At 38.5% G+C, this 57,671-nt stretch carries 60 protein-coding genes (2 of these 60 only partly in view); 25 read left to right on the top strand and 35 right to left on the bottom strand.

The window, feature by feature from the left end:
* Nucleotides 1–383, top strand: partial view of a hypothetical protein gene (locus G3I01_RS15825; RefSeq protein ID WP_219549468.1) — the 3' portion only. The gene continues 28 nt to the left of window position 1, outside the view; only the last 383 of its 411 coding nucleotides appear in the window; its start codon lies beyond the left edge, outside the window; its stop codon occupies nt 381–383.
* A 12-nt stretch (nt 384–395) separates the two neighbouring features.
* Here the strand turns inward: G3I01_RS15825 and G3I01_RS15820 are convergent, their stop codons facing one another.
* A complete protein-coding gene (locus tag G3I01_RS15820; protein WP_257710650.1) occupies nt 396–1,394 on the bottom strand; it encodes an aldo/keto reductase in 999 nt (332 codons plus the stop codon).
* A 170-nt stretch (nt 1,395–1,564) separates the two neighbouring features.
* On the opposite strand from G3I01_RS15820, the gene G3I01_RS15815 reads away from it, so the two are divergent.
* The 8 genes from G3I01_RS15815 (at nt 1,565) to G3I01_RS15780 (ending at nt 9,723) form a co-directional block, all read left to right on the top strand.
* Entirely contained in the window at nt 1,565–2,455 is an 891-nt protein-coding gene (locus G3I01_RS15815; protein WP_219549464.1) for a sterol desaturase family protein, read from the top strand.
* A 15-nt stretch (nt 2,456–2,470) separates the two neighbouring features.
* On the top strand, nt 2,471–3,808 hold the full coding sequence (locus G3I01_RS15810) for an MBL fold metallo-hydrolase (protein WP_219549462.1): 1,338 nt from the start codon (nt 2,471–2,473) through the stop codon (nt 3,806–3,808).
* Between the two features lie 342 nt (nt 3,809–4,150).
* Nucleotides 4,151–4,636, top strand: a complete 486-nt coding sequence (locus tag G3I01_RS15805; protein WP_219549460.1) for an acetyl-CoA carboxylase biotin carboxyl carrier protein subunit — start codon at nt 4,151–4,153, stop codon at nt 4,634–4,636.
* A 42-nt stretch (nt 4,637–4,678) separates the two neighbouring features.
* Entirely contained in the window at nt 4,679–6,121 is a 1,443-nt protein-coding gene (accC, locus tag G3I01_RS15800; RefSeq protein WP_219549458.1) for an acetyl-CoA carboxylase biotin carboxylase subunit, read from the top strand.
* Nucleotides 6,122–6,137: 16 nt separating this feature from the next.
* A complete protein-coding gene (locus G3I01_RS15795) occupies nt 6,138–7,679 on the top strand; it encodes an acyl-CoA carboxylase subunit beta (protein WP_219549456.1) in 1,542 nt (513 codons plus the stop codon).
* A gap of 102 nt (nt 7,680–7,781) precedes the next feature.
* Complete coding sequence (locus G3I01_RS15790) at nt 7,782–8,684, top strand: NAD(P)-dependent oxidoreductase (protein WP_219549454.1); 903 nt, start codon at nt 7,782–7,784, stop codon at nt 8,682–8,684.
* A gap of 64 nt (nt 8,685–8,748) precedes the next feature.
* Nucleotides 8,749–9,306 carry a YeeE/YedE thiosulfate transporter family protein gene (locus G3I01_RS15785; protein ID WP_219549452.1) on the top strand — a complete coding sequence of 186 codons (558 nt, stop codon included), beginning with the start codon at nt 8,749–8,751 and terminating at the stop codon, nt 9,304–9,306.
* Between the two features lie 3 nt (nt 9,307–9,309).
* Entirely contained in the window at nt 9,310–9,723 is a 414-nt protein-coding gene (locus G3I01_RS15780) for a DUF6691 family protein (protein WP_219549450.1), read from the top strand.
* Nucleotides 9,724–9,800: 77 nt separating this feature from the next.
* Here G3I01_RS15780 and G3I01_RS15775 read toward each other — a convergent pair whose 3' ends face one another.
* From G3I01_RS15775 to G3I01_RS15745, 7 genes are all read right to left on the bottom strand, one after another.
* Entirely contained in the window at nt 9,801–10,490 is a 690-nt protein-coding gene (locus G3I01_RS15775; RefSeq protein WP_219549448.1) for a hypothetical protein, read from the bottom strand.
* A 58-nt stretch (nt 10,491–10,548) separates the two neighbouring features.
* Nucleotides 10,549–11,490 (bottom strand): NAD-dependent epimerase/dehydratase family protein, encoded by a 942-nt coding sequence (locus G3I01_RS15770; RefSeq protein WP_219549446.1) that lies wholly within the window; start codon nt 11,488–11,490, stop codon nt 10,549–10,551.
* Nucleotides 11,491–11,500: 10 nt separating this feature from the next.
* A complete protein-coding gene (locus G3I01_RS15765; protein WP_219549444.1) occupies nt 11,501–12,031 on the bottom strand; it encodes a nuclear transport factor 2 family protein in 531 nt (176 codons plus the stop codon).
* A gap of 5 nt (nt 12,032–12,036) precedes the next feature.
* Entirely contained in the window at nt 12,037–12,825 is a 789-nt protein-coding gene (locus tag G3I01_RS15760) for a hypothetical protein (RefSeq protein ID WP_219549442.1), read from the bottom strand.
* A 138-nt stretch (nt 12,826–12,963) separates the two neighbouring features.
* The gene (locus G3I01_RS15755; RefSeq protein ID WP_219549440.1) at nt 12,964–13,728 is read right to left on the bottom strand and encodes a hypothetical protein; all 765 of its coding nucleotides are present in this window, start codon (nt 13,726–13,728) and stop codon (nt 12,964–12,966) included.
* A gap of 162 nt (nt 13,729–13,890) precedes the next feature.
* Nucleotides 13,891–14,601 carry a response regulator transcription factor gene (locus tag G3I01_RS15750; RefSeq protein ID WP_219549438.1) on the bottom strand — a complete coding sequence of 237 codons (711 nt, stop codon included), beginning with the start codon at nt 14,599–14,601 and terminating at the stop codon, nt 13,891–13,893.
* A 56-nt stretch (nt 14,602–14,657) separates the two neighbouring features.
* Entirely contained in the window at nt 14,658–15,296 is a 639-nt protein-coding gene (locus G3I01_RS15745) for a trimeric intracellular cation channel family protein (protein WP_219549436.1), read from the bottom strand.
* Between the two features lie 155 nt (nt 15,297–15,451).
* On the opposite strand from G3I01_RS15745, the gene trxB reads away from it, so the two are divergent.
* On the top strand, nt 15,452–16,444 hold the full coding sequence (gene trxB / locus G3I01_RS15740) for a thioredoxin-disulfide reductase (RefSeq protein WP_219549434.1): 993 nt from the start codon (nt 15,452–15,454) through the stop codon (nt 16,442–16,444).
* Between the two features lie 86 nt (nt 16,445–16,530).
* Here the strand turns inward: trxB and G3I01_RS15735 are convergent, their stop codons facing one another.
* The 6 genes from G3I01_RS15735 to G3I01_RS15710 all read right to left on the bottom strand — a co-directional run bounded on the left by G3I01_RS15735 (nt 16,531) and on the right by G3I01_RS15710 (nt 20,619).
* Complete coding sequence (locus G3I01_RS15735; protein ID WP_219549432.1) at nt 16,531–16,833, bottom strand: hypothetical protein; 303 nt, start codon at nt 16,831–16,833, stop codon at nt 16,531–16,533.
* An 87-nt stretch (nt 16,834–16,920) separates the two neighbouring features.
* Entirely contained in the window at nt 16,921–17,763 is an 843-nt protein-coding gene (locus G3I01_RS15730; protein ID WP_219549430.1) for a DUF2807 domain-containing protein, read from the bottom strand.
* A gap of 67 nt (nt 17,764–17,830) precedes the next feature.
* Nucleotides 17,831–17,986, bottom strand: coding sequence for a hypothetical protein (locus tag G3I01_RS15725; protein WP_219549428.1), 156 nt, complete (start codon nt 17,984–17,986; stop codon nt 17,831–17,833).
* A complete protein-coding gene (locus G3I01_RS15720) occupies nt 17,983–19,746 on the bottom strand; it encodes a PspC domain-containing protein (protein WP_219549426.1) in 1,764 nt (587 codons plus the stop codon). Before G3I01_RS15720 ends, G3I01_RS15725 begins: the two co-directional genes overlap by 4 nt.
* Complete coding sequence (locus G3I01_RS15715) at nt 19,739–20,083, bottom strand: PadR family transcriptional regulator (protein WP_089664992.1); 345 nt, start codon at nt 20,081–20,083, stop codon at nt 19,739–19,741. Before G3I01_RS15715 ends, G3I01_RS15720 begins: the two co-directional genes overlap by 8 nt.
* Nucleotides 20,080–20,619, bottom strand: a complete 540-nt coding sequence (locus tag G3I01_RS15710; protein ID WP_219549425.1) for a DUF4870 domain-containing protein — start codon at nt 20,617–20,619, stop codon at nt 20,080–20,082. Before G3I01_RS15710 ends, G3I01_RS15715 begins: the two co-directional genes overlap by 4 nt.
* A 322-nt stretch (nt 20,620–20,941) precedes the next feature.
* Between G3I01_RS15710 and G3I01_RS15705 the strand changes: the two genes are divergently transcribed.
* The 3 genes from G3I01_RS15705 to G3I01_RS15695 all read left to right on the top strand — a co-directional run bounded on the left by G3I01_RS15705 (nt 20,942) and on the right by G3I01_RS15695 (nt 22,599).
* Entirely contained in the window at nt 20,942–21,403 is a 462-nt protein-coding gene (locus tag G3I01_RS15705) for a DUF4442 domain-containing protein (protein WP_219549423.1), read from the top strand.
* Between the two features lie 61 nt (nt 21,404–21,464).
* Nucleotides 21,465–22,265, top strand: coding sequence for a TIGR00266 family protein (locus tag G3I01_RS15700; protein WP_219549421.1), 801 nt, complete (start codon nt 21,465–21,467; stop codon nt 22,263–22,265).
* Between the two features lie 136 nt (nt 22,266–22,401).
* On the top strand, nt 22,402–22,599 hold the full coding sequence (locus tag G3I01_RS15695) for a hypothetical protein (protein WP_219549419.1): 198 nt from the start codon (nt 22,402–22,404) through the stop codon (nt 22,597–22,599).
* 29 nt (nt 22,600–22,628) lie between these two features.
* Here G3I01_RS15695 and G3I01_RS15690 read toward each other — a convergent pair whose 3' ends face one another.
* From G3I01_RS15690 to G3I01_RS15655, 8 genes are all read right to left on the bottom strand, one after another.
* Nucleotides 22,629–23,588, bottom strand: a complete 960-nt coding sequence (locus tag G3I01_RS15690) for a LysR substrate-binding domain-containing protein (RefSeq protein WP_219549417.1) — start codon at nt 23,586–23,588, stop codon at nt 22,629–22,631.
* A 240-nt stretch (nt 23,589–23,828) separates the two neighbouring features.
* Nucleotides 23,829–24,245, bottom strand: a complete 417-nt coding sequence (locus G3I01_RS15685) for a DUF2141 domain-containing protein (protein WP_219549415.1) — start codon at nt 24,243–24,245, stop codon at nt 23,829–23,831.
* 102 nt (nt 24,246–24,347) lie between these two features.
* Entirely contained in the window at nt 24,348–25,679 is a 1,332-nt protein-coding gene (locus G3I01_RS15680; protein WP_219549413.1) for a DUF58 domain-containing protein, read from the bottom strand.
* Complete coding sequence (locus G3I01_RS15675; RefSeq protein WP_219549411.1) at nt 25,679–26,683, bottom strand: MoxR family ATPase; 1,005 nt, start codon at nt 26,681–26,683, stop codon at nt 25,679–25,681. Before G3I01_RS15675 ends, G3I01_RS15680 begins: the two co-directional genes overlap by 1 nt.
* Nucleotides 26,676–27,872 carry a DUF4350 domain-containing protein gene (locus G3I01_RS15670; protein ID WP_219549409.1) on the bottom strand — a complete coding sequence of 399 codons (1,197 nt, stop codon included), beginning with the start codon at nt 27,870–27,872 and terminating at the stop codon, nt 26,676–26,678. Before G3I01_RS15670 ends, G3I01_RS15675 begins: the two co-directional genes overlap by 8 nt.
* Entirely contained in the window at nt 27,865–28,626 is a 762-nt protein-coding gene (locus tag G3I01_RS15665; protein ID WP_219549407.1) for a DUF4129 domain-containing protein, read from the bottom strand. The genes G3I01_RS15670 and G3I01_RS15665 overlap by 8 nt, the downstream gene beginning before the upstream one ends.
* 2 nt (nt 28,627–28,628) lie before the next feature.
* Nucleotides 28,629–29,486 carry a hypothetical protein gene (locus tag G3I01_RS15660; RefSeq protein WP_219549405.1) on the bottom strand — a complete coding sequence of 286 codons (858 nt, stop codon included), beginning with the start codon at nt 29,484–29,486 and terminating at the stop codon, nt 28,629–28,631.
* Nucleotides 29,461–30,441, bottom strand: coding sequence for a stage II sporulation protein M (locus G3I01_RS15655; RefSeq protein WP_219552852.1), 981 nt, complete (start codon nt 30,439–30,441; stop codon nt 29,461–29,463). The genes G3I01_RS15660 and G3I01_RS15655 overlap by 26 nt, the downstream gene beginning before the upstream one ends.
* Nucleotides 30,442–30,476: 35 nt before the next feature.
* On the opposite strand from G3I01_RS15655, the gene G3I01_RS15650 reads away from it, so the two are divergent.
* Nucleotides 30,477–31,190: an RDD family protein gene (locus G3I01_RS15650; RefSeq protein ID WP_219549403.1), complete on the top strand. Its 714-nt coding sequence runs from the start codon at nt 30,477–30,479 to the stop codon at nt 31,188–31,190.
* Here the strand turns inward: G3I01_RS15650 and G3I01_RS15645 are convergent, their stop codons facing one another.
* Complete coding sequence (locus tag G3I01_RS15645; RefSeq protein WP_219549401.1) at nt 31,191–31,964, bottom strand: peptidylprolyl isomerase; 774 nt, start codon at nt 31,962–31,964, stop codon at nt 31,191–31,193.
* Here G3I01_RS15645 and G3I01_RS15640 point away from each other — a divergent pair.
* Nucleotides 31,963–32,601 (top strand): CoA pyrophosphatase, encoded by a 639-nt coding sequence (locus tag G3I01_RS15640; protein WP_219549399.1) that lies wholly within the window; start codon nt 31,963–31,965, stop codon nt 32,599–32,601. The genes G3I01_RS15645 and G3I01_RS15640 overlap by 2 nt on opposite strands.
* A 159-nt stretch (nt 32,602–32,760) precedes the next feature.
* Nucleotides 32,761–33,564 carry a lysophospholipid acyltransferase family protein gene (locus G3I01_RS15635; RefSeq protein WP_219549397.1) on the top strand — a complete coding sequence of 268 codons (804 nt, stop codon included), beginning with the start codon at nt 32,761–32,763 and terminating at the stop codon, nt 33,562–33,564.
* 76 nt (nt 33,565–33,640) lie between these two features.
* On the opposite strand, the gene G3I01_RS15630 is transcribed toward G3I01_RS15635, so the two are convergent.
* Nucleotides 33,641–34,276: a hypothetical protein gene (locus G3I01_RS15630; RefSeq protein WP_219549395.1), complete on the bottom strand. Its 636-nt coding sequence runs from the start codon at nt 34,274–34,276 to the stop codon at nt 33,641–33,643.
* A gap of 6 nt (nt 34,277–34,282) precedes the next feature.
* A complete protein-coding gene (locus G3I01_RS15625) occupies nt 34,283–34,777 on the bottom strand; it encodes an RNA polymerase sigma factor (protein WP_219549393.1) in 495 nt (164 codons plus the stop codon).
* A gap of 126 nt (nt 34,778–34,903) precedes the next feature.
* Here G3I01_RS15625 and G3I01_RS15620 point away from each other — a divergent pair, with 126 nt between their 5' ends.
* Entirely contained in the window at nt 34,904–36,211 is a 1,308-nt protein-coding gene (locus G3I01_RS15620) for an NAD(P)/FAD-dependent oxidoreductase (protein WP_219549391.1), read from the top strand.
* A gap of 38 nt (nt 36,212–36,249) precedes the next feature.
* Here G3I01_RS15620 and G3I01_RS15615 read toward each other — a convergent pair whose 3' ends face one another.
* Nucleotides 36,250–36,684, bottom strand: coding sequence for a hemerythrin domain-containing protein (locus G3I01_RS15615; protein ID WP_219549389.1), 435 nt, complete (start codon nt 36,682–36,684; stop codon nt 36,250–36,252).
* A gap of 182 nt (nt 36,685–36,866) precedes the next feature.
* Here G3I01_RS15615 and G3I01_RS15610 point away from each other — a divergent pair, with 182 nt between their 5' ends.
* Genes G3I01_RS15610 through G3I01_RS15600 form a run of 3 tightly spaced genes read left to right on the top strand, consistent with a single transcriptional unit; the run spans nt 36,867 to nt 39,290 of the window.
* Entirely contained in the window at nt 36,867–38,195 is a 1,329-nt protein-coding gene (locus G3I01_RS15610) for a 2TM domain-containing protein (RefSeq protein ID WP_219549387.1), read from the top strand.
* Entirely contained in the window at nt 38,195–38,509 is a 315-nt protein-coding gene (locus G3I01_RS15605) for a 2TM domain-containing protein (RefSeq protein ID WP_219549385.1), read from the top strand. Before G3I01_RS15610 ends, G3I01_RS15605 begins: the two co-directional genes overlap by 1 nt.
* Nucleotides 38,510–38,534: 25 nt before the next feature.
* Nucleotides 38,535–39,290, top strand: coding sequence for a LytTR family DNA-binding domain-containing protein (locus G3I01_RS15600; RefSeq protein WP_219552851.1), 756 nt, complete (start codon nt 38,535–38,537; stop codon nt 39,288–39,290).
* A gap of 243 nt (nt 39,291–39,533) precedes the next feature.
* Here the strand turns inward: G3I01_RS15600 and G3I01_RS15595 are convergent, their stop codons facing one another.
* The 9 genes from G3I01_RS15595 to G3I01_RS15555 all read right to left on the bottom strand — a co-directional run bounded on the left by G3I01_RS15595 (nt 39,534) and on the right by G3I01_RS15555 (nt 48,192).
* Complete coding sequence (locus G3I01_RS15595) at nt 39,534–40,340, bottom strand: anti-sigma factor (protein WP_219549383.1); 807 nt, start codon at nt 40,338–40,340, stop codon at nt 39,534–39,536.
* A 3-nt stretch (nt 40,341–40,343) separates the two neighbouring features.
* Entirely contained in the window at nt 40,344–40,874 is a 531-nt protein-coding gene (locus G3I01_RS15590) for a sigma-70 family RNA polymerase sigma factor (protein WP_219549381.1), read from the bottom strand.
* Nucleotides 40,875–40,965: 91 nt separating this feature from the next.
* A complete protein-coding gene (locus tag G3I01_RS15585; RefSeq protein WP_219549379.1) occupies nt 40,966–41,556 on the bottom strand; it encodes a superoxide dismutase family protein in 591 nt (196 codons plus the stop codon).
* A 112-nt stretch (nt 41,557–41,668) separates the two neighbouring features.
* Nucleotides 41,669–42,880, bottom strand: a complete 1,212-nt coding sequence (locus G3I01_RS15580; protein WP_219549377.1) for a bifunctional alpha/beta hydrolase/OsmC family protein — start codon at nt 42,878–42,880, stop codon at nt 41,669–41,671.
* Between the two features lie 91 nt (nt 42,881–42,971).
* On the bottom strand, nt 42,972–43,727 hold the full coding sequence (locus tag G3I01_RS15575; RefSeq protein WP_219549375.1) for a DUF1080 domain-containing protein: 756 nt from the start codon (nt 43,725–43,727) through the stop codon (nt 42,972–42,974).
* 2 nt (nt 43,728–43,729) lie between these two features.
* Complete coding sequence (locus tag G3I01_RS15570; RefSeq protein WP_219549373.1) at nt 43,730–44,791, bottom strand: sugar phosphate isomerase/epimerase; 1,062 nt, start codon at nt 44,789–44,791, stop codon at nt 43,730–43,732.
* Between the two features lie 16 nt (nt 44,792–44,807).
* Nucleotides 44,808–45,947 carry a Gfo/Idh/MocA family oxidoreductase gene (locus G3I01_RS15565; protein ID WP_219552850.1) on the bottom strand — a complete coding sequence of 380 codons (1,140 nt, stop codon included), beginning with the start codon at nt 45,945–45,947 and terminating at the stop codon, nt 44,808–44,810.
* 8 nt (nt 45,948–45,955) lie between these two features.
* Entirely contained in the window at nt 45,956–47,194 is a 1,239-nt protein-coding gene (locus G3I01_RS15560; RefSeq protein ID WP_219549371.1) for a nucleoside permease, read from the bottom strand.
* Between the two features lie 17 nt (nt 47,195–47,211).
* Nucleotides 47,212–48,192: a sugar phosphate isomerase/epimerase family protein gene (locus tag G3I01_RS15555; RefSeq protein WP_347708994.1), complete on the bottom strand. Its 981-nt coding sequence runs from the start codon at nt 48,190–48,192 to the stop codon at nt 47,212–47,214.
* A gap of 160 nt (nt 48,193–48,352) precedes the next feature.
* On the opposite strand from G3I01_RS15555, the gene G3I01_RS15550 reads away from it, so the two are divergent.
* From G3I01_RS15550 to G3I01_RS15530, 5 genes are all read left to right on the top strand, one after another.
* On the top strand, nt 48,353–50,056 hold the full coding sequence (locus G3I01_RS15550) for a GMC family oxidoreductase (RefSeq protein ID WP_219549368.1): 1,704 nt from the start codon (nt 48,353–48,355) through the stop codon (nt 50,054–50,056).
* Nucleotides 50,057–50,067: 11 nt separating this feature from the next.
* Entirely contained in the window at nt 50,068–50,709 is a 642-nt protein-coding gene (locus G3I01_RS15545) for a gluconate 2-dehydrogenase subunit 3 family protein (protein WP_219549366.1), read from the top strand.
* A gap of 305 nt (nt 50,710–51,014) precedes the next feature.
* Nucleotides 51,015–54,026: a TonB-dependent receptor gene (locus G3I01_RS15540; protein ID WP_219549364.1), complete on the top strand. Its 3,012-nt coding sequence runs from the start codon at nt 51,015–51,017 to the stop codon at nt 54,024–54,026.
* 12 nt (nt 54,027–54,038) lie between these two features.
* Nucleotides 54,039–55,571, top strand: coding sequence for a RagB/SusD family nutrient uptake outer membrane protein (locus tag G3I01_RS15535; protein WP_219549362.1), 1,533 nt, complete (start codon nt 54,039–54,041; stop codon nt 55,569–55,571).
* Nucleotides 55,572–55,657: 86 nt separating this feature from the next.
* Nucleotides 55,658–57,671, top strand: the 5' portion of a protein-coding gene (locus G3I01_RS15530) for a VCBS repeat-containing protein (RefSeq protein WP_219549360.1). 1,277 nt of this gene lie beyond the right edge of the window; the window shows 2,014 of its 3,291 coding nt (coding positions 1–2,014); the start codon lies at nt 55,658–55,660; its stop codon lies off the right edge, out of view.

Here is a 57,671-nt window from a genome sequence, read left to right as displayed (position 1 = left end):
CTGAATGGGCCAATAAAATGAGGTCTTTCGACCTTTATTTGAACGGCAGAAAATTTGCTGAAATAAAAGACAGGCAACTTTTAACTTATACCATTCCTGAAGGTAAATATCAATTAATTGCCAAAATTGACTGGTGTGGTAGTAAACCCATGAATTTTGAAATAGGAAAGGATGAGGAAAAGCGAATTGAGGTAAAAGGATTTATTTTTTCAAAGTACATCCTGCCAATTGCCCTTTTTACAGGCTTCCTTTACTTTGCGATCTATTTAAAGTTCGACAATAACAGCCTGTTCCTGGCTACGGTCATGATGTTCCTTTTTGGATACATCTTTTATTTTATGAGCTTTGGCCGTAACCAGTATTTAAGGCTGGTAGAAAAATAAATAGTTGCTTTTCTATGAAGGCACTTCTGCTCGCTCATCGATCAGCCCTTCGCTTTTCAGATCCTTCCAGAATTCGCTAGGGATCTTAACATCAAATGCCTTTGCATTTTCTTTTACCTGTTCTGGTTTACTTGCTCCTGCAAGAACGGTATTTACGATCTTAGGGGCGAAAGAAAACTGGATAGAGGCTGTACTCAGGTCTACATCATGTTTTTTCGCGATCTCCTTGATCTTGTTCAATTTCTGAACTTTGTCGTCTGGCATATCGCCAGAATAATTATATCGATCTTTTCCTGAAAGCAAACCGGCATTAAAAGGTGCTGCAGTAATTAATCCTACATCATGTTTTTCTACTACAGGGAGTAATTTGTCCAGTGAATCTTTATGATGTACGATCGAATATTGGATCGCAGAAAGGAAAAGGTCTGGATCTGCATCAGTTTCCTCTAGCGTCTTAATAATTGGTTCAATGGTATTCACTCCAAGTCCCCATCCTTTAATGATGCCTTCCTCTCTCATTTTGGTAAGTTCAGGCATAGCTCCTTTTCTGGCAACTTCAAAATGATCCAGCCAGTCTGTTCCGTCTTCATATTCATCATTATGGTCTGGTGAAAGGTCATGGATAAATACATAATCTATGCTTTCTACTCCCAAACGTTGCAAACTGTCTTCGATAGATCTTCTTACCGCCTCGGCCGAATAATCATATTTATAATCGAATGGAGCCGGCTCATTCCACATGGTTTCGGGGATATTATTCGTAGCCTTTAATACGCGACCTACTTTAGTGGAAAGTATATAATCTTCTCTTTTTTTATTATGTAAAAAATGGCCAAAACGCCTTTCACTTAAACCCAATCCATACCAGGGAGAAGTATCATAATATCTTATCCCTGCTTCCCAGGCTGCTTCCAGCGTCTGCTCTGCTTCCTTATCTGTTAATACTTTAAAGCCGTTCCCAATGGCAACACCGCCAAGGCCTATTTTTTCTTTTAAAACTTCTTTACTCATAACTTCTTTTTTTTGGTAGTTTAAATTTAGTAAGAATTGGAGGGGATAGGATTCCATTTAACGCATTCTAACATATAAGGTTTTCGGGTGTTAATCCTTTTGTAAATAACTGTAACAAAAGTTACTTCCTTAAGCTTCCTATATTTATATTTTTGTGCCAGAATTAAAAGATGAAAAAGTATATAGACATAATTCAGAATTCCTTTACGGGGTATTTCAATTACCTGGTGAATGAAATAACACATCCAACCTGGAATAGTTATTTCTACTGGTTAATTGGTCTGTCGCTTTTAGTATGGTCTTTAGAGATCTTGATTCCATGGAGAAAAGATCAGAAGGTCTTCAGAAAAGGATTCTGGCTGGACAGCTTTTATATACTTTTTAATTTTTTTCTGTTTTCGCTTATAGGATATAATGCCTTGAGCAATGTGGGTGTGGAACTGTTCAATGATTTTCTTGGCCTTTTCGGTATAGAGAACATTGTAGCGATAGAATTAGGAAATCTACCTGCATGGAGCCAGTTGGTCATAATGTTTGTGATCGCCGATTTTATTCAATGGAATGTGCACCGGCAATTACATAGAAGGCCATGGCTTTGGGAATTCCATAAGATCCACCATAGCGTTAAGGAAATGGGTTTTGCCGCACAGTTCAGGTTTCATTTCATGGAAACCATAATATATAAAACAGTGCAGTATGTTCCCCTGGCTATGATTGGCTTCGGAATTAAGGAGTTCTTCGTGGTGCATATGTTCGCCGTGTTCATAGGACACCTTAACCATGCGAACCTTGGTTGGAACTATGGCCCTTTGGGATATATTTTCAACAATCCGAAGATGCACATATGGCATCACTCCAGGGAATTGCCCGTAGAAAGGCCTTATGGGATGAATTTTGGACTAAGCCTGAGTATCTGGGATTACCTATTCGGAACAGCCTATATACCTAAAAGCGGAAAGAAGATAGAACTTGGTTTCAGTGGAGATGAAAATTTTCCGAAAGATTTCGGACATCAGACCCTGTTTCCATTTCAAAGAAATAAAGTAAATACCAAACATTAATAAAAATCGATTAAAATGACCATAAAACAATTTAAAGACGATCCTTTAGCGCATTATTCTTACGCTATTGTGAGCAATGGAGAAATGGCTCTTGTAGACCCTTCCAGGAATCCAATGGAATATTACAGGTATGCAGAAGAGCAGAATGCTAAAATTGTAGCGGTATTTGAAACTCATCCTCACGCCGATTTTGTGAGTAGCCATATGCAAATTCATGAGCAAACCGGTGCGACAATTTACGCAAGCGAATTGCTGGGAGCAGATTATCCGCATAAAACTTTTGATGATGGCGATACGCTTAAGATGGGAGATACCACCTTTAGTGCGATTAATACGCCTGGACACTCTCCAGATAGTATCACTGTAGTAGCCAAGGAAGGCGATAAGACAGCTCTTTTCACTGGCGATACTCTATTCATAGGCAATGTTGGAAGACCAGACCTTAGAGAGAAAGCAGGTAATATGAAAGCGAAGCGAGTGGATCTTGCCAAGCAAATGTATAACACCATAAAGAATAAGTTCACCGATCTTCCTGATGATGCGCTGGTATACCCGGCACACGGAGCAGGCTCTTTATGCGGAAAGAACATGAGCGACGCTTCTTCCAGTACTTTGGGAAATGAGCGCCAGGGGAATTGGGCTTTTAAGGAGCAGACCGAAGATGAATTCGTAGAAGAGATACTGAAGGATCAGCCATTTATTCCGCATTATTTCGGCTTCAATGTAGATGTGAATAAAACGGGACCTGAGAATGTTCAGCGCACCAAATGGGCTAATAAGCTGAAATTGTATGTAGATGAAGTTGAGACTGGGATTACCGTTGTGGATACAAGAAGTGGGGAAGCTTTTAAAGATGGTCACTTGCACGGAAGTATCAATATCATGGCGCGTTCAGAAAAGGATAAATATGAGACCTGGCTGGGAGCGATCATTCAGCCTGAAGAAGAATTCTACCTGGTGATAGAGAGTATAGACAATCTTGAAGATTTGCTGGAAAGAACAGCCAAGATCGGCTATGAAAAACAGGTGAAAGCAGTGATCACTTTAAGTGATAAGGTTTCTGAAAAATCAGATCAGCTGGATATTGAAGGTTTTAAGAACAATAAGGAAAACTACACCATTGTTGATATTAGGAATAACAGCGAGGTAGCTGAAGGAAAGATCTTTGACGATGCGATCGCGGTTCCCCTTAATGAATTAAGAGAGAATGCAATTGAGATTCCATCGCATAAGCCGGTGGTGGTTCATTGTGCGGGTGGTTACAGGTCTGCGGCCGGTAGTAGCATCCTCGATGCAAAATTTGAAAACACTAAGGTCTACGATCTTAGCGATGCGATAAATGATTTTAAATAATTAAGTCGACATCCAATTACTTTTAACATTGACCCGGGATAACCTCCCGGGTTTTTTATTTATTATTCAAAACCTTTTAGCCGTAATTGAGATTTCGTCATGCAGTCCCGAGGCATCGGGAGTTTCAGAATCTCAGAAAAAGAGAAGTTGAAAAGGACGCAGTTCACCCCCTGTACCCCACATTTCTGAAAAATTCTAATCAGAAGCTTACTTTATACCATCGAGATAGACAAAATATCATAATATTTCGCAATATTTTGAGATTTCTTCAACACTTCAAGACCCTTAATTTTTCTATATTTACGCTCCAAGGTCAAAAAATAACAATACATAAACCTCTTTATGGATAAGAATTACAAGGTTAAGGTGAACGATTCTATGGAATTTGATTTTTCCGAAGAAGAGATCAGAGCACTGGATACCCAAAAAACTTCAGATAGAAATTATCATCTTTTAAGAGATAACCGCTCCTTCACAGCAGAGATCTTCAAACCAGATTTTTTAAACAGGACTTACGAGATAAAGATCAATTCAAATATCTATACAGTAAAGATCAATAATGATCTGGACCAGTTGATAGACGAAATGGGTCTTTCTTTAGGAAGCTCACAACAGGTGAATGATATCAAGGCTCCAATGCCGGGTCTTATCCTGGAAGTGAACGTTAAAGAAGGCGATGAGGTGAAAGAAGGTGATTACCTGCTGGTACTAGAGGCAATGAAAATGGAAAATACTTTAACGGCTCCAAGAGACGGAGTAGTGAAATCTGTTACCGTGAGTAAAAAAGATACGGTAGAGAAGAACCAGTTATTGATAGAAATGGAGTAATCCAGTTTAGGTTTTAGAATTACGAATTCAGAATAAGTCAGAATGAAGAAAATATTAGTAGCCAATAGGGGAGAGATCGCACTTAGGGTAATGAAGACCATAAAACGTATGGGAATCGATACCGTAGCGGTTTATTCTACTGCAGACAGGAATGCACCCCATGTGAAATTTGCAGATGAAGCTGTTTGCATTGGAGAAGCTCCATCCAGCGAATCTTACCTGAAAGGCGATAAGATTATAGAAGTAGCTAAAAAACTAAATGTTGATGGAATTCACCCGGGATATGGTTTCTTAAGTGAAAATGCCAACTTTGCGGAATCGGTTGAGAAGAATGGTATTACCTGGATTGGTCCGGGATCAAAGGCCATTAAGATCATGGGAAGTAAACTCGCGGCGAAAGATGCGGTGAAGAAATATGATATCCCTATGGTTCCCGGGATCGATGAAGCGATCACCGATACCGAAAAAGCAAAAAAAATAGCAAAAGACATTGGTTTTCCTATCCTTATCAAAGCTTCTGCCGGTGGTGGAGGAAAGGGAATGCGTATCGTGGAAAGGGAAAAAGACCTGGAAGACCAGATGAAACGTGCAATCTCAGAGGCAGAATCTGCCTTCGGTGATGGTTCCGTTTTTATTGAGAAATATGTGTCTTCACCAAGGCATATAGAAATCCAGGTGCTGGCAGATACTCATGGTAATTACCTCCATTTATTCGAAAGGGAATGCAGTATACAACGTAGGCACCAGAAGGTAGTTGAAGAAGCCCCTTCTGTAGTTCTTGATGATGCTTTAAGAAAAGAGATGGGTAAAGCCGCTGTAAAAGTTGCCAAAGCCTGCGATTATGTAGGAGCTGGAACAGTTGAATTCCTTTTTGATGAAAACAGGAACTTCTATTTCCTGGAGATGAACACCAGGCTTCAGGTAGAGCATCCGGTAACAGAATATATTACAGGGGTAGACCTTGTAGAGCAACAGATCTTGGTTGCCCGAGGTGAAAAAATTCAGTTTTCCCAGGATGATCTCAAAATTAAAGGTCATGCGATGGAACTAAGGGTATATGCTGAAGATCCGCTGGAAGATTTCATGCCAAGTACGGGAACTTTAGAAAAATATCAGGTTCCTGTAGGAGAAGGGATCAGGCTCGATAACGGGTTCGAAGAGGGAATGGAAGTTCCTATTTATTATGACCCTATGCTGGCCAAGCTTATAACCTACGGTAAGACCAGGGAAGAAGCTATCCAGATGATGATAAAGGCTATAGATCACTATATCGTAGAAGGAGTAAGTACTACTTTGCCTTTCGGAAAATTCGTATTTCAGCATGAAGCTTTTAGAAGCGGAAATTTCGATACGCACTTTGTCAAAAAATATTATTCTCCGGAAGCTTTGAAAGAAGAGACCGAAGAAGAAGCCAAACTTGCGGCATTAATGGCACTGAAGCAATATTTATCCGATAAGGAGCAATTAAGATTACCACACAACTAAAATTCAGAATTCAGAGATGAGTCAGAACCTCGATAAATTAAAAGATAAGATCGCTGAAGCCCATAAGGGTGGAGGTGATAAAAGAATTGCCAAACAACACGAAAAGAAAAAGTTGACCGCTCGTGAGCGGGTGAATTACCTTTTAGATGAGAATTCTTTTGAAGAAATAGGAATTTTAGTAACCCATCGTACTACCGATTTCGGAATGGATAAACAAAAGTTCTATGGTGACGGAGTAGTTACCGGGTATGGAACAATTCATGGCCGCCTGGTTTATGTCTTTGCTCAGGATTTTACTGTTTTTGGTGGTTCCCTATCGGAAACCCATGCCGAAAAGATCTGTAAGATCATGGATATGGCTGTTAAGGTTGGAGCGCCCATCATAGGATTAAATGATTCAGGTGGTGCTCGAATCCAGGAAGGGGTGAAGTCCCTGGGTGGTTATGCCGATATTTTTCACCGTAATGTGAAGGCTTCGGGAGTGGTTCCGCAGATATCAGCGATCATGGGACCTTGTGCTGGTGGAGCGGTATATTCTCCAGCGATGACCGATTTTACCCTGATGGTAGAGGATACGTCTTATATGTTCGTAACCGGACCAAACGTGGTGAAAACTGTCACCAATGAAGAGGTTACTTCAGAGGAACTTGGGGGTGCAAGCACGCATTCTACAAAATCTGGAGTTACCCACGTTACCGCTGCCAATGATATCATCTGCCTTGAGAATATCAAGCAGTTGATTAGTTATATGCCGCAGAATAATAAGAAAGCTCCAGAAAAACTTGAATTTGAACTTGGAGATGAACATCGTGAAGTTCTCGAAAATATAGTTCCCGATAGTTCCAATAAGCCTTATGACATGCATGAGGTCATTAAAGGAATTATCGATGATGATTCATTTTTTGAGATACATAAGGATTATGCTGATAATATTATCGTTGGTTTTTCAAGAATAGGAGGCAGGAGTGTTGGTGTGATTGCCAACCAGCCAATGAGTCTGGCTGGAGTATTAGATGTTGATTCTTCTAAAAAGGCTGCCAGATTTACCAGATTCTGTGACTGCTTTAATATTCCACTTTTGGTGTTGGTAGATGTGCCTGGATTTTTACCGGGAACCGACCAGGAATGGAACGGGATCATTTTACACGGCGCTAAGCTGCTTTATGCGTTAAGCGAAGCCACAGTGCCAAAAGTTACCGTTATTACGAGAAAGGCCTACGGCGGGGCTTATGATGTTATGAATTCGAAACATATTGGGGCAGACTTCAACTTTGCGTGGCCAACTGCAGAGATCGCGGTAATGGGAGCGAAGGGAGCATCTGAGATTATTTTTAGAAAAGAAATTGCAGAAGCTGAAGATCCTGAAAAGAAACTGGCCGAAAAAGAAGCGGAATATGCAGAGAAGTTTGCGACTCCTTTTGAGGCCGCACAGCGTGGCTTTATCGATGAGGTTATCATGCCAAAGGATACCCGCAGAAAACTTATCAAAGCTTTCAGTGCTTTAGAAACAAAATCTGTACTAAGACCGAATAGGAAACATGGGAATATTCCATTATAAATTAAAAGGCCGAAAGATATTTCGGCCTTTTGATTTATTCCCGGATCGCCCAGAATAAGATCAGGACGTGACATTTAAATTTGTAAGGTTTAATAATAGCTTATGAAATTCAATAAAATAGTCTGTGTAGACCAAACTAAATTAAACAAGCAAGCGATCTCTGAATTACAAAATTTTAGTAAGGAAGAGGTTGAGGTGAATACAGATTATCCTGATAATAAAGATGAGGTCGTTAAAAGAATTGGAAATGCCGAAGCCGTGATTGTTTCCTGGCATACCCAATTAAATGAGAAGATCATCGAGGCTTGTCCTAATATTAAATATATAGGAATGGCTTGCAGTCTTTTCGATGATGAATCTGCGAACGTAGCGGTGAAATTTGCCCGTGAAAGGGGAATTACGGTTACGGGGATCAAAGACTACGGGGATCCGGGAGTGGCAGAATTCATAATTTCTGAACTTATTCAGTTATTGAATGGATATAGTGGAAATCAATGGAAAGAATTACCCCAGGAATTAACCGATCTCAAAATAGGAATAATCGGTTTTGGAGTGACAGGTCAATTACTGGCAGAGTGCCTGATTCCGTTTAAGGCAGATCTTTATTACTACAGCCGAAGCAAGAAAGATGGTTGGAGTGATCGTGGGGTGAAGTATCTCGAGCTTGAGGAGCTGCTGAAAACATGTGAAGTAATTTCAATTCATCTTCCAAAGAATACAGAATTGTTGCAAGCTTCAGAATTTAGGACTCTAGGAAATAAAAAGATTTTCATTAATACATCTCTGGGCTTGCCTTTCGATGAAAAAGCTTTTCAAAACTGGATCGTTAATAAAGAGAATTTCGCGATCTTTGATGGAGACGCTAAAAGTGATCTTTCTTCTGAAACTTTAGATCATGATAATGTCATTGCCCACGATACCAGCGCTGGTTGGTCTGCCCAAACCCTGGAAAGGCTCTCCAATAAAGTACTGGAAAACCTCAGGGAATACTGCCAGAAGAATTAGTTTGTAACTATTGTTACTGATTTCCGACTCTTGTTATTGTTTATTTGCAACTGAAAAAAAAGTTATGGAATTTATTTTACAACCATGGCCCTGGTATGTGGCCGGGCCGCTAATAGCATTGATCATGTTCCTCCTTATATTCATGGGGAAACAATTCGGGATGTCTTCGAATTTAAGAACACTTTGTACCATGTGTGGTGCAGACAGGAAAGCGAGTTTTTTCGACTTTAACTGGCGAGCGCAAAAATGGAACCTTACCGTTATTATTGGTGCTGCCATTGGCGGTTTTATCGCCTTGAATTTTTTAACGGCCGATGCTGCTGTTGATATCAACACTGAAACGGTTTCAACTTTACAAGGACTTGGATTTGAAAGTGCTGGAGGCGCTTATCTGCCAGATGAATTGTATAGTATAGAAGCTCTAACCAATTGGAAATCGCTAAGTATTCTAATAGTTGGCGGTTTGCTGATAGGTTTTGGAGCAAGATGGGCCGGAGGTTGTACTTCCGGGCACGCTATCTCTGGATTAAGTAATCTTCAATTACCTTCCCTTATTGCTGTGGTTGGGTTCTTCATCGGTGGATTGATAATGGTTCATTTATTATTCCCTTTAATATTTTAGAAAATGAGAGTAGTAGCATATTTATTTATAGGTATATTTTTCGGAATCGTAATGTTTAAGTCTGAAGCCGCTTCGTGGTTCAGGATCTATGAAATGTTCCAGTTCCAGGCTTTCCATATGTATGGCATTATAGGTTCAGCTCTTGTACTTGGAGTACTTGGAATACAATGGATTAAAAAGACAAAGGCGAAAGATTTTAACGGGGAAGAGATCCAGTTTATTCCAAAAAATAAAAGCTTTAGCCGTTACATGTTCGGGGGTATTATCTTCGGACTGGGATGGGCACTTGCGGGAGCTTGCCCGGGACCAATTTACACTTTGATAGGTGCTGGATATGTTTCTGTTATTGTGGTCTTTCTGGCGGCAATTCTCGGAACATTTATTTATGGAATCGTGAGGGATAAATTACCACACTAAAAGTTTAGGATTTAAAAAATAAAATAGGCTTAGAAAAATTTAATTTTTCTAAGCCTATTTCTTTTTAACGGCCTTTTCTAATTTACCTTTTCAGCTTTTAAATAAAGTTCAGTAGCCTGAATTTTATCTATCAAGTCCTTTCCTTTATCAGCGGCAGCTTTCCATTTTTCAGAATCATGGATCTTATCATAGGTAGCTGAATCTGGCCAGACACCCTCCATAAAGTATTTATACTCATCATTATTATCAGTGATTTTATATAAATGATAGCCCGCGCCGGGATAACCTTCTTCTGCAATAGCCATATTCATTTCCTTTAGAAAATCATTCAGCTTCTTTTCTGTAACCCCTTCAGGAAGATCGAACAAATGCAGACTCTTTTTTCCAGCAATGTTGCCCGGGTTCTTCAATTCTATTTGAATGACCTCGAAAGGATTATCACCCACATTTTTAGGTTGATGTTTGGCTTCTTCTGTCCACATGATATCACCCTTTTTCATATTCATGTCCATGGACTCTCCGTTTTCGGTTTTCATTTTCCCCTTAGTTTCAGACATGAAGACAACCACTCCCTCAGGATGACTATGCATTTTGGACTCTTCACCAGGATCGTAATTTATTCGTAGTACCCGAACCTTATCATTATCTACCACAACTTTATAATGTTCAGGGTCTACTTTCGCCGCATCCTGGGCAAAAAGGTTCAGTAATGGGATTAAGATGAAAATTATTCCCAGCCCTGATTTCAATTTATTATATGTTCTCATTTTTTAATGTTGATTAGTTGATCTTATAAATCTCTTCCTTAATGTTTTGCAGGAGAAGTCAAGGATTGCTAAAGTTTTTCAAAGGTTCGCTAACTGGTTTAAAATCGAGACCAAGCTCTTTTTTAGCCAGTTCATTACTGTAAACGGTACGTGCCTCTGCATCTGGATCCTCATGATTAAGCATTCTTGAAATATCAGAAATCTTCCAGCTTTCACTAGTCAGGAAATAATTCTTAGCATGTAAACCTTTTTTCGTGGCAGCCCTGTATACGCCCTCGGCAACGTCTTTTACGTCTACCAGGGCGAATTCCACATCCTCTTCAAAAAGATGTTGCATGAACGGATCTGTAGGAGCTTTAGCTTTTATAAGCTGTTGTAGACCTACTGAAGTGGAATCTTCTCTTTTAGACAAGGCTCTGCCAATAACCGTAACCGGAGAGACAGTAACTATTTCAGTCTTTAGGTCGGGATTATTTTTAATAAACTTGCGCACAGTTTGATCTGCATAGTACTTAGCCTGAGCGTAAGGAATATTAGCTTCGTCAAGGAAGGGTTCATCCTCTTCAGTATATAAATGATCTGTATCCCGGCCTTCCACCGGGAATGGGAATGAAGTGTTGAAAGCGGCAACAGAGGCGACAAAAACAAGTTTTTCAAGATCATTGTTTTCAGTTACTATCTTGAGAAAGTTCTCGGTTCCATTAATGGTTGGCTGAAAGAGATCTTTTTTGGGATCTTCTACGCCTAATTTAAAAGGAGTACCACAATGAATAATGATGTCGCAATCCCTGGAAAAGCTTCTTAATGATTCCATATCCTGCACATCAAGATCTTTGATAGAGAGCCGGTCCTCATTGCCAAGATCAAAGAGGTGTTCATATTTGTTGCTTTTAGAAATATTGGTAACAGATATTTTAACCTTATGACCCTCATCAAGAAACCTTTTAGTAATATGACTCCCAATAAACCCTGCCCCTCCTGTAATTCCTATATGTTTCATGCTATATATTTTACTGTTCAGCACCCTGGATAGAATCCTGCTTTGCTTTTGAAGCTTCCATTTCTTCCATGGCAGACATAAAAATGCCATTATCCCAGTAGCCATGTTCCTCTACAATTTTACCATTAACGAACCTTGCGGTCAAATGAATAGGTATAGTTACTTCTTTGCTGTTTTCAGCGATAGTGCCTTTCCAGGTGCCCCAGTAATTGACCCAGGTGTTATTATCATCTGTTAACACCATTTCATATTCATCATCGTCATCTACAAAGCCATATGCAGATAATGAGCCTGTATTTTCTTTATGTATATCCACTTGTTGTTTAGAACTTAAACTTTCCTCACTGTTATGATAGATCTTAGCCGTGTCTGCATAATGTGTTGTATAAGAATCCCAGTTGGCATCTTCATAATCCTTGATTGCTGCCTTTAAAGTGTTGATTTCTTTTGAATCCTGGGTGTATCTAACTTCCTCTTTTTTCCCATCATTACAGGACAAAGTGATCCCTGCTATGAGGAAAATTATAAATAACTTTTTCATGATGATTATTCTTTAGCGATTTTAGTGTTTTCTGATGTTGACTGGTATGAAAGGTCTGGCCTCATAGCACCTCGCTTAATGGAGTAGGCATCTACATAATCGAACATTTCATTGAACAATTTTTCACCTTCCTTACCTAGTAATTTTTGGTTCTCAGCGCTCATGCTATCATAATCCATCGCATCTTTAGCGGAAATAACTGCAACAAAATAGTCCCCTACGTTACCAAATCCGCTTCTGTAGATACGATAATGCATTTTGGAATTCTTTGCTGCAAAGAGGTCTTTCAACTCTTTCATTTTACTTTGAACCTTCTGAATATTAGCAGGAGAAACATCCATTCTGTGCCAAACGCGGTATTCCTGGCCAGGAGTAGTGGTGGTAAGACCATCTGGCATATAAGATAGGGATGGAACCAAAAGGGTTACATAGTCACCGTGGTTTTCATAACATTTATTGAAATCTTCGAACATCTTATTGAACGTATCATCTCCAACCTTTTCTCGAAGGTCACCAAAATTCATATTTTGAATGTCTGCGAGATTTGCAATAGGTGTGATGGACAAAAATGTACCGTCATCCATTGACGCAACAGACCATTGAATGTTCTGTACATTGTTTTTCTTGCAGGCCTCAACGAGCTCCTTAGATGTCTTCTCATATTCCATCATCATAGATGGTTTAACCTGGTCCTCATGGATCCAGAAAGCCTGGTTTTTTCCTTCCTGAGCGTACATGCTTAACGAAAGAAAAAAACAGAAAATGGTACCGATAATCTTACTGATTGATTGCATAATAATAGTATTATAAATTAGTAATAGTTTGAACTTATGCCGTAACACAACAGAAAAGACAGAGTAGATATGGGCGTGATATTTTTTGGAAGCAATAAATTTTGGAACGGTAATTAAAATTGACCGATCTGGCGATAATTATTTGTATACATAGGATAGCTCCGGCATTATATATCCAGTAACTTTTTCTTGTTTAGAGAATGTATTATCAATTTTATCACGCATGGACTTACCTTCTTCTCCTAGAAGTTCCATATTTTCCTTTCTTCGGTTTTCGAGTTGTTCAGGACTTTCCGCAGCGACCGCTACCATAAAATATGCCCCCATGGTACCAAAACCATTTTTATAAAGGCGGTAATGTATTTTAGAGTTTTTATCTTCATACATCTTTTTTACACTTTTCGCCAGCTCCTCAGCTTTTTCACCAGATCCCGGTGGAATGTGATAAAAAGTGATTTCTCTGTAGTTCTGTCCCTCGGGAGTTTGGGTCATTCCATCGGGCATGTAAGAAAGTTCTTTGTCCAGTCTTAAAATGTAATCTCCATGTTGTGAATATGTGCCATCATAAGAATCGAATAAATCTTCAAATTCCTTTTCTCCCATTTTCTTTTTCAGATCCTCGAACGGGTTATTATCCAGTTCTGCCATATTTTTAATAGGAGATAGGTACATTACTCGGCTATCATCACCCACAAAGGTGATCCAGTCCATTCCCTTCATCTTATTAGTTTTAGCGGCTTCCACAATTTTTTTGTCCGCTGTATGGTGTTTATCCATCATTCCGTTGTTCACATGATCTTCATGAACTACATAGAGTTGATACCGGTCTTTTTGGGCCCAAATAGAAACACTGATGAAGAATAAGAAAAGGAAAGTTGCCAGGGTTGTTTTTTTTGATCTCATTGGTCTAGTTGTTTGGTTAATAATCTGGAATTTAATTAGTTAAAACGGCATAGAGATTCCAAATAGGATGAGATGGCTTAAAAACTTACCGGAAGTGCTTTTTTATTTACCGGAGTACATTTGGGGAGTTTAATATGCTGTAAAATAGCCTATTAAAGAGTTTTAAATGACTTGAAGATGTTTAAAAAGTTCGGGGCGCATATTTTTACTTAAGGGAAGCGAATGTGCACAGATCACTACATGATTTCCCCCAATTTCATCAATGTGGGAGATATTAACGATATATGACCTGTGAATACGGAGAAAACGATTATCTGTTAACTTTTCGTCTACTTCTTTCAGGGTCGTGACCAGGAGATATTTCTTATCCTTTAAAAATACCTTGCAGTAATTCCTGTCGGCTTCAATATAATGTATATCGTCAAGGGATATTCTCACCATTTTTTCATGATGCCTCACAAAAATACGGTCGTTAAGAATACAATGCTCTTTTTTACTGAAGATCTCTTTTTCAGAATGTTTCTGAATATTTTTAGAAGAGGTTTTGATCTCCTTCTTCAATTTATCCTTTTTGCTTTTGAGGGACCTTGGTATTAAGCGATCCAGGGTTTCGGCAGTGCGTTTATTGAAGTAAATAACTGGTGAGTAATGTTTGTTCTTAGTTCTTCCGGTTTCAATACCGTTTAATTGTCCTTTAAGCCGATCGTCCAGAAGTATAAGATCTGGAATTTCCTGCTCTAGAAAATGCAATGCGTCTTTTGCCCTGGAGAATATACCGGTTATGTTATACCCCAGCCGGTTTAGTTGCAGAGATAACTTCGCAGCCATGGGAATGTCATTTTCAACAATTATTATTTTTTCCGACTCGGCCATCCAGTAAATTTTTATAAAGATACTGAAACTATTGATAATCAATTAAATGGAGTGTGTTATCTTCTTTTGCTGCTTTTTGGTTGAACCGGATAAAAGGAAGGTAAAGTAAGGTGATATTTCACCACGACAAGGCGGATGCTAATAACAGTTAAAGTAGTGACCAGATAAATAATATCTGCATCTACGTTCATATTGTATAAAATAATGTAGGCCATGGCACCTATAAGACAGGCTGTGGCATAGATCTCTTTTCTAAAGATCACCGGGATCTCATTACAAAGAATATCCCTTATTACCCCGCCAAAGGTTCCGGTCATAGCACCCAAAGCTACAGAGAGGATAGGGTCAAGGCCATTTTGAATTCCTGTTTCTACTCCAGTTATGGTAAAAACTCCCAGACCAATGGTATCGAAAAGAAAGAGTGATTTTTTAAGATAATTCAGTTTATTTCTGAATATAATTGCAAAGATGGTCACTACCCCAATGAGGTATACATACACCACATTTTCCATCCAGGTTACCGGGGTATTTCCAATGAGTACATCTCGTATGGTTCCACCACCAATAGCGGTTACAAAGGCGATGATAAAAATTCCGAAAATATCCAGCCGCCGGTTCATTGCAGAAAGTGCTCCCGAAATAGCAAAGGCGATGGTTCCCAATACATCCAGTATGTTAAACAAACTCAATTCCATGCTTGGCAAAGGTAATTTTATCTTTTAAATTTGCTGAAAGTGTGGCAGAATTCTGCCTTTATTTTTTAGGTTTATCAACAAATAGACGATCTTAATAACAAAAGGTGTAAGTTTTCTACTAAACTACCTACTTTTATATCGTGTAAAAAAAAAAAATGAGTGAAACTATAGAAAGAGTTAAGTGTTTGATAATAGGTTCTGGTCCAGCAGGTTATACTGCGGCGATCTATGCCTCTCGTGCAGATCTTAAACCGGTAATGTATACAGGTATGGAGCCAGGAGGTCAGCTTACCACAACTACCGAAGTTGATAATTTCCCAGGGTATCCTCAGGGAATTGATGGCCCAAAAATGATGATGGACCTTCAGGAACAGGCAGAAAGATTCGGAACAGAAGTGCGCATAGGAATGATCACTGAGGTTAATTTTTCTAAAGAAGTTGGAGGAATTCATAGAGTATGTGTAGATAACTCCAAATGGATCGAAGCAGAATCTGTAATTATTTCTACTGGTGCTACTGCTAAATACTTAGGATTGCCTAGCGAGCAAAAATTACGTGGAGGTGGAGTTTCTGCCTGTGCGGTTTGCGACGGATTCTTCTATAAAGGTCAGGATGTAGCGATCGTAGGTGGTGGAGATACCGCTGCCGAGGAAGCTACTTATCTGGCTAATATTTGTAATAAGGTGACTATGTTGGTGCGTAAGGACTATATGAAGGCTTCTAAAGCAATGCAGCATAGAGTTGAAAACACCAAGAATATTGACCTTAGGTATAATACTGAAGTTGATGAGATCCTTGGAGACCAGGTGGTAGAAGGATTAAGAATGGTAAACAATCAAACAGGGGAGAAGGAAGAGATCAAGATCACCGGATTCTTTGTTGCTATTGGTCATAAACCAAATACAGATATTTTCAAAGGCTGGTTAGATATGGACGAAACTGGTTATGTTATCACTGAAAATAAATCTACCAGAACTAATATTCCGGGTGTTTTTGCTTCCGGAGATGTTCAGGATAAAATATATCGTCAGGCAGTAACAGCGGCAGGAACCGGTTGTATGGCCGCCCTCGATGCTGAACGTTACCTTGCAGAGATCGAAACTGAGGAAGATATTGAAAGACCACAAACAAGACCGGAAACAGTATAGACCTGTTTTGTTCATAACATAAAAAAAGTCCCGCAATTGCGGGACTTTTTATTTGAATTGGTTTAAGAGTAAAAGATATAACTAGACTAGTTGTCGGTTTTCACCTTAACTTCACCATCATCAATTTTTACTTTAGATTCGCTGCCATCAGCTCTGTCAATTTTTTCTTTGTATTCTCCGTCATCTTTCTTGATCTTAACCTCGGTGCCTTCTGGAGTTTCTATTTTAATTTTATCCCCTCCGTCTTTGACTTCCACCTTATTATCTGGATCTTCCATCATACGCTCTACTTCAGTCTTTTCCTGGTTGTCTTCATCTGTATTTCTACAGGAAACAAATCCAAGTATAACTGCAAGAAGGATAAGGCTGTTTTTAATTAAATATTTCATATCTGTTTATAGTTTTAAAAACCAGGTAAAACTATATCATAGAAGGCTTACTACAATTTTATTTTTGAAAACTTTGGCAAAGACAGTTTATTGAAAAAGACCTTTTCCAAATTCTTTTTTAGCGATCACCGCCTCATCCTTAAACTCGATAAGGTTAATCTGTGGTTCATTGAAGACATCTATCTCGCTATTACCAGTAGCTCTAACATTAAGATTATCTGTTGCGTTGATATTTACCTTTGCGTTTCCCTGTGCTAGTAACTCTGCAGTAACACTGGTGAGATTTTCTCCATCAAAACTGGAAGATTGGTCTGCTCTAATCTTAAAATTCTTAAGGTCGCCCTCAATTCTGGCAACGGCTTTCTCATAAATATCAACATTGAGATCTGGAGCATTTACAAGTGCTTTTAGATCTGAAGATTGATTCAGCTGAAAATCAACTGTGGTAGCGGTGATATTTAGTTCAGATTTGGCATCATCATTTTGAATAAGTCTGAAGTCTCTCGCCTTTATCGTTAGGAACGTCTTGGCATCTTTTCTGGTTTCCAGTTTAAAATCACCAAGGTAAAGGTCCTGAAGTGATTCTAATTCAACCTCTCCGGCAACCAGAATATCTTTTAGAGTATCTGAAAAGATGATCCTTAATTCCTGTTTTTTGGTTCGGCTAAATTCCTTGAAAGGCTTGATATATAAAATGCCATCTCTTACTTCTGTTTGAATTAGATCATGCAGGTTATCATCTGCTTCTATTTCGATCATAGGTCGGTTTCCCTTTAAAATCCCGATCTTAAAATCGCCTTTAGCTTGTATAGAATGGAAAGATGAAAGGTCATATTGTTCTGTTTTTACATTTCTGCTGCCTTTAACCTTTTCCTGAGATTTACAGGAAATAAAAATTATAAGTAGCACAAAAGGAAGTTTTTTAAACATGAATTAGATTTAGATTAAGACCAAATATAACAAAAGCCTCTGATTAGAGGCTTTTGTTCTTGATTGATTAGGTTTCCAGTATATGTTGCCGGGCTTCGAGATTTTCAAATACTTTAATAGTATCGGTTTGAAAATCGTGGTGTACAGTTTTAGGTTCTTCTATTTGCTGGCCGAATAGAATCGCCATCAAAAAGCCTATTACCAGGTTGATTAATGTACTCATGATCCATGATTTATCTCTACTCCATTACTGTCTATTTTAATACGATTCACTTTTTGATCGTTCACTTCAACTCCTTCGTCATTAACACGAATATTCATTTCTTCTCCGTTTACGTCGATCCTGGCATTAAAATCGTCTGAGCTGTCCCAGTCTTCAGAATCTTCTTCCCAGGTATCATCTTCGCTGTCCCAGGTATCTACCGGACAGTCTTCGCAAATGGTTTCATCTTCCATTATTTTAAGAAAGTGACCTTCCTCACCACTATTCAGAATACCTCCGGAAAAGCTATCGTTTCTGTGGAAAGAAGAGGTGTTATCATCTGCATATAATACTATACCTTCCGGCAAATACAGCGTGATCTCAACTTCCTGGTCGCGATATCCATAGCTGGCATCAGATGTGAAATAACTATCCAGAAATAATTCATTTCCTAAAAGACTTGTGGAATAATTAATATTGGCAGCTCTATCCTTAGCATCCTGGTAGTTCTTACCTTCGGCTGACTTCAAGATCTCCATCTTACCCAATGAATCCTTGGTAGATCTTACGATTAAACTAATGTCATTCCCAACTAAGATCTTGTCATTATTATCATATGCCAGTCTAAAATCTGAACTTCTCCATGTTCTCCCGGTATATTCACTATTATTTCGCATTCTTAAGAATAAGGTATCTGTAGGTGTTATGGCCAGTTTTTCGGTATCTGCCACTTCACCGTCAAAAGCCCTGTTCGTAGCCTGGCTAACGCCAACCACGGTTAAGCCTATTACAGAGATCAACCATAATCCAAGTAGCGTAAGTAGTGCTATTCTTCCTATAGATTTCAGGTTTCTTACAAGGATCTTAAGTCCTAAAACAAATAAGAAAAAGAATGGAATTCCTACCGCAAAGAATGCCAGTATCGAAATTAACCACAGCGGTGCTCCACTGTTCACCATTTCTATATAATCTGTCCAGGGAGCTTCTATGATCCCGAAAGTTCCAACCGCAAATAAGCCTACAAATAGTCCGATCAAGGTAGAACCGGCGATTAATAATAACAGAATTCCAACGAATTTTACGATCAGTTTCAGACAGAACTTGATGATACCACCAAGGGTCGTAGCTGCAGAGCTGGCACCGGCAGAAGCCTTTTTGCCATATTTCTCATAGTCTACATTTTTTATACTATCTGAAACCTCGTGAAAACCCTCACGTATCTTTTTCTCGATATTGCTGACGGTTACCTCCTCTCCGCGCATAGCCAGTTTATCGGCTGTGGTTTTTGCTTCAGGCACAAAGATCCAGAAAGCGATATAGATAAGGATGAATGCTCCACTGGAGAAGATGGTTAGTAAGATCCATAATAATCTTACCCAGATAGCTTCAATTCCCAGGTAATGTCCCAGTCCTGAAGATACGCCTCCCACATGGCCATTCTCAGTATCTCTGTATAGTTGCTTTCCTACTGTTTTAGTAGTTTTCGTCCTTTTAGGTTCGTCTTCAAAGATCTCTTCGTCTACCATATAATCTTCAGGTTGCCCCATGATAGCGATTACTTCTTCTACTTCTTTTATGCTGATAACCTGACGGTCATTCTTGATCTTCTCATTAAATAATTCAGCAATACGAGCCTCGATGTCTGAGATGATCTCATCACGACCCTGCGTATTCGAGAAAGAATGCCTTATGGCTTCCAGATACCTTTGTAGTCTGGCATAGGCATCTTCATCTATATGAAAGAATGTGCCGGCAAGATTTATATTTACTGTCTTATTCATGGTTCTTCTTTTTTTGAGTGGTTACGATGTTAACTGCAGATTGCAATTCTTCCCAGGTACCGGTTAGTTCCCTGAGAAATATTTTTCCTGTTTCGGTGAGCCCGTAATATTTTCTTGGTGGCCCACTGGTGGATTCTTCCCAACGATAATTGAGTAATCCTGCATTTTTAAGCCTGGTAAGTAGGGGATAGATTGTTCCCTCCACAACCAATAGTTTTGCGTCTTTTAATGTATCCAGAATCTCTGCCACGTAGGCGTCTTCATCCCGGAGAACCGAGAGGATACAGTATTCCAGTACACCCTTACGCATCTGGGCTTTTGTATTTTCAATCTTCATAGTGTTTGTTTTTGGGTGTCATTAAACTGTTCATTTCTTGATTGATTAAATTGATGATTAGTGTCGTCCGGTTTTTCCGAACTCAAAAAATTGATGGTTAGCGGATAATTATATAACTGACCTTCGTTTGCTTTGATACTTGCATTGATGACTGCAAATAGTTCAAGCACAAAAAGACCTAATAATAATATTCCTAGGATGCCCACAGTGATGAAAAAGGGCAAAGCATCAGTGAAATTCTCAATTACAAATGAATCTTGTGCAAAAAATAGCGGTTCATTTGCGGTGAATCTCAGTCCGAAGTAAACAAAGGTGGCGGCTCCAACTGCAACCAGGAAAATAGTGTAGAGGAACATGCTTATCTGAAAGTTCAGGGCATTTCTTCCGTGATGATCTACAAAAGGATCCTGTTTGCGGGCTAGCCATAACAGCATTGGAAAAATAAAGTTTCCAAGCGGTATGAAATACTTTGTGAATACCGATAGATGAAGTACGGCAGCCAGTGTTTTGTTATTGTGGATGGTTTCAGTGGTCATTCTTTGATTTTTTGCTTTGATTGATATTAGAAGAAAATAGCTGTGATAAAATAGATGTAAATAAAAGTTACAGCTAGATAGATCTGTGTTTTTGTAATGGTGGAGTTTTTAGTTTCCTCCATTCTAATTACCTGAGTGTGAGATGAATATTTCATGATGTTTTTTGATTGATATTTATATAACCTATTAGAATCTTATACAAATATATATCTAAAAGAAGGTATTATGCAACACATAGTACTGAAAATTAACAAAATATTAAGAATTGAATACTGCAACATATTTCCTACTTTTATAGAAAAATCAACCAAAATCCTTATAAATGAAGCTTTCTCCTTCTAAACTGAATTCTTTTTTAATGTTGAAATTACCAAGTGCCTGGTTATGTGGGGTGAGGGTGAAACAAATAGACCAATCTCAATGTGAGATAGGAGTGAAGCATCGGTGGATAAATCAAAACCCTTTCAACTCCATGTATTTTGCGGTACAGGCGATGGCTGCTGAGCTAAGTACAGGAGCATTGGTGATGAATAAAATACAGCAGTCAGATAAAAAGATCTCAATGTTAGTGGCACAGAACAAAGCAGTTTTTACAAAGAAGGCCACCGGTAAGATCAAATTTACCTGTTATGACGGCAATAAAGTGAACCAAGCCTTAGAGCGAACCGTGAAGACCGGCGAAGGCGAAACTTTCTGGATGAAATCTATTGGTTTAAATGAGGATGGAGTAGAAGTGTCGGTTTTCGAATTCGAGTGGACTGTTAAACTTAAGTCAAAACAGTAACATTGGTCATTAGATACCTACCTATAGCTGAAAATTAATACATCAATCAAAAAAAAGAATTATGAATGCACACGAAATAGACTATCAGATCTTTGGAGAGGAAATGCAATATGTGGAGCTTGAATTAGACCCACAGGAAGCCGTGATCGCCGAAGCCGGTAATTTTATGATGATGGATAATGGTATTAAAATGGATACCATTTTTGGTGATGGTTCCAAACAAAATGAAGGTTTTCTTGGAAAGGTTTTAGGAGCTGGAAAACGCCTCCTGACTGGAGAAAGTCTGTTTATGACCATATTTTCCAATGAAGTTCAGGGTAAAAAGAAGATAAGTTTTGCCTCTCCCTATCCCGGGAAGGTGATACCTATAGATCTTACCAGGTTCAATGGCAAATTTATATGCCAGAAAGATGCCTTTTTATGTGCTGCTAAAGGGGTTTCCATAGGGATCGAATTCAGTAAAAAACTGGGAAGAGGTTTCTTTGGTGGTGAAGGTTTTATCATGCAAAAAGTAGAAGGTGATGGGATGGCTTTTGTTCATGCCGGTGGAACCATGGCTAGAAAAGAATTACAACCAGGAGAAAAGTTAAAAGTCGATACAGGATGTATAATAGGTTTCACTCAAACGGTAGACTATGATATCGAATTTGTTGGAGGTATTAGAAATACATTGTTTGGAGGTGAAGGCTTATTTTTTGCGACCTTAACTGGACCAGGTACAGTTTATATACAATCTTTACCGTTTAGCAGATTAGCTAGCAGAATACATCAGGCGGCACCACAGGGTGGAGGAAAAGATAAAGGTGAGGGCAGTATCCTGGGAGGTATTGGAGATGTAATAAGTGGAGATAATAGATTCTAATTTTGTTAAACTTATAAAACAATTGTTAAAATCTAATGAGTTTTACTATATTTAGCTAACCAAAAAATAAATACTGCCTATAGTATAATTCTACTCGTTTTTATCAATCTAACTTTAACCTAAACTAATTCAAATTATGGCGAGAGCAATGTTTGAATACACCAAGACGATACTTGACAAAGTAAGTTTTGATGCTAATTTGTTCTGTAAGGAGGTTAAGAAAGCGATTCAACGTTTGCTTCCTCACGAAATAGAGGAATTACGACTTTGGATAGTTGCATTAACCAGGCAGAATCCAGAATTAAATCAATGTTTAATTTATTTAAATACATAAAGAAAAAAAGCGGCTTTTAGCCGCTTTTTTTAATTTGTATCGTATTCCTTCTTTTTATTGAGAGGGCTAATGATCTTGACATTCTGGAAGGTGATCGCTCCCTTTACAACACCAGCGATTGTACTTCTTATGGCTTCAATGATCTGCATTTTTAATTCACTGCGGTTGTAAATAAGACTTACTTCCCGTGCAGGAACCGGATCGTGAAACATCTTCAGGTTCTTCTTTTCTGAATCTTTTAGATCCAGAGTATGTAAGTAGGGTAGTAAGGTCATACCCAGTCCTTCGTTGGCAAGTTTGATAAGGGTTTCAAAACTTCCGCTTTCAAGTTGGAGCTGGTCATCTCCATAATCCCTGGAAGCCTTACATAAATTGATGATCCCGTCCTTAAAACAATGTCCGTCTTCCAGCAAAAGGATCTTATTGATATCAAGGTCTTCGACGTTTATCTTTTCTGAATCTATCTTCTGCTGGTCGGCTGGTACGTACGGTACAAAAGGCTCGTAATAGAGCACATTTTCCTTAATACCTTCAACCTCAAGTGGAGTCGCGGCAATAGCTGCATCCAGATGACCTTCTTTAAGTTTTTCGAGGATAGCTTCTGTATGAAGCTCTTCGATCTTAAGTTTTACCTTGGGATATTTTTTTATAAAGCTACCAATGAACATTGGTAATAAGGTAGGCATGATCGTAGGGATAACTCCAAGCCTGAAAATTCCTCCTATAAAGCCTTTTTGTTGATCTACGATATCCTGGATCCTGTCACTTTCATTTACGATATTCCGTGCCTGCTGAACTATTTTTTCTCCAACCTCAGTAAGCTGGATAGGTTTCTTGGTCCTGTCAAAAATAGTTACTTCAAGTTCCTCCTCCAGTTTCTGGATCTGCATACTTAAAGTAGGCTGGGTAACAAATACTTTTTGCGCGGCCTTAGTGAAATTCTTATGTTCTGCAACCGCAAGTACATAATGGAGTTGGGTGATAGTCATCTTAACAAATTTTGCTAATACAAAGGTATAAGTTTTTCTTATTTTAAATAAGATTTAACTTTGTTTTATCTATAACAAACCCCTTCCTTTTGAGGAAGGGGTTTGGATTTGTGATGATAGTAAATACTTCGATTTTGATGACCGTTGCCCGATTTATCCTGGCCGGTTAATTCTCTTTAATAATTCTATTCGCTTTTTTGACTGATGTTGATGATCCAATAATGAACCATAGGTGATCTCCTAAAATCGTATTTCCAGTTCCTTTTGTTCTCCTTTGAATTCAAATTTAGAATGGTCCCAGCTTGGTGGTCCATAGCTCATTCCAGTTCCGCTTGAACCATAATTTTCTGTCGGAATACCACTGGCGTCGAAATCCATTTTTCCATTATCGTTTTTATCGTGCATAACTAGAAGGGCATAAGTACCTTGAGGAATATTTTCAAAATTTGCGATGGCTTTTCCATCCTGGATTTCAGCCATAACCGAATATTCGGGAGCTGCTTTCATAAAAGTATCTTCAGAATATAATCCGAATTTTACATTTCCTTCAGTTCCTATAACATTAGGTACGGTGGCACTGATGTTTCCAGACTTTTCTGCTTGTGCCTGAACCAGGGCTCCAATTAACATGGCTACTAATACTGCGATTGTTTTCATAATGATCTTGTTTTTTGATTATGGAACAAACTTAGACTCAAAGTACAGTTTCCGGAAAAAGTTTTAACCGAACTGTAGAATTTTAAAACTGAATCGTATTTTCTAAAGTAATCCTCTGGACTTGATCTCCAGGTATTTATTTATCGCGTTGATACTTAGATCTTCAGGACGCGTAAGTAATGTTTGTATACCATGTCTTTGCAGCTCCTTTGCCATTAATAGTTTGTTGTGTGAGAATTGCTCAGCCACGATCTGGTGAGCACTTTCACTTACATTTTCAGGGATCATCTTAGTTAAATTAGTGATCTCGGTATTCTCGAAGAAAATTACAACTACAAGGTGTTGCTTTGCCAATGCTTTTAAGAACGGAAGTTGTCTTTGCAGCCCAGAAATATGCTCAAAATTGGTATAGACCATCAAAAGGCTGCGGTGGCTTATGTGTTTTTTTACTCTGGAGTATAGCAGGCTGAAATCACTATCAAAAAAACTGGTATTTACATTATAAAGAGCTTCCATGATCCTGTTCAACTGGCTTAGTTTGGAACTGGCTTTTTGCAGGTTATCTATTTTATTCGAAAAGCTTAGCATACCTACCTTATCCTTCTTTTTTAAAGCCACGTTAGAAAATGCCAGAGTACTGTTGATGGCATAATCCAATAGGCTTAAGCCTTCAAAAGGCATTTTCATTGCTCTTCCGCAATCTATAATGGAGTAAACTGGCTGAGATCTTTCATCCTGGAATTGATTTACCATTAGATTGCCGTGCTTGGCGGTGGCTTTCCAGTTAATAGTCCTCACATCATCTCCTCGAACATATTCTTTGATCTGTTCAAATTCCATGGTATGACCAATTCTCCTAATCCGTTTAATACCATGTAAACTTATCTTCTGGTCCAGGGCCAGAAAATCCAGTTTTTTCATTTGAATAAATGAAGGATAAACCTTCACCATCTGATCTTTATTAAAGATGAATCTTCTTTTTACCAGTTTAAGGAAAGTAAAGATAAATATATTCAGGTTCCCGAATACATATTCTCCTCTTTGCAATGGCTTTAAATAATATTCAAAATCTATTGTGGAATGTGCAGGGATTTCAGAAGATCTAAGAAAATCCCTTTTTTGAAATTGTACAGGGATCTCATCGATCACTTCAGAATTCACCTTGAATCCATAATTATTTTTAATGCTGACCTTAACTACATTTTCATCTGAATTCGAGAATTTCTCAGGTAAGTATCTTTCTGCCTCAATAGGAGGGCCTTTAAAAAGAGTAATGAGATCTGTGAGTAAAAGTACCAGCAGAATTGAGGCTAAAATCCAGGTTATTCGATATAATGGTTCGAACCAGTATGAAACCAGAAAAAGTGCGGAAATAGCGAAAAGGGCATAGAAAAGCCTTCTTCCAAAATATAATGATCTCAAAAATTTTAGCACTAACGAGGTATTTCTACAGATTGAGCTATCATATCTATCACACTACCAGCGGTCATTCCTTCCATTTCCCTGTCTGGAGAGAGAATTAATCGATGAGCGATTACTGGTTTAAGGACATTCTTTATATCCTCTGGGATCACAAAATCGCGTCCGTTCACGGCTGCATAAGCTTTCGCAGAATTCATTACCGCGATAGAAGCGCGTGGACTCGCTCCCAGATACAAGTGCGGGTGATTTCTAGTTTTGTTGATGATCTCTGCGATATAATTCAGCAATTTTTCTTCTACAATGATCTCGTGGATCTGGTTTCTAAGCTCAGCTATCATTTCAGGGGTTAGCACAGCTTCGATCTCTGCTTCGGGTAGTTTACCTTTCCTATCATGATGAGTTTTCAGGATCTTTACTTCATCTTCAAAATCGGGATAATCTACTTCGATCTTAAAAAGGAATCGATCTAACTGGGCCTCGGGCAGGGCATAGGTTCCTTCCTGTTCTATTGGGTTCTGAGTTGCCAGAACCATAAAGGGTGCTTCCATAGTATACATTTTTCCGTCTATGGTCACCTGGCGTTCTTCCATCACCTCAAAAAGAGCTGCCTGAGTTTTTGCCGGGGCACGGTTTATTTCATCAATCAGAATGATATTTGAAAATATCGGACCTTTTTTAAATTCAAATTCTGAAGACTTCATATTAAAAACTGAAGTTCCCAAAACATCACTCGGCATAAGGTCTGGCGTAAATTGTATCCGGCTAAAATCTGTCTTAAGGCATTTGGCAAATAGCTTTGCAGTGATTGTCTTAGCCACTCCCGGAACACCTTCTATTAGCACATGGCCATTAGATAACATCCCTACGATGAGTAGTTCCACAAAGTTTTCCTGGCCAACGATCACCCTGGATAGCTGGTCCTTTAATTTTGCAACTGAATCCTTTAAACCATCCAACGGAATTCTGTTCTCAAATTTTATCTCCTCTTCATGAGGATTTATTTCCTGATTATCCATGTTTCTTCTTAAATGAATTTATGTGTTTGCTTAGTTCAAAGAAATCATCCCTTTCATTTCGCTTCTCATCCTGAAAATAAGAGATTCTTTCAAACAGCTTTTTTGTGTCTTCAATACTTTTTTCACTTTTAACCGATAGATCTTTATAGAACTGCTCATTTAGATCTGAGGTATCCAACCTGTATTCAGTTCTTATATACTCCATGAAAAGTGCGATCTTCTTGAGTCCAAGTTCGTGAAATTTCTTTTGCTCGAGGTATAACTGTGAGACAGTTTCTGTGAACTCATAAGATTTGTTCATTGGAGGATCTACAACCGGAATGGATCTTTGTTTTCTTTTACCTTCGAATAGCACGAAAAGAATCGCTGAGATAAGTACGAAATAATACGCCCATTTCAGTGGCCTATTATTTAAAAGAATATAAAGCGGAGAGCTGTAAAAACTCTTGCCAGATTTATAATAAGCGTCCCAAAGAATATTATTGCCAGCGAAATAGGCCAGAAGAGCCTCAGCATATTTATAGTTTTCTTCTTTCAGTAAAAAATAATTACTGAAAGCCTGCGGGGTAGAATGCAGATATATTTCCCCATTTCCAAATTCCCTTTTTATAAAATTGATCTTTTCTTCAGGATCTGTCCCACCAAAACTGGCCGTTCCCAGAACCAGGTTATTAGTGGTATCGATCTTTTGGAAAAATAATGCCGGTAGATCATGGTCAAATTCCAATGGTTTTTCAAATTTTAGCGAGGAATTCACCAGGTTCAATTGTGGCCTGGATTTGAACTCGTCAGAGCTAATAAATGAAGCGGTCTCCAATTTTAGGGTATCGGTTAAATTCTCACCAAAATTATAGGCTGAAATGAATAATTTGTTTCCCCTTGAAACCCATGCCAGGACATTATCCAGTTCATTATCATCGAAATCTACGTAATTGTTAAGGAAGAAATAGGTTCCTTGCACGGTAGTGTCGCTAAGGAATTCATAGGGCGGAACCCTGATATCTGCAATATTATCTGGCTGTTGACTCTTCCAGCTTTCGTAAAAAACGAAGGCTCCAAGAGGGATTTTGTCTTTTGCAGTAAAACTCGGTGTCCAGTTAATTGGATCGGGTTCAGAACTTTCTAACCATGCCAGCGAAATGATGAGAAGTAGAAAAAGGCCAAAAGCGATCTTATAGGTCCTATTCATAGCTTACCGATTTTAATACCTCTTCCATTCGTAAAAAACCTTTTTCCACGAGCCTGAAATCTGTTTCGGAAACCTGGAAACTTCCATACCAGATGAATTCATACAACTTGGTGATCTCAGAAAAGTGACTACGTATCTTTTCATCTTTTATCTCTTCTGAATAATCTTTGTTTGTTTTCTGATATTCGTAATCTATGAGTTTCATTTCATCCAGCTTACGCAGTTCGTTCAAATAATAATAGCGCACGGCTAGCCGGAATTGCCCATTATGTATAGCTTCTTTGATAAGGGCAGGAAGATTCTGACTCTTTACCAGTTCTTCTTCTTCCGTAAGGAAAACTTCACTTTGTTTCGGTTTCTGTAGAATATTTCCACCGGGATTTAACCTGGAGAATAACCATATTATTAGACCAATTAGGATAAGCAGTAGTAACCATGGAAGTATGGTGATAAATATTGCGAGTACAGAATTTGGTTCATAATCTCCAAAAAGCCAGTTGATAAACTGGTTATATTTTGCATTGATCCACTTTTTGAAACGCGTCCACCAGTTCTCATTTTCAACTTCATCTAAATAATCAAAATCTTCCTGTTCTCTATATTCTGAAATTTTTTCTTCATCAAAATCCAGTGGGGCCAGACCATTGGTCTTATCATATTTTATCTCTCTCCTTTCAGCAATGGAATCAGCCTGCTGCGGATAGATATTTCCGAAGAAAAGAAAAAGAATAATGACAAGAATTCGGTTTTTCAAGGTTAATTATTATTTCCCAGGTTTTGAATGGTTTCGTAAGTCCCGGTGAAGTTTTGCTTTTCATTCAGGTTAAAATAAACGAAAGCAACTCCAATTGGAGTGATCGTGTAAATTATATACTGAATGGTCGAGGTGAAAACATTGATATAAAGATACCCAGTACCCAGCAGCTCTGATGGATCTGAAGCCGAACCCTCACTGGCTACAGTAAAGGCACGAAATAACATATAAAATATCGCTGGTAGCTGAAAGACCAGGCTTATTAGGTAAACTATAAGACCAATGCATAATAATGTTGCGAAGGTCATCCACCAGTTGTCTTTTACGAGTCTGAAAGAAGAGTAGATACTTTCCAGCACGCTTTCTCTTCTAAAAACCATTATTGCTGTGGATAAACTAAGAGGTACGGCGATGTAGATTCCAGGAATTATAAAAGCAATGGTACCGGCGAAAATAAGGATCCACGAGATAAAGGTTAGCAATAAGAGCTTTCCGAAGTCTGCCTTCATGCCACTGCCTACTTCCGATGGATCTATACTTCCCTGATTATTTATATATGAAAGTATTATGTGATACACGGTCCCGGTCATGGTTGATACATAAAGCAAATATGCCAGCATCATTAACCCGAAAGACAGAATGAAATCTGAGCCTTCCAATCCATTAGCAAAAAATGAAGTTCCCAGGGTAGACCAGGAATAATAAGTGACTGCGGCAATTAAAAGCAAAAATACCGGCCCAACGATTTTAATAAAGATCTTTCCAGCCTCTTTAAAATTCTGACGTAGGAATTTAAAGGTTACACTTAGTATTTCTCCCAGCTCGCGCTGCTTTTTAAATTGGATTAGTTCCGGGTTCATTCTTAGATTTTTTTAATAGATATAAAGGGTAGTAGACATAATAAAACAGGATTATGAACAGGGAGATCAAAATGATCGATATCGCGGCGAAATCTGGCATATGGGTCAACCTCGTCACGAAACCTTCCAGGAAGCCGGCGATAATAAAAAAAGGAATCGTGCTTACCACGATCTTTAAGCCGTCCTTGATTCCCATGGTAAAGGATTTCAACCTGGAATATGTCCCTGGAAATAGTATGCTTTTTCCCACTACCAGTCCTGCACAACCGGCGACTATAATGACAGATATTTCAATAGTGCCGTGGATCCATATCGTTCTGGCCGATTCCCAAAGTATTCCCTTATCGTAAAAGAAATACTGAAAACTTCCCAGCATGATGGCATTCTGCATCAGCATAAAAACTGTTCCTATTCCTGCAAGAACGCCCAGCGAAAAGGCCATGAGGGAGACCCTGATATTGTTAATGGTGATGCCCAGGAACATATCCGTTTCGGTCATCTCCTTATAAACCGCCATGGGATCGTTATTAGCGATATTCTCCAGTGTCATGTTAACATAAGCATCCCCAAGAATAGATCTAACAAAGGCAGAGTCTGAAGCCGCACTAAAAGCACCAATAATGGTAAATCCCAGAAAGATAAGAAAGCTTAGTAAAAGCTGTTTTTGATGTTTATGAAATTCTGAAGGAAACTCCCTGGTGAAAAAGGTGATGATACGATTCCCTGATTCTTTTTTGGAGCTATATATCTTTTGATGAGCAGCAGAGGCAAGACCGTTCAGGTATTTCGTAGTATTGCTCTTAGGGTAGAATGTTTTTGAATAACTCAGATCGTCACTCAATTCTACATAAATATCTGAAAGTTGCTCTGGAGACAGGGTTCTATTATTTTGCAAGAGGCTTTCATACTTAACCCATTTATCTTTATTTTGCCTGACAAAAGCAGCCTCGCGCATTGTAATATTGAATAAAACCCAAAGTAACATATTTAATGGATAACTTTCAAATTGAAACCGCTCAAAATATTAGTATTGAACAGAATGTTGCGGGAATAGGAGAGCGTATCCTTGCTTTTATAATAGACCTGGCGATTATTGTGGTTTATATGATCTTCGCATCCCTTATCATTGCAGGAATAAATGGAGATAATGGGAATTTGATGATGTATTACCTTGTTCTGGGTCTTCCTTCATTCTTATATTACCTCCTTTGGGAAACTTTCTGGAATGGTAGAACTCCCGGAAAGGCACTGGTACAAATTAGGGTGGTAAAGATGGATGGCACCAGGCCCCAGTTTTCAAATTACCTGGTTAGATGGCTGCTCAGGATCATTGATATTAGCCTTACTACTGGTGGAGTTGCGGTGGTAACGATTCTTCTTAACGGTAAGGGACAAAGATTGGGAGATATTGCTGCGGGAACCACGGTGATTTCAGATAAAAAGAAAATAGGGATTGATAATACCCTGGCGGTAGACCTTCCCGAAAATTACCAGCCCAAATATCCTCAGGTTACCGTTTTAAGCGATATGGATATACAGGAAGTGAAAAACCTTTATGATCAGGCCAGGAGGGAGGCACAGCATCATATTATTCTTTCCTTAAGCGAAAAACTGGCCGATCTTATGGATGTGAAATTCGAAGAGAGACCTATTGAATTCGTGCAAAGAGTGATTAACGACTACAATTATTACACGCAGCAGTAATTACTCCAGTATTTCAATATCCATTTCAACATTATCTATTGGCCATTCCGAATTTCCGGTTTCTACCTGCGCGATCTTTTCAGCCACATCCATGCCGCTTATCACTCTTCCATAAACGGTATGATCATTATTAAGGTGTGGAGTTCCGCCTTTATCCATTACAATAAAGAATTCAAAAGGGGAGGATGCCTTACTCACATTTTGTTCGGCATATTTAGCTGCTGAAAAGGCTCCATAGGTATGTTTGTGGCCGGCATCAAATTCGCTCGGGATCAGGTAATTTCCAACATCTGCACGACTACTCGCGGTCACCTGGTTATCTGCATTACCGCCCTGGATCACGAAACCAGGCGCAACCCGATGAAAAAAGGTATTGTTGAAATAATCATTTTTCACCAACATGATAAAATTAGCGCGGTGTAATGGTGTGTCCCGATATAGCTGAACGTCAATATTCCCGATTTTCGTCTTGATCCTCACCTTTGTTTCCGGATTATTCTTTCCGTATTCTGTAAGAGTAGGAATAAGTTGTTCCTGCGCTATTGGGAACATATCATTCTTTTCTATCTTGGTTTGTTTATCATCTTCTGCCAGTTCTTTTTTGCGAAGTTCAAAGATACTATCACGAGCCCGCTGGATAGAATCTTCCTGCTGCTGGGCCTTTAAAGCTTCAGGAGATAGTGTTTCACCTTTTTTTGAGGAAGTTTCCTTATCTTCACAACTTGCGAAAAGAAGAATTGAAAAAATTGCTACTAAAGAAAGCTGTCTGAACATGGAATTTGAAATTTTTAAAAACAGGATTTCAAAGTTAAAAAAAATGCAGCTTCCGGGAGAGTCTGCGCACAGGAAACTAGCCCCGCTCATTAGGATTAATGAACTTGAGAAAATAGATATGTCTAAACGGAATCCTCAGGAGGCTGGGGTAATGGCCGTTTTTTATCCTGATATTGAAATGGAAACAAGATTGGTTCTGATTCTCAGGAAGACATATAAGGGGGTGCATTCCAACCAGGTTGGATTTCCCGGAGGCCGCGTGGAGGAATCTGATAAAGACCTTAGAGATACTGCGTTAAGAGAAACTGAAGAAGAAGTGGGTATCCCTCAAAATGAGATCGAAGTGATAAAAGAATTAACCCGTTTATATATTCCGCCTTCAAATTTCTGGGTACAACCATACCTGGGATTGATGTCCCATACTCCTAAAATGATCGCCCAGGAATCTGAAGTTGAAAAAATTCTGGAAGTAAAGCTCAGTGATTTCTTAAATGATGAGAATGTGATCACCGAGAATTTAAGTACTTCCTATGCTAAAGAGATCGAAGTGCCAGCTTACAGCCTGAATGGTTATGTGGTTTGGGGAGCAACGGGAATGATGCTGAGTGAAATAAGGGAATTGCTATTGAAGATTTAACTTAGATTCTGCTTAGGTTGCGAAACCTCAGGAGTTTTAAATTCTCGTTTAGACCTTTTTGGAGGTTTTTTAATGAATTATGATTGTGAAACTAATTATTATATTTGCGGCCGGTTCAAAAGAGGCTGAATAAAAGATCAGGTAAAAAAGATATCAGCAATGGGATTATTCAAAAAGAATCCATTCGGGCATTATATAATTCTGAAGAAGTGGTTGATCCGCATTTTTGGGGTACTTACGCACAGGCGATATAGAGGCTTTAATGAACTTCAGATCGAAGGATCAGAGATCATTAAAAATTTGCCTGATACCAATGTTCTTTTCGTTTCCAACCATCAAACTTATTTCGCAGATGTAACTGCCATGTTCCATGTTTTTAATGCCAGTTTAAGTGGCAGGGTAGATAGCATCAAGAATATTGGCTATATATGGCAGCCTAAATTGAATATCTATTATGTAGCTGCAAAGGAAACCATGAGAGCCGGCCTACTGGCAAGGATCATGTCTTATGCCGGTGCTATTACTGTAGAGCGTACCTGGAGATCTAAAGGGCAGGAGGTTAAAAGGGAAGTGAACCCAAATGACACAGAGAATATTGGCCTCGCACTGGATGACGGTTGGGTAATCACTTTCCCTCAGGGAACTACGAAACCGTTTAAACCAATTAGAAAAGGAACTGCGCATATTATCAAAAACCATAAACCTATTGTTATTCCTATCGTGATCGATGGTTTTAGAAGATCTTTCGATAAAAAAGGATTGCGCATCAAGAAAAGAGGAATACTTCAAACTTTTCAGATCAAAGAACCTTTAGAGATCGACTATGAAAATGAAAGTATTGAAGAGATCGTAAGTAAACTGGAATACGCTATAGAGCAGCATCCCTCATTCCTTAAAGTAATTCCCGCAGAAGAGATCCAGGCTATGGAAGATCTTAACGAGCAGCGCCGTTGGGGATACTAGAGGAAAATAATGTGTATCGTTTTCAGGGTTTAAGCCTGAAATCTAATTTTTCTAACTTCTAATTTCCGGCTCCCAATTACTCTATTTCCAGTTTTTTAAGTTCCTTATAATTCTTATAGAGTCTCTTCAGTAAGATACCGTAGATCACTCGGTATATAAGCCAGACGATTCCCAGCAAGATTCCCAGAACCAGTAATGTACCTCCAATGAAAATCAGCCATTGAGTAGTGTCGAATTCCATATTTTTCTCAGAGGTAGCGGTAACTGCATGGTTTCTCAACATCAGGAAAATTGTGATCAAAAACACAATTCCCGTAGAGATAAGGATAAAAGCTATATAGTGTTTTACGGTTTTACGGGTCCTTAAAATGTTCTTCATCAATTTTTTAGCACTATCTGTAGCGTTGATCCTACGATAGTTCGTATAAAACCTGAAAATGAAATAAAAAGTGATCAGGTAGCTGAAAACATAGACGAGAATGGTGAATTCTGTAAGATTATATTTCTCCATTTGCTGCCAGTATTCTTCATCGGCTAGAAATATATTCAAAACCGCACCCAGGATAAATTCCAGGATGCTGATAAAAAATATCCATTTTACGATCGAGGAAGACCTCTTCCAGATCATTTTATAAATTTCATCGTAGGAAAGATGGGGCAGATTCTTCTCCTGCTTTTTCCAATCCTTTTTTAATAGATCTAAATCGTCCATAAGTAATTAAGGATTTATAATGTTCTTTAATTTTGTTTTTACCCTGTTCATTTTAACTCTTGCATTAACTTCTGTGATCCCCAGCGTATAAGAGATCTCTGCATAATTCTTATCCTCGAGATAAAGAAAAACGAGGGCTTTATCTATATCGTTCAATTGTTTTATCGCATCATACATGATCTTCAAATGCCTTTCTGCTTCGTCATTGTATTCTTCGGCTTTTATTTTAAAATGTACGGTGTCATAATCCTGGGTTTTGATACTTCTTTTTTTCTTTCGGTATAGTGTGATCGCGGTGTTCAAAGCGACCCTGTACATCCAGGTACTAAATTTTGAATCTCCCCTGAATTTGGGATATGCTTTCCAAAGTTGAATAGTAATCTCCTGAAAAAGATCATTATGCGAATCCTGGTCATTGGTATAGATACGGCAGATTTTGTGTGCTATATTCTGGTGTTTCTCCAGATTTGTCACAAACTGATGTTCTAATTCTTTGTTCACGATTGGTTGGTTAGCACGTAATAGGTAGTGAAATTAATCGCTATGTTACAAAAAACTTTAATTTAAAGTTAATCCATCCTCCAATCCTTCGATAAATAGTAAATTTGGGTAAAACCAGCCGAATTTATGAATATCCCAAAAACCGACTTACCCAGAGTAGCAATAATTGGAGGTGGTTTCGCCGGAATGGCGCTTGCCAGAAAGATCCTTAAAGAGGATATGCAAATGGTTTTGCTTGACAGGCATAATTATCATACGTTTCAACCGCTTTTATACCAGGTTTCGACCTCGGGTTTGGAGCCAGATTCCATAGCCTATCCCTTGCGAAAAATTACCAGGTCCAGTAAAAAGTGTTTTTTCAGGCTTGCTGAAGTCACTTCGATCTCTGCCGAAAAAAATACAGTGCATACTAATATTGGTGATCTTATTTATGATTACCTGGTGATCGCTACGGGGTCCAAAACTAATTTCTTCGGAAATGACAGTATCGAGGAACATGGAATGTGGATGAAAACCGTACCTCAGGCTTTAAATATTAGAAGCCTTATTCTTGAAAATCTGGAGCAGGCAACAATTACCGAAGATCCCGAAAAAAGGAAAGCATTGCTGAATTTCGTTCTAGCGGGTGCAGGTCCTACCGGGGTCGAATTAAGTGGTGCGATCGCCGAATTAAGAAATCATATTGTTCCAAAAGATTATCCGGACCTTAATCCCAATGAAATGAATATTCATTTGTTGGAAGGCCTGGACAGGGTTTTACCGCCTATGAGCGAGCATGCTTCGAGAAAAGCACATGAAATGCTTGAAGAGCTGGGAGTAAAAATCCACTTGAACACGATGGTGAAGAACTATGATGGGCATCTTGTGGAAACCAATACAGACCTTGCCATTAAAACCGAAACTTTCATCTGGTCTGCCGGTGTAACCGGAGCGCCTGTACAAGGCTTGAATGCCTCTGCGATTGTTGAGAAGGCCAATAGATATGAGGTAAATGCTTTTAATCAGGTAAACGGATATGAGAATATTTTCGCGATAGGTGATATCGCTTTGATGATGACCGAGGAATTTCCTAAAGGTCATCCTATGGTAGCTCAACCGGCAATCCAGCAAGGAAAACACCTGGCTAAAAACATCAAGCATTTAATAAGAGGTGAAAAACTTGAGCCATTTGAATATTTTGATAAGGGAACCATGGCAACTGTGGGACGTAACAGGGCTGTGGTAGACATGCATAAATGGAAATTCTCAGGATTTTTCGCCTGGTTCGTATGGATGTTCGTGCATCTATGGTTCCTGGTAGGCTTCCGGAATAGGACAGTAACCTTCTTTAACTGGATCTATAATTATATTAACTACGATAAAGCCGCCAGACTGATCATAAGACCGTTTAAAGGTCATGAGGAGAAAATGACGATGGATAAAGAAAAAGTATAAAATTAAAAAGCCCCTGTAGAAATACAGGGGCTTTTTAATTATCGATTTTTTCTTATTTCCTTATTATAATCTGAAGCCAGGTCTGTTTTTTGTTTTTCAGTCAAAACTTTTCCTGCCATTTGAAATACTTCATGCTCCTCTTCATCAAGATGATGGATTAATTGATGTTCCAGGTCCTTAGCGATCTTCAGCCAGTTTGAGGCATCCATTTCAGTATCTTCCAGCTGTTCTACAAGCTCATCCATTTCATGATGTTCTGCTACACTATGCCGTGCTTTCTCCTGGGTCATATCTTTTTCCATTAACGGAATATAAAAATGACGCTCTTCAGCATCTTCGTGTATCTTTAATTCGTGTTTGAGATCTTCAAATATTTTCTTTCTCTCTTCAGTTTTTCCTTCGGTCTTTATCAATTTATCAATCAGGTCTCTCTGGATTTCATGTTCCTGTCTTAAGGCTTCAAAAATGGTCATTATTTAATTTTTTGGATTTGACTTCAAGTTATTCATTTAAATGTTAAAGATTAATTAATTTTCAGGTTGAAAAGCCAAAATTGAGATAAGAAAACAATTCAGTATTGGAATTTGACAATTCGGAAAATTGATTTTTTGGTTTAGGAGATTTTGCAGCAATTTTGAAATAGATATAAAAACTGATGAAAGAATTATACAGAATATTAAGAATTAGCATCGGGATTTGCGTGATCCTCGTTTTGATTCAGGCGATTTTTGATAGTGAAAAGTCTTTCGATTCCCTACTGGATATAAATACATGGGGTGTTTTCTATTTCTACTGTTTCGTATTAACTGCAGTAAATAGTTTTTACTTTAGATTTTTCGGCAATAAGATAGGTTGGGAAAGTGCAAGTTTAAGAACTATTTTATTGGCAGCGGGAGGCTCTATAATTCTAACCTTGTTCTTTTACTTCTTATGCCGGGCAGTGGATGAGATGATTTTTAACGGGTACAGTTTTACCGAGTTTATTGCCCGGGAAAGGATTTATTATTACCTGGGCCCATTACTCTTTATAACCATTATTTCCCTTTTCTTTCACCTGGTTTTCTTTTATAAATCTTTACAGGAAAAAAAAGTTAAGCAGCAGAAGATCATTGCGGGAACAGCCTCGGCGAAATTCGATGCTTTAAAGAACCAGTTAGACCCACACTTTCTATTTAATAGCCTTAATGTGTTAGCCTCTCTCATAGATGAGAACCCAGAACAGGCACAGCGTTTTACAACCGCACTTTCTAAAATATACCGTTATGTTCTGGAGCAGAAGGATAAGGAACTGGTAAGTGTAAAAGAAGAACTTTCTTTTGCGAATACTTATATGAAGCTACTGAAAATGCGCTTTGAGAATAGCATTTACTTTGAGATACCAAAGGAGCTGTCTAATGAAGAAGCTAAAGTGGTGCCTCTTTCATTACAGCTATTACTTGAGAATACCATAAAACACAATATAGTTAGTGAAGGAAAACCTTTAAAGATCAGGATATATGAAACCGATGGCTATCTGGTGGTCGAGAATAATTTTCAGAAAAAGGAAGTTTTAGGAAATAGAAAAGGGGTGGGACTTCAGAATATTGTGAATAGATACCACGAGGTAACTCAGAGGCAGGTTTTAATCGAGCAAACCAATGAATTATTCAGGGTGAAATTACCCGTTTTAACCAAACAAATTTCAATTATGGATACCAACGAAATCAATCAGGAAAATGCTTATTTCAAAGCAAAACAACGAGTAAAGGAGATCAAGGAGTTTTATGGAAATCTTATTTCTTACTGTGTAGTGATCCCATTTCTTATTTTTATTAATTACCGTACCTACTGGGAGTTTCAATGGTTCTGGTTTCCACTTTTTGGATGGGGAATAGGACTTACAATTCATGGATTCTCTGTATTTGGTTATGGAAGTGAATGGGAAGAACGTAAGATCAGGGAACTGATGGAAAAAGATCAGCAACAAACTAAATCATGGAAATAATGGAAACAGATTATAGAAAAAGTATGAGCTATAAATCGGCTCAAAAAAGGATCAAGGATATTAAAGGATTTTATGTTCATTTACTGGTTTTCATTTTTATCAATGCTGCCATATTTATAATGAACACACAGGATACAGGTTTACTTGATGGTCTAACAGAAATTACCAACTACGCAACTCTCTTCTTTTGGGGAATAGGTCTCTTCGCTCACTGGGCAAGCGTTTTTGGACCAAACTTCATTTTTGGTAGGAAATGGGAAGAGAGAAAAATCAAGGAATTGATGGACCAGGATAAGAAACAGATCTGGAAATAGTTTTTAATTATAGAATTCAGAAGTGATAGACATTATAATTATTGAAGACGAAAAGCCCGCAGCAAGGCGATTACAGCGTATGCTTACAAAACTGGATATTGAAACTAAGACTATGCTCCATTCTGTGGCTGAAGCAATAGATTGGTTTAATGGTCATGAACATCCCGATATTATTTTTCTGGATATCCAGTTAAGTGATGGTCTTTCTTTTGAGATTTTTGAACATGTAAAGACTGATAGCGCAATTATATTCACGACAGCCTACGATGAATATGCTCTTAAAGCGTTTAAACTAAATAGTATAGATTACCTGCTGAAACCCATTGATGAAGAGGAACTTGAGGCCGCTATTAAAAAGTTCAGGAACACCCAGCACCAAAACGGCAATATTGATGTGAAGGAGTTAAGGTCATTATTAACCCAGACCAACCATCAAAAATCTTATAAGACAAGGTTTACGGCCCAGGTAGGGCAGCATCTTAAACTTGTGGATATTTCAGATATCGCCTGCTTTTATTCAGAAAACAAAACAACATATCTTCACTGCTATACCGGCCGAAATTATCCTATAGAGGTGCCTCTGGAAAAACTTGAGGAAGATCTTGATCCTGAAAAATTCTACCGCATAAATAGAAAATGTATACTTAATATAAATGCTATCAGGGATATCATTTCATATACTAATTCCAGGCTAGAAATAAAAATAGAGAACTTTACAGAATTTCAGCTTATTGTAAGCAGGGAGCGGGTTAAAGACTTCAAGATCTGGCTGGACCAATGATTCTGAAATGTTAAAATTGAAGAAAATAAAACCGAACCATATTTCCTTCCGTAAATATTTATATAACTCTAGGTTTGTTTGACATATAGCTTTTGACGCTTGGTCGATTTGAGTTTTTGATTTTTTTGGTTGGTTAGATGCTTAGGGAACTGAGATCCCCCCGGGAATTTTCACCCTAAGTGTTTACAAAAGTAAGCCCCACGCAAGAACGTGGGGCTTAGCTTTTAATATAGGTTCTCTTATTTAAGGGGCCGCGACAGCACCTAACACATAAAGTTGATCCATGGTTGGTGATTCACTGCCTCCTTCAGGTTCGAGAGTGATCCCGAATGCCTGGGATTCATTGGCATTTTCAAGAGTAAATATCTTATTGTCGTCTAGTGAGAATTCATCCAGTAATCCAATGCTTGTAGGAGTTAGTGGCTCAAGTTTTAATGACCATACCTGGTATACCTTTCCTCGAGGCGGTTCTGGCAAATCTTTGGCATCTATATAAGCTTTATTTTCTTCTTTGTTCCAATAGACCGCTGCATAGGCTCCAGGAGCTGCATTTTGTCCTTGTAACGGTACTTTGGAAACATTCTTATCTCTTAAGACTGCAAGTAGTTCTTCCGCTTTCTCTTTGTTTTCTCTTGCATCTGCGATCTGTTGTTCCATTCTTGCCGTTTTCGCTTTTTCAGCGTTCAGCTGTTCTCTAAGTTCGTTCTTATCTTCAAATACAAAGAAGAGACCAACAAGTAACAGAATGGTTGCAGCCCAACCTATATAAGACACCCAATTGGTTCCTTCGTCTCTATCGATCTCAACTACCTTAGGCTCGGCTTTTTGACTTAATTTTTGCTTGATGCTGGCCAATACCGCTTCCGCATTGTAATTTGGCGCAGCTGAAGAGGATAACCTTTGCAGAGCGTTCTCGATCTCCTCAACCTCTTTCCTGATCTCAGGATGTTCTTTTAAGGCCTGGCTTACTTCACGGCTCTCTGCCTCAGTAAGTGCACCGTAAACATAAAGTTCCAGGATTCCAGATGATATGTATTCTTGTATATTCATTTCTTATTCTGCTAACATTTCTCTAAGCTTGTTAATACAAGCTCTGTTCCTGGTTTTAACCGTTCCTAGAGGCATATCCAACTCCTCAGCCGCATCTTTCTGTGTAAAACCTTTAAAGAACAGGAGGTCTATTAATTTCTTACAGACTGGCTTCAGGATATCGATATATTTTTGGATCCCGATAGCATCTGCTTTTGCTGAAAAGTTCGAATTGCTCTCCAGAACATTTACGAAATTATCTGCTGTAAGGTTTTTCTGAGTATTCTTATGACTTTTAGATCTTATGTGGTCTATAGAAGCATTTCGGGCTATATTCAGGATCCAGGTAAAGAACCTTCCTTTATCTGAATTGTAGGAAGATGCATTGTCCCATATCTTTAGGAATACATCCTGTAATATTTCCTCGGCAATTTTTTCATCTTTTAAAATACTATATATAATTCCATATACACTCTCTGAATACAATTGATAAATCCTTTCAAAGGCCTTCTGATTACCATTTTGTAATTCGAGGATTAGTCCGTCCTGCTGCATAGATTTTATTTGAGGAAATAAATATAGTCTTAATTGCTAAATAAAAAAAGCGGCCAGATGGCCGCTTAACATTCTATTATTTTAATAGGAATTATTTCTGGATCACACCACAACCTACACGTGTACCTGCAGCACCAGAAGGCTGAGAAGTATAGTCATCTACACCATCATGCACGATCACGGCTTTCCCTAAAATATCTTTCTTTTCATCACCACAACCTATACACCATTCGTCTGTGCTCATATTTACGGTTCCATTCCCATTAGCATCAACTTCAAAGTTTCCTATGTCACCTTTATGATAACCTTCAGAATCTCCCCATTTCCCGTGTTGAGCGTCTGTAGGGTTCCAGTGTCCTCCGGCAGAAGAACCATCGGCAGCTGAACAATCACCTTTTTCGTGAATATGGATAGCGTGTTTACCTTCCGCAAGTCCTGAAATAATAGCAGTCATGGAAACTTCGCCATTTTCTTCAGTAAATACCACATTACCACTAAGGTTGGAATCACTAACAGAATTCAAGGTTACTTTCACCTTTTTTACTTCTTCTTCCTGTTTTTCCATATCAGAACTCATTTCAGTTTCTGATTGGGTATCCATTTCATTTTCTTTTTTCTCATTCTTACAACTTGTGAAGACTAAACCTGCACAAAGAATAAGTGATAAACTAATACGTTTCATAAAATTTCGATTGGTTAAATTTTAATTTAATACTCCTAAATTAAGCCTATTCGCAGGTAACACCAAAGATTTAAGTATAGCTTAACAATGCGCTTTAGGCTATTAAAATTCACTAACTCTTTAATTTAGTTCTTATCTGTCCCTTTGTAGAAAGAGTTTTATGGACAGGGCATTTATCTGCGATCTCCAATAAGCGTTCAATTTGTTTATTGTCAAGTTCTCCTTTTATAGAGATTTCCCTTTCAAAACTATCTATTTTAGCCTTGTCGTCCTCGCAATTTTCGCAATCATCTGCATGTTTTTTAGAATAACTTACATGGGTTTCCACATTCTCAATTTTCCATTCCTTTCTTCTGGCATACATTTGAATAGTCATGGAGGTACAGGCAGCCAGTCCGCTGGAGACGAGTTCATATGGGTTAGGACCCAGGTCGCTGCCTCCTGCTTTTACCGGTTCATCAGCAACAAAATAGTGTTTTCCGGCGATGATCTGGGTGGTGTATCCATGTGCGCCTAAATTAGCCATTACCTCGTGATCGGTCTCTAATTCAGGAACTTCAGGCTGTTCAATGTATTTACTAGCCCATGCTGCTATTACGTTTCCGGCGTATTCTGAATCAGATCTTGTACTAAGCATATGATCTGCTCCATCAAGGGTAATGAAGCTCTTGGGATGTCTTGCGACTTTATAAAGTTCTTCCGCATGGTTTATAGAAACAATCTTATCCTGTGGTGAATGCATTATGAGCAAAGGCGTCCTAATTTCCTGAAGAACTTTAGAATCATTATTGTTTTTTAGATCATCCACGAAGTGTTTTTTGATCTGGAAGCTCCTCCCGCCGATATTTATGCTCGCAGAACCGTCTTTTTCTATTTCATCGAGGCTGGATTCAAAATGCTTCTTTACATGGCTTAAATTTGAAGGTGCATTTATGGTCACAATAGTTTTAACCGATTCTATTTTTTTTGCTGCGAACAGGGCAGCAGCTCCACCTAACGAATGTCCTACGATAATAGAAGGGGCGTTATATTCCTTTTTTAAGAAATTAGCTGCAGAAATAAGATCCTCAACGTTTCCGGAGAAATTTGTGTCTTCAAAATCACCATCACTTTCACCAAGCCCGGTAAAGTCGAATCTTAATACTCCATAACCTTTTGAAGCCAAACTTTTGCTAATATTTGATGGAGCATGAAAGTTCTTATTACAGGTAAAGCAGTGAGCAAAAAGAACAAAATTAAGAGGCTTCTTATTGGTAGGTAACTCCAGAACTCCTTTTAAAGTTTTAGAATCAGAATTTTCGAAACTTACATCAAGTCTTTGCATAATCTTCTTTTATTTGAATAGCACTTCCAGCCTATATCCAAGAATAAAAAAAAGCCGCCGTAAAGGCAGCTTTAATTCTGATAAACTATTCTTAAAGTTCTTTTATTTTAATATTTCTGAACCATACCTTATCGTCGTGGTCCTGTAAAGCTATGTAACCTTTCCGGCTGGAACCAAAGTCCTCCCAATCGCTAAATTTAGAATTTTTAACCATCTCCATCCATTCTTCACCATTCACAGGGAATTCGGTCACTTTTACTCCGTTCAATTTCACCCAACCGGTATTACTTTCATGATCTATATGAATAACTTCCGTGTTCCATTCTCCGGCAGGTTTAGTAACATCTTCTCTTGGAGGAACCATATCGTATAAGGCTCCGGCCGTACGGTTAGGGCCATTCTTGGCATCGGGATGTCTTTCATTATCGAGGATCTGAATCTCAGGTCCCGTATAATAAGGCTCATCATATTTTTCCATTTCCTGAACTCCCCAAAGGATACCGCTGTTTCCACCTTCAGAAATCTTCCATTCTATCTGAAGTTCGAAATTTTCATATTTATCCTTGGTCATTAGGTATTCCTTGATTCTTTTGTCTCCTTCAGCAGGGGCAAAGGAAATTGTTCCATCCTCAACGGTCCACTGGCTTGATATTGAATCTCTGTTATAGGTTTGCCAAGAATCAAGGTTGGTACCGCTAAATAGTACGTTCCATTCATCTTTCTCCATGTTTTCGGCAGTTTTCATCTCTTTGTTGGAAGCAGCTTCTGTTTCTTCTGAATCCTTATTTTCATTCTTGCAGGCCGCAAATAGAACAATGGAGCAACCTATTAAAATTATCTTTTTCATGCTTAGTTAGTTTTAAGTCCTAAAATTCGTTTTAGTTTGTTTTTATCAATTTCAGATCCTGAAAAGTCATCGAATCTCTTTTGGGTAGCTTCAATAATATGCTTCTGAATAAATGGTGCACCTTCTCTAGCACCCTGATCTGGTGATTTGATACAGCATTCCCATTCCAGAACAGCCCAGACATCACAACCATATTCGGTGAGTTTAGAAAAGATAGTTTTAAAATCTACCTGGCCATCACCAGGATGTCTGTACCTGCCGGCTCGGTCTTTCCAGTCACCATATCCTCCAAACATTCCTTTTTTGCCTGTAGGATTGAATTCAGCATCCTTTACATGGAACATTTTGATATAATCGTGGTAGTGATCTATATATTCTATATAATCTAATTGCTGCAATACGAAGTGACTTGGATCATAAAGAATATTAACCCGTTTATGGTTATGTGTAGCATCAAGAAATCGCTCAAAGGTAACCCCGTCATGAAGGTCTTCACCGGGATGTATCTCATAACAAACATCAACTCCCTGTTCATCAAATTCATTCAGAATAGGCAGCCAGCGCTTGGCTAGTTCTGCAAAGCCCATTTCTACAAGACCATCAGGTCTTTGTGGCCATGGGTGCGCGGTATGCCATAGAAATGACCCGCTAAAGGTTCCATGAACGTCAAGTCCTAGGTGTCTACTTGCTTTTGCAGCATATTTAAGCTGATCGATGGCCCAGTTGGTCCGTTTTTCAGGATTATTCTTGTATTCATCTGGTGCAAAATTATCAAACATTATATCATAGGCAGGATGCACAGCTACCAGTTGTCCCTGTAAGTGTGAACTGAGTTCAGTGATCTCCAGTCCGTAAGATTCTACCTTGCCTTTAAGTTCATCACAGTAAGTTTTGCTTTCAGCGGCTTTTTTAAGGTCGATAAGTCTTATTTCCCAGGTTGGGATCTGAATTCCTTTATAGCCAAGATCTGATGCCCATTTACACAGGCCATCCAAAGAATTGAATGGTTCCTTATCGTCCATGAACTGGGCCAGAAATACGGCAGGTCCTTTAATAGTCTTCATTTTCTAATATTTTGTATTAGTCTTCCATTTTTATCCAAACATTACCTTTTTGATGGGAAGAGACGGTTTTTTCGATAAAATTCATTCCGCGTAAACCGTCATTAAGTTTTGGGTAAGCGCCTTCAAATTTTGACTTATCTTTAATAGCCATTGCTACTCCATAGTAAATATTTCCCATAGAATCGAAAATACCTTCAGGGTGGCCAGGTGGTAATTTGGTGCCTTCCAGAGAAAACTCACTAAGATAACCGTGACCAGGTTTTAGAACCTGTAAAGGTTTATCCTCTTTTAGCAGGTAGAGATAATTGGGGTTTTCCTGTTCCCATTTTAAACCACCTTTGTCACCATAAACCTGAACCGTAAAATTGTTCTCTTCACCGGTTGCGATCTGGCTTGCCCTTAGGACTCCTTTTGCTTTTCCAGGGAATCTCATGAGTACAGTGCCGTCAATATCCATTGGGTTATCTTCATACAGGTAATTTAGATCTGCGAGGATATTCTCTACTTTCATTCCGGTTACATATTCAGCCATATTAAAAGCATGAGTTCCTATATCACCTATACAGCAGCTAATTCCAGATTTCTCCGGGTCCAGTCTCCAGGTAGAAGATCTCTTTTCCTTATCGTGTATCAAAGGATTGATCCATCCCTGATAGTATTGAACATCTACTTTTTGAATATTTCCTATCTCCCCGTTTTTGATCATGCTCTTCATCTGCCTTATCATCGGGTAACCAGTATAGGTATAGGTGACTGCAAAAATGGCTTTTGTTTTTTCCTGAATTTCGTTCAAGATCTTTGCCTCTTCGTAAGTAGTTGTCAGAGGTTTTTCACAGATCACATTAAAACCGTTTTCCAGTAACTTTTTTGCCATTGGAAAATGCAGGAAGTTAGGGGTGAGTACAGATACTGCCTGTAGTCTCTTATCTGCTGGAAGGTTTTTTTCTTTTGCTATAAGTTCATCCAGATCTTTATAAATTCTGGAACTGTCTAGTTGAAGCTTTTCCCCAAAATTTAGGCTTTTCTCATGTTGTAAGTCAAAAACTCCTCCTATGACCTCAAATTGGTCGAACATATTTGCTGCCACTCTGTGCAGTATTCCAATTAAGGAATCTTCTCCGCCTCCCAGTATTCCCAGTCTTATTTTAGCCATAATTATATTTTTTATATTTCGATATCCTTTTTGTCGATCTTTTCATTTCTAAAAAATATAGCAAAAAGGAGCATAACACCAAATGCAAAAGCTGATGGATAGATCCAGATGGTTTCCCAATCATGCATTTTGTCTCCAGTAAGGTATGCGTTGGTGATTAGACCAGCAACATAGAAACCTATTAACATTCCTACTCCATATGTTGCCAGGGTTATTAATCCCTGGGCTGAACTTTTATATTTTGAACCTGCTTTGAAATCGGTATAGATCTGTCCAGATACAAAGAAGAAATCATAACAAATTCCGTGCAGGGCAATTCCGGTTAGTAACATAAATATAAGCTCACCAGAATTTCCATAGGCGAAAAGCAAATATCTTAAGGTCCAGGCCAGCATCCCCGCGATAATGGTCATTTTAAAACCGAATCTTTTAAAAAAGAAGGGGAGGAGAAGCATAAATAATACTTCGGAAACCTGACCAATGGTCATAAGTCCCGTTGGATTTTCAACTCCTATTTCTGATAGAAAAGGATTGGTGTTTTGATAATAGAACGCCAGAGGGATACAAATTAACACGGAGGCCAGAAAGAACATTAGAAAATTCCTGTCTTTCAGAAGGCTTAGTGCATCCAGCCCGAGGGTTTCAACGATACTTACTTTTTTAGACCTGTCTGCAGTGGGAGGTGTCTTTGGTAATGTGAAACTGAAAAGGCCAAGGAAACCAGAGGCTATACTCACCATTAGAAAAGTATATTTTAACATCCCATCCTGTCTTGCTTCCGGAGCATCCCAGTAGAACAAATAACTTATAACTAACCCGGCTACGATCCAGCCGATAGTTCCGAATACTCTGATAAATGAAAACTCTTTCGCAGGATCTTTCATCTGGTTGAAACTTACTGAATTAACCAGAGCCAGGGTAGGCATATAGGCGATCATATAAGCCAGAACCAACGGATAGAACTCAGCGAAATCTGTACTTATATACATCATATATAGAAGTACTGCGCCGGTAATGTGCAAAATTCCGAGTATTCTTTCGGCATTAAAGAACCTGTCTGCTATAAGTCCAATAATAAAAGGAGCAATGATTGCGCCCCAAGATTGGGTAGAAAATGCAGTAGAGATCTGTACATCAGAAGCGTTTAGATTATAACCAAGGAAAGTTCCGAGAGTAACAAACCAACCTCCCCAAATGAAGAATTCCAGGAACATCATAAGGGAAAGTTGAAATCGAACAAGTTTATTCATGATCTAAAGATTGGAGTTTATAGTTGCTTGCCAGCTTTTATTAGTAAGTTTTTAGTAGCCATGATCCCATTTTCAGCGGAAACTTCTCCGCCTTCGAATTCTACACCAATGAAACCATCATAACCGCTATTCTTAACAATTTGAAGCATTTTTTTATAATCGATCAGATCTTCATTTCCGTCTTCATCAAAAGTGTATGATTTTGCGCTCACGGCCTTTGCATATGGCATCATTTTCTCGACACCTTCATATCTAGGAAATTCTTCAACGCATTTAGCATCCCATCTCTGGCCGCCTTCACGTTTCAGGCAGAAATTGCCAAAGTCTGGCAGGGTGCCACAGTTTTCCATATTTACCCCTTGCATCACCTCTACAAGCAGGTCTGCATTGGAAGACAGGTAGCCGTGATTTTCAACTAATATATTTATGTCTTTAGTAGTGGCATATTCAGATAATTTTGAAAGGGCATCTATAGAATTCTGTTTCCATTCCTCTGGAACTTCGCTGCCAAAAAGATTCACTCTAATAGAATGGCATCCTAAGTAACTGGCAGCATCAACCCATTTTTTGTGATTATCTACCGCTTTATTTCTTTCTATAGAATCGTTGGCGGCAAGATCACCCTCACCATCAATCATTATAATTAGGTTCTTTACATCGTATTCTTTGCTTTTTGCTTTAAGGCTATCAAGCACGATTTTCATTTCCGCCTCAGGATCTTCAGCATTATTGATCCTTTCAGTATAAAAACTATTTACATATTCTATTCCTTCAAATCCCATTTCACTTGCCTTTTGGGCGAAATCCATAGGGTCCAGGTCACCTTCATATATTGGTGTATGTAATGACCATTGCGCCAGGGAAAGTTTAAAAAATAAGGAATCTGAAGAGGCAACTACTTCCTCCTCAATAGAGGAATCAGAAGTATCTGTTTTTTGTTTGCATGAAACCTGGAAAAAGAAGAGTGTGCAAAGCAGCATCGTTAACGATACTTTCAAAGAATTTAAGTTCATTATTTAATTGGATAAGTGATTTTGTAAAGCTTTTATGGAATATGAAAATAAATGTAACCTTTTTTTTAAAGATGTAAAATTATGAGCATAAATTTATATATTTGATAGACTTCGACGTAAATTTTTATCAATAAAATAAGAGATTGTGAGTGTATTTTATGAAAGTGACAATTATGACGCTATAGTTGTTGGTACTGGTATTAGCGGTGGCTGGGCTGCAAAGGAATTATGTGAGAAAGGTTTTAAAACTCTGGTTTTGGAACGAGGACGCATGGTGGAGCATGTTAAGGACTATCCTACTATGAATGATGATCCATGGGACTATAAATTCAAGGGAGAGGTTCCTAGGGAAGAAGTAAAGAGACAATTTAAGCAGAACAGAACTGGATATACTGTTTCAGAACCAAGTAAACACTGGTTTGTTGATGATATTAAGCACCCTTATAATGAGGTGAAAAGATTTGACTGGATGCGTGGTTATCACGTAGGTGGAAGATCTATTATGTGGGGGCGCCATAGTTACAGGCTTAGTGAAATGGACTTTGAGGCTAATAAAAAGGATGGTGTAGGAGTCGACTGGCCCGTGAGGTATAAAGATGTTGCTCCATGGTATGATTATGTTGAATCTTACATTGGGGTTTGTGGTGAAAAATTAGGATTAAGTCAGTTACCTGATGGAGAATTTCTACCTCCTATGGATCTGAATTGCGTTGAAGATCATTTAAGACAAAGCATAGCTGAAAATTTTGGAGGTCGCGTAATGACTTCTGGAAGGGTTGCTCATATTACTGGTGACAAAAAATTTGAAGGTAGATCTAAGTGCCAGTTTAGAAACCGATGTATAAGAGGCTGTCCTTATGGTGGTTATTTCAGTAGTAATTCTTCTACTTTACCGGCAGCAGAGCGAACAGGCAATATGACTCTGAGACCTAATTCAGTAGTTAGCGAAGTTATTTATGATCCTGAAACCAAAAAGGCTACCGGAGTAAAAGTGATCGATGCCAACACAAAAGAAACTATGGAGTTTAAAGCAAATGTGATTTTCTTATGTGCATCTGCTGTAGCTTCAACGAGCATTCTTATGCAATCAAAATCCGATCGTTTTCCCGATGGAATGGGGAATGATTCCGGGGAATTAGGTCACAATGTAATGGACCATCACTTCAAGGCAGGTGCATCGGGCAATTATGAAGGTTTTGAGGACAAATACTATAAAGGAAGAAAACCAAATGGCATATATCTGCCCAGGTTCAGAAACCTGAACGGTAACGATAAAGACCTCGGATTTATAAGGGGGTATGGATACCAGGGTGGAGCTAGCAGAACAAATTGGTCTGATACTATTGCTGAAGCAGCATACGGGGAAGAACTTAAGAAGGCGATCACCGCACCGGGAGGTTGGAACATGGGCTTGATGGGATTTGGAGAAACTCTGCCTTACCACGAAAATAAAATGACCTTAGACTATGATAAGCTGGATGATTGGGGTCTACCTACCGTAACCTTCGATGCTGAATTCAAGGAAAATGAATTGAAAATGCGTGAGGACATGGTAGCACAGGCGGTTGAAATGCTTGAAAAAGCAGGTTTTAAAGATGTTGAAGGCTATGATGACATAGGAGCTCCGGGCTTGGGTATCCATGAAATGGGAATGGCCAGAATGGGGCGTGATCCAAAGACATCTGTCCTCAATGGAAATAACCAGGTTCATGGTGTACCAAATGTCTATGTCACAGATGGAGCCTTTATGACATCTGCAGGTTGTCAAAATCCGTCGCTTACCTATATGGCGATGACCGCCAGGGCAGCAGATCATGCTTCAAAGAATTTCAAAAAGTCTAATGCTTAAAATTTAGAATTATGAAAAGGAGACAAGCTTTAAAAAATATAGGATTAGGTGCAGGAATATTTGTAATAGGTCCTTCTACGCTCAGTTTATTACAAAGTTGTAAGAATGAACCGGAATATGATTGGCAACCTACCTTTCTAACGGCATCTCATGGATTTGCTCTTAAAAAGGTATTAGATGTCATCTTACCATCTTCAGATACACCGGGAGCTTCAGATCTTAATATTCCTCAGTTTATAGATTCTTATATGGATCAGGTGGCAGAGGTTGAGCAACGTGAAAGGTTTCAGGAATCTGCAGACGCATTTTCCAGAGCTTTCAAAGAAGAATATGATAAAGAACAGGAGGAAGGAAATAATGAAGATTTCGAAAATCTGATCAAAAAATATCTAAAAGCGACTCCAGCTCAGAAGGAAATCTTTGACAAACGAAATACAGAAACCCAGGATGCCATTAGAGATCCGGAATATGTCATGGATAATGATGCTGGTGCGTATGCCTATTTAACAACTATAAGGAATATTGGAATTTGGGCATGGAAGAATAGTGAACAGGTAGGCGAAAACGTAATGTGGTATGATCCTATTCCAGGTGAGTATATACCATGTGGGCCTGTTGATGAGTTAGGAAATGGAAAAGCGATGTCTTTATAAAATTTACCAGGAAAGAGATAAAAAGGTAGATAGCTGTGGTTTCAATAAGGAAGACCTTTAAGACTTAGGAATAAGTGTAATGTTAAAAATCATTGGATTACGAATATGGTATTTTGGCCAGATTATTTTTTAAAAAATAATCAAAAATGAAAATTTTTGTAGGAATAATTAATGATTTAGGGGCTTAGATAGATTTTAATTTTGTTTATTTTTCATAGTTTAACAACTTTATTAACAATTTTTTGTATAAATTGATAGCAGTTCAGAAATTTTTCTGAGCGTTTTCCAACTAAAACGTATTTTTTATGAAACAAATTATCTTTAGGGGCCTATTGTTTATTTCGGTCTTCCTTTTCTATGGGATGGTAAATGCACAGCAGACGGTTACCGGGACGGTAACCGATGAGACTGGTCCGCTACCCGGCGCGACAGTTGCAATTAAAGGTACCTCAACAGGAACCACCACAGATTTCGATGGTAATTACACAATTAACGATGTGCCAGAAGATGCTACTCTGGTATTTAGTTTTGTAGGTTACGAAACTCAAGAAGTTCCCGTTGAAGGCAGAACAACGATAGATGTAAATCTGGCTACCGATGCTTCCGAACTTGATGAGGTGGTTTTGATCGGTTACGGTCAAACAACCGTGAGGGATGCTACCGGAGCAGTGTCATCTGTAAAAGCTGAAGAATTTAACAAAGGTATCAACACCTCACCAGACCAGTTATTACAAGGTAGGGTAGCAGGTGTTCAGATCACCCAGGCCAGTGGTGAACCTGGAGCAGGGGCTAACATTAGAGTAAGAGGTACTTCCTCGATCAGGGCAGGAAATGATCCTTTGATCGTTGTTGATGGTGTTCCTTTAAGTGGAGGAAACGTGAGTCCAGGAAGTGATACCGGGCTTGGTAGAAGAGGTTCTACTAACCCTTTGGCGTTTATTAACTCTAGTGATATCGCCAGTATTGATATTTTGAAAGATGCATCTGCAACGGCAATCTATGGTTCCCGTGGAGCTAATGGTGTTGTTTTGATTACAACCCGTGGGGGTAGAAGCGGTAAGCCGCAGGTGAGTTTTAATTCTTCATTCCAATCAAGTACGATTTCGAATGAATATGATCTTATTTCTGCTGAGGACTATCCAGGAATCGCAACCAGTGTTGGCAATCCTAATCCGGATCTTGGTGCTCGTTTAGATCCTTTTGGCTCTATTTTACGAACCGCCTTTACTCAGCAACATGACTTTTCTTATGGATCAGGTGGAGATACCGGAAACTTTAGAATTTCTCTTGGTTTACTTGATCAGGAAGGAATTGTAAAAGGTACCGGACAGGAAAAATATACCGGTAATATCAATATTACCCAGCGTGCTTTTGATGATGTGGTAACTTTTAAATCTAATATCATATACTCTTATATAAAGGACGACGGGGAAGCAATTTTTGAAAATGCTTCTGCAGAAGGAGATTTAATGTCTTCAACTTTGAGATGGAACCCAACGAGACCATTCTATAATGAGGATGGATCGTATAATCAACCAAGTGATAACCAGAGAAACCCACTTGCTTTCCTTGATTATTTTGAAGATAAGACAGAAACATCAAGAATACTTGCAAACCTTTCTACTACGGTAAATATTACTGAAGGACTTGATTATAAATTCAATATTGGTTTAGACAGAAGTGAGTCTACCAGAAGAACTTCTATTTCTAGTGATTTTAATGCCAATAACATTTTAGGAAGAGGTGTAGCTTCTTACGAGGATAACTATAACTTCAACAAATTATTCGAGCATACCTTAAGCTATAATTCAGATATCGCAGCAAACCTAAAACTGGATGCGGTTGTTGGTTATTCTTATCAGAGTTTCGAAGCTAAAGGGAATAGTTTAATTGCTCGTGATTTCAGTATTGCAGATCAGGATAAGTATATTAAGGATATTGGTTATGCAGCTACTATCCAGCCAACCGATGTTTTGGCATACTATAATCCATCTTCAGAGTTACAGTCTTTCTTCGGTAGAGCGAACTTGAACTATAACAGTAAATACTTATTAACTGCTACTTTAAGAGCCGATGGTTCAAGTAAATTTGGTAGTAATAACAGATATGGATATTTCCCATCTGTAGGTGCTGCCTGGAGAATTGTTGAAGAAGGATTTTTACCTGCAGCAATTTCAGATCTTAAGTTAAGAGGTAGCTGGGGTATCACCGGTAACCAGGAATTTCCTGCTGGTTCTGCACAAACACAATTCGGACCAACAGATGATGGCTCAGCAGTACAACAGGTAAACGTAGCTAACCCAGATTTACAATGGGAAACCACCGAGCAGTTTGGTATAGGAATGGATTTTGGATTTCTAAATGATAGAATTACAGGGTCATTTGATTATTTCACTAGAACTACAAACGACCTGTTGTTTAGATTGCCAGCGATTCAGCCGGCGCCTAATGTGAATTACTGGACAAATTTCGATGATATCGAAATTGAAAACCAAGGGTTTGAGATCTCTTTTAATGCGAGCGTTATTCAAAATGAAGACTGGACCTTTGATGTGTCGTATAACATGGCATTCCTTGATAACACTATTTCTAATGTTAGTAATCAATTCCCAATTGGTATCCCAACTGGTGAGGTGAATGGTAGAAGTTTAACTGGACAAAGATCACAGTTGCTTTATGACAATCAACCTCTCTATGCTTTTTATCTTCCTATATTTAATGGATATGATGCGAATGGAGCACCAACTTATGTAGATGTAAATGGAGATGGAACGGTAAACCCAAACTTTGATGGGCCTGGAAGAACTTCAGATAGAGATTTCGTAGGAGATCCTAACCCAGATATGACTTTAGGTATTGGATTGAATGCCACATTTAGAAATTTCGACTTTAGTGCTAATTTAAATGGAGCTTATGGTCATCAGATATATGATAACACTAATGCAGCATTGTTTTATAAAGCAGCGGTTGCTAATGGTGATAACGCCACTTACGCAGAGGTAAATTCAAATGCCGACCCAGAAAATGGTGGACCATTCCTATCTACAAAAGACTTGCAAAGCGGGGACTTCTTAAGACTTAATAGTGCTTCTATTGGTTATACTTTTATGGGTGAACAAGATTTCTCTGTAGACTGGTTGAATTCATTGCGTGTATATGTTGCTGGACAGAACCTTTTTGTTATTACTCCTTATGATGGATTTGACCCAGAGGTGAATGTAAATAAAGCTATTGACGGAGTTCCATCATTCGGTATAGATTATACTTCCTATCCAAGAAGCAGAAGTTTTACGGTAGGAATAAATGCAAACTTTTAATAAAATATTCTTATGAAAAAAATAGTATTAATTTTATTCGTTAGCATTCTTACATTCGGGTGTACTACGCTGGATGAGGAATTGAACGATACAGTTGGTAGTGAAGTTGCAGCTACTACTGCAGATACAGAGTCACTACTCACTTCGGCTTACCAGGCTATGAGGATGTTTGATACACAGGATAACATTTTCGCTTTACAGGAGCACACATCAGATGAACTAGCCGGACCTACTCGTGGTCCAGACTGGGATGATGGTGGAGTTTGGAGAAACCTGCATACACACAGCTGGGCTAGCTCTAATAACTTTATAAACAATGCCTATACAGGTTTATTAAGTGGAATTTTCCGTTCTACCCAGGTTTTGGAATTTGACCCGAATCCTGAGCAGGCTGCACAAGCGAGATTCTTAAGAGCGTTTTTCGCTTTCCATTTGGTAGATAACTTTGGATTGGTTCTGGGTAGAGAGCCTGGAGAAGACCTTACGTCCCCTCCATCTATTACTTTGAACAGACCTGAAGGAATCAATTTTGTTATTGCAGAATTAGAGGAAATCATAGATGATCTTCCAGATACCGGAGACCCATCAGTAGCAAATCAAAATGCTGCTCACTTTTTACTAGCAAAGGCTTACTTGAACAAAGCTGTATATATGGCGACAGACGCAAGTACCAATGCAGCCTCGGCAGGACCTTTCAGCTTCGATTCAGGTGATATGAACACGGTGATCTCTCATGTTGATGCGATCATTAGTTCTGGAGATTATGAATTAGAAACTATGTATTTTGATAACTTCTCTCCAACAAATTCAGACGATAGTTCTGAAAATATATTCGTAAGCCAGAATGACCGGGGAAATAATCCTGCAAATACCCATTCCAGATGGCACATGACCCTTCACTACAATAACCAGCCAGATGGTTGGAATGGATTTGTAACCCTTGCAGAGATCTATGATCTGTACGAAGATGGAGATATGCGTAGAGAGTTTACTCCAGATTATTTCGAAGGAAATACCGGAATGAATGCAGGTTTCTTATTAGGTCAGCAATATGCTGCAGATGGAACTCCTCTTGAAGATAGGAACGGAGATCCATTAGCATTTACAAAAGATTTTTCACTTACCGCTGCAAGTGAGGTAGCAGGAATCAGGGTTATAAAGTATCCTGTAGATTTTGTAAATACTGCATCACCGGGAAATGATTATGTTCATTTTAGATTAGCAGATGCTTTATTGATGAAGGCGGAAGCAATCTTAAGAGGGGGTTCTGCAACTATGGGTGATACTCCTGAGTCTTTAGTTAATTCTATTCGAGTTCTAAGGGGAGCTTCAGATCTTGCTGCTGTAACCTTAGATGATCTTATAGATGAACGAGCTAGAGAGTTATATTGGGAAGGATGGAGAAGAAATGATCAGATTCGTTTTTCTACTTATTTAGATGCGCACCATGAGAAACCGGAAACAACAGAAACATATTTGTTGTTCCCTATTCCACCAGCAGCATTATCTACGAATCCAAATATCTCTCAGAATCCTGGATATTAATTAGATTTTGTGTTCATAATTTTAAAGCCTTTCCGTAATTTGGAAAGGCTTTTAATTTAATACAGCTTAACCCCAAATAGCCGATTTTGAAAAGATCAGTTTTATTATTGTGTTGTATTTTCCTTATTATCTCTTGTGAAGATGAAACCAACATCCTTGAAGATGCCAGGTTTCAGATCTTACCTTCAGAAGAAACCGGTGTTAATTTTAAAAATGAGATCACCTCTACTAAAGATCTCAATATCCTTAATTACCTGTATTTCTATAATGGAGCCGGTGTAGCTGCTGCAGATTTTAATAATGACGGGCTCATTGATCTTTATTTCTCTGCCAACATGGATAGCGATAAGCTTTTTCTTAATCAGGGTAATTTTAAGTTTAAAGAAATATCCAAATCTGCAGGTATTCAACAAAAGAAATCCTGGTCTACCGGTGTAACTATTGTAGATATCAATAATGACGGACTTTTAGATATCTACGTTTGCGAGGTAGGTAACTATAAAACACTTAAAGGGGTAAATAAATTATATGTAAACCAGGGCAATGACCCAGATGGAATACCTTCGTTTACTGAGGAAGCTGAAAAATATAATTTGGATTTCAGTGGGATGTCTACCCAATCTGCATTTTTTGATTACGATTTGGATGGAGACCTTGATGTTTTTTTAATGAATCATTCAGTTCATCCAAATTCAAATTATGGAATGGGAACTACCAGAAATGTTATAGATAGTATTTCTGGAGATCGCTTATTTATAAATGAAAATGGCAGGTTTAAGGACGTATCAGAGGAAAGCGGAATCTTTAGTAGTAAAATTGGTTATGGACTAGGTCTTGCGATTGGAGATCTCAACAATGATGGTTATCCCGATATTTATGTAGGTAACGATTTTTTTGAGAATGATTACCTGTATATAAATCAAACTGATGGAACCTTTAAAGATCATATTTCGGAAGATAACAGTGGTATAGAACACACCTCTCATTATTCTATGGGTGTTGATATTGCCGATTTTAATAACGATGGGCTGCAGGATATAATCAGTCTGGATATGCTGCCTGAAGACCTTACCACCTACAAGGCCTCGGGAACCGATTATTCTTATCAGATATATAATAATTATTTGAATAAAGGTTATGCAAACCAGTACATGCAGAATGCTTTGCAGTTAAATCAGGGGAATTTCAATTTTAGCGAAATAGCGCATCTTTCTGGCATAGCCGCAACAGAATGGAGTTGGGCGCCATTATTTGCAGATCTTGATAATGACGGAAAAAAGGATCTTTTTATCTCCAACGGTATTTTAGGAGCGACAAACGATATGGATTACATAAGCTTTATCGCTAATGAAAATATCCAGAAACGCTTAAGTAAAGGAATTACCGATCAGGATTTAAAGATTATAAAAGAGATCCCTGAAAAACGAACTCCCAACTATTTTTTTAAGAATAGCGGTGAGTTTCATTTCGAAAACATGGATTCTAAATGGATAGAGAGTGAGAAATCTTTTAGTAACGGCGCAGTGTATGCAGATCTAGACAATGACGGTGATCTTGACCTTGTAACCAATAACGTGAATTCTGAAGCCTTTATTTACAAAAATCTAAGCCATGAAAAGGACAGTTTAAATTACCTGCAGGTAAAATTCAGCGGTCCGGTAGAAAACAAATTTGGAATTGGAGCAAAGGTGAAAGTTTATAATGGCAAAAATGTCCAGATAATGGAAAATTACCCCACACGTGGTTTTATGTCTGCAGTTCCACCAGAATTACATTTCGGTCTGGGACAGGTAAATAAAATAGACTCGATAGAAATACATTGGCCCAGAGGCTATGTTCAACGTCTAAAAGATGTTCGGCCAGATCAAAAATTGAATATCAAATTTGAAGATGCAATTGAAATTACCACAGCATCAGATGAAAGGTTGGTAAATTCAGAAGATCTACTATTTAAGAATTCACATAGAGAATATTCATTTAAAGATTTTACCTATGAACCTCTGATCCCTTATTCACAGTCTAATCTTGGACCGAAAATTTCTGTTATCGATTTTAATAATGACGATAGGGAAGATATTTTTATCTCGGGAGATCAATTTA

The organism is Gramella sp. MT6, from assembly GCF_019357415.1.
Lineage (GTDB): Bacteria > Bacteroidota > Bacteroidia > Flavobacteriales > Flavobacteriaceae > Christiangramia.
Note: the sequence above shows the minus strand (reverse complement) of the source record. Positions and strands in the feature narration are given on the sequence as shown.

What these genes read in the sequence shown, in the direction of transcription:
- G3I01_RS15820 (WP_257710650.1), bottom strand. Translation starts at nt 1,394, where the DNA reads ATGAGTAAAGAAGTTTTAAAAGAAAAAATAGGCCTTGGCGGTGTTGCC.
- G3I01_RS15815 (WP_219549464.1), top strand. Translation starts at nt 1,565, where the DNA reads ATGAAAAAGTATATAGACATAATTCAGAATTCCTTTACGGGGTATTTC.
- G3I01_RS15810 (WP_219549462.1), top strand. Translation starts at nt 2,471, where the DNA reads ATGACCATAAAACAATTTAAAGACGATCCTTTAGCGCATTATTCTTAC.
- G3I01_RS15805 (WP_219549460.1), top strand. Translation starts at nt 4,151, where the DNA reads ATGGATAAGAATTACAAGGTTAAGGTGAACGATTCTATGGAATTTGAT.
- accC (WP_219549458.1), top strand. Translation starts at nt 4,679, where the DNA reads ATGAAGAAAATATTAGTAGCCAATAGGGGAGAGATCGCACTTAGGGTA.
- G3I01_RS15795 (WP_219549456.1), top strand. Translation starts at nt 6,138, where the DNA reads ATGAGTCAGAACCTCGATAAATTAAAAGATAAGATCGCTGAAGCCCAT.
- G3I01_RS15790 (WP_219549454.1), top strand. Translation starts at nt 7,782, where the DNA reads ATGAAATTCAATAAAATAGTCTGTGTAGACCAAACTAAATTAAACAAG.
- G3I01_RS15785 (WP_219549452.1), top strand. Translation starts at nt 8,749, where the DNA reads ATGGAATTTATTTTACAACCATGGCCCTGGTATGTGGCCGGGCCGCTA.
- G3I01_RS15780 (WP_219549450.1), top strand. Translation starts at nt 9,310, where the DNA reads ATGAGAGTAGTAGCATATTTATTTATAGGTATATTTTTCGGAATCGTA.
- G3I01_RS15775 (WP_219549448.1), bottom strand. Translation starts at nt 10,490, where the DNA reads ATGAGAACATATAATAAATTGAAATCAGGGCTGGGAATAATTTTCATC.
- G3I01_RS15770 (WP_219549446.1), bottom strand. Translation starts at nt 11,490, where the DNA reads ATGAAACATATAGGAATTACAGGAGGGGCAGGGTTTATTGGGAGTCAT.
- G3I01_RS15765 (WP_219549444.1), bottom strand. Translation starts at nt 12,031, where the DNA reads ATGAAAAAGTTATTTATAATTTTCCTCATAGCAGGGATCACTTTGTCC.
- G3I01_RS15760 (WP_219549442.1), bottom strand. Translation starts at nt 12,825, where the DNA reads ATGCAATCAATCAGTAAGATTATCGGTACCATTTTCTGTTTTTTTCTT.
- G3I01_RS15755 (WP_219549440.1), bottom strand. Translation starts at nt 13,728, where the DNA reads ATGAGATCAAAAAAAACAACCCTGGCAACTTTCCTTTTCTTATTCTTC.
- G3I01_RS15750 (WP_219549438.1), bottom strand. Translation starts at nt 14,601, where the DNA reads ATGGCCGAGTCGGAAAAAATAATAATTGTTGAAAATGACATTCCCATG.
- G3I01_RS15745 (WP_219549436.1), bottom strand. Translation starts at nt 15,296, where the DNA reads ATGGAATTGAGTTTGTTTAACATACTGGATGTATTGGGAACCATCGCC.
- trxB (WP_219549434.1), top strand. Translation starts at nt 15,452, where the DNA reads ATGAGTGAAACTATAGAAAGAGTTAAGTGTTTGATAATAGGTTCTGGT.
- G3I01_RS15735 (WP_219549432.1), bottom strand. Translation starts at nt 16,833, where the DNA reads ATGAAATATTTAATTAAAAACAGCCTTATCCTTCTTGCAGTTATACTT.
- G3I01_RS15730 (WP_219549430.1), bottom strand. Translation starts at nt 17,763, where the DNA reads ATGTTTAAAAAACTTCCTTTTGTGCTACTTATAATTTTTATTTCCTGT.
- G3I01_RS15725 (WP_219549428.1), bottom strand. Translation starts at nt 17,986, where the DNA reads ATGAGTACATTAATCAACCTGGTAATAGGCTTTTTGATGGCGATTCTA.
- G3I01_RS15720 (WP_219549426.1), bottom strand. Translation starts at nt 19,746, where the DNA reads ATGAATAAGACAGTAAATATAAATCTTGCCGGCACATTCTTTCATATA.
- G3I01_RS15715 (WP_089664992.1), bottom strand. Translation starts at nt 20,083, where the DNA reads ATGAAGATTGAAAATACAAAAGCCCAGATGCGTAAGGGTGTACTGGAA.
- G3I01_RS15710 (WP_219549425.1), bottom strand. Translation starts at nt 20,619, where the DNA reads ATGACCACTGAAACCATCCACAATAACAAAACACTGGCTGCCGTACTT.
- G3I01_RS15705 (WP_219549423.1), top strand. Translation starts at nt 20,942, where the DNA reads ATGAAGCTTTCTCCTTCTAAACTGAATTCTTTTTTAATGTTGAAATTA.
- G3I01_RS15700 (WP_219549421.1), top strand. Translation starts at nt 21,465, where the DNA reads ATGAATGCACACGAAATAGACTATCAGATCTTTGGAGAGGAAATGCAA.
- G3I01_RS15695 (WP_219549419.1), top strand. Translation starts at nt 22,402, where the DNA reads ATGGCGAGAGCAATGTTTGAATACACCAAGACGATACTTGACAAAGTA.
- G3I01_RS15690 (WP_219549417.1), bottom strand. Translation starts at nt 23,588, where the DNA reads ATGACTATCACCCAACTCCATTATGTACTTGCGGTTGCAGAACATAAG.
- G3I01_RS15685 (WP_219549415.1), bottom strand. Translation starts at nt 24,245, where the DNA reads ATGAAAACAATCGCAGTATTAGTAGCCATGTTAATTGGAGCCCTGGTT.
- G3I01_RS15675 (WP_219549411.1), bottom strand. Translation starts at nt 26,683, where the DNA reads ATGGATAATCAGGAAATAAATCCTCATGAAGAGGAGATAAAATTTGAG.
- G3I01_RS15670 (WP_219549409.1), bottom strand. Translation starts at nt 27,872, where the DNA reads ATGAATAGGACCTATAAGATCGCTTTTGGCCTTTTTCTACTTCTCATC.
- G3I01_RS15660 (WP_219549405.1), bottom strand. Translation starts at nt 29,486, where the DNA reads ATGAACCCGGAACTAATCCAATTTAAAAAGCAGCGCGAGCTGGGAGAA.
- G3I01_RS15655 (WP_219552852.1), bottom strand. Translation starts at nt 30,441, where the DNA reads ATGCGCGAGGCTGCTTTTGTCAGGCAAAATAAAGATAAATGGGTTAAG.
- G3I01_RS15650 (WP_219549403.1), top strand. Translation starts at nt 30,477, where the DNA reads ATGGATAACTTTCAAATTGAAACCGCTCAAAATATTAGTATTGAACAG.
- G3I01_RS15640 (WP_219549399.1), top strand. Translation starts at nt 31,963, where the DNA reads ATGGAATTTGAAATTTTTAAAAACAGGATTTCAAAGTTAAAAAAAATG.
- G3I01_RS15645 (WP_219549401.1), bottom strand. Translation starts at nt 31,964, where the DNA reads ATGTTCAGACAGCTTTCTTTAGTAGCAATTTTTTCAATTCTTCTTTTC.
- G3I01_RS15635 (WP_219549397.1), top strand. Translation starts at nt 32,761, where the DNA reads ATGGGATTATTCAAAAAGAATCCATTCGGGCATTATATAATTCTGAAG.
- G3I01_RS15630 (WP_219549395.1), bottom strand. Translation starts at nt 34,276, where the DNA reads ATGGACGATTTAGATCTATTAAAAAAGGATTGGAAAAAGCAGGAGAAG.
- G3I01_RS15620 (WP_219549391.1), top strand. Translation starts at nt 34,904, where the DNA reads ATGAATATCCCAAAAACCGACTTACCCAGAGTAGCAATAATTGGAGGT.
- G3I01_RS15615 (WP_219549389.1), bottom strand. Translation starts at nt 36,684, where the DNA reads ATGACCATTTTTGAAGCCTTAAGACAGGAACATGAAATCCAGAGAGAC.
- G3I01_RS15610 (WP_219549387.1), top strand. Translation starts at nt 36,867, where the DNA reads ATGAAAGAATTATACAGAATATTAAGAATTAGCATCGGGATTTGCGTG.
- G3I01_RS15605 (WP_219549385.1), top strand. Translation starts at nt 38,195, where the DNA reads ATGGAAACAGATTATAGAAAAAGTATGAGCTATAAATCGGCTCAAAAA.
- G3I01_RS15595 (WP_219549383.1), bottom strand. Translation starts at nt 40,340, where the DNA reads ATGAATATACAAGAATACATATCATCTGGAATCCTGGAACTTTATGTT.
- G3I01_RS15590 (WP_219549381.1), bottom strand. Translation starts at nt 40,874, where the DNA reads ATGCAGCAGGACGGACTAATCCTCGAATTACAAAATGGTAATCAGAAG.
- G3I01_RS15585 (WP_219549379.1), bottom strand. Translation starts at nt 41,556, where the DNA reads ATGAAACGTATTAGTTTATCACTTATTCTTTGTGCAGGTTTAGTCTTC.
- G3I01_RS15580 (WP_219549377.1), bottom strand. Translation starts at nt 42,880, where the DNA reads ATGCAAAGACTTGATGTAAGTTTCGAAAATTCTGATTCTAAAACTTTA.
- G3I01_RS15575 (WP_219549375.1), bottom strand. Translation starts at nt 43,727, where the DNA reads ATGAAAAAGATAATTTTAATAGGTTGCTCCATTGTTCTATTTGCGGCC.
- G3I01_RS15570 (WP_219549373.1), bottom strand. Translation starts at nt 44,791, where the DNA reads ATGAAGACTATTAAAGGACCTGCCGTATTTCTGGCCCAGTTCATGGAC.
- G3I01_RS15560 (WP_219549371.1), bottom strand. Translation starts at nt 47,194, where the DNA reads ATGAATAAACTTGTTCGATTTCAACTTTCCCTTATGATGTTCCTGGAA.
- G3I01_RS15545 (WP_219549366.1), top strand. Translation starts at nt 50,068, where the DNA reads ATGAAAAGGAGACAAGCTTTAAAAAATATAGGATTAGGTGCAGGAATA.
- G3I01_RS15540 (WP_219549364.1), top strand. Translation starts at nt 51,015, where the DNA reads ATGAAACAAATTATCTTTAGGGGCCTATTGTTTATTTCGGTCTTCCTT.
- G3I01_RS15535 (WP_219549362.1), top strand. Translation starts at nt 54,039, where the DNA reads ATGAAAAAAATAGTATTAATTTTATTCGTTAGCATTCTTACATTCGGG.